General features: G+C 61.3%; 49 protein-coding genes, 4 tRNA genes, 1 pseudogene and 1 riboswitch (1 of these 55 cut by a window edge). Of the genes and pseudogenes, 25 read left to right on the top strand and 29 right to left on the bottom strand.

The window, feature by feature from the left end; all coding sequences use genetic code 11:
- Both OKC29_RS15945 and OKC29_RS15940 read right to left on the bottom strand, forming a co-directional pair.
- A protein-coding gene (locus tag OKC29_RS15945; RefSeq protein ID WP_011704066.1) for an efflux RND transporter periplasmic adaptor subunit crosses the window boundary here: on the bottom strand, positions 1-63 show its start. Its footprint begins 1044 nt before the window's first position; 63 of the gene's 1107 nt are visible here — the first part of the coding sequence; the start codon lies at positions 61-63; the stop codon falls past the left edge of the window.
- Between the two features lie 32 nt (positions 64-95).
- Entirely contained in the window at positions 96-659 is a 564-nt protein-coding gene (locus OKC29_RS15940; protein WP_016348886.1) for a TetR/AcrR family transcriptional regulator, read from the bottom strand.
- 260 nt (positions 660-919) lie between these two features.
- On the opposite strand from OKC29_RS15940, the gene OKC29_RS15935 reads away from it, so the two are divergent.
- From OKC29_RS15935 to OKC29_RS15915, 5 genes are all read left to right on the top strand, one after another.
- Positions 920-996 (top strand) — tRNA-Arg (locus OKC29_RS15935).
- A 50-nt stretch (positions 997-1046) separates the two neighbouring features.
- Positions 1047-1122 (top strand) — tRNA-His (locus OKC29_RS15930).
- Between the two features lie 20 nt (positions 1123-1142).
- Positions 1143-1228, top strand: a tRNA-Leu gene (locus tag OKC29_RS15925).
- A gap of 72 nt (positions 1229-1300) precedes the next feature.
- Positions 1301-1377, top strand: a tRNA-Pro gene (locus tag OKC29_RS15920).
- Between the two features lie 185 nt (positions 1378-1562).
- Entirely contained in the window at positions 1563-2072 is a 510-nt protein-coding gene (locus tag OKC29_RS15915) for an RICIN domain-containing protein (RefSeq protein WP_123785057.1), read from the top strand.
- Positions 2073-2139: 67 nt separating this feature from the next.
- Here the strand turns inward: OKC29_RS15915 and pyk are convergent.
- Together pyk and OKC29_RS15900 are read right to left on the bottom strand one after the other, a co-directional pair.
- Positions 2140-3146 (bottom strand): annotated as a pseudogene (pyk, locus tag OKC29_RS15910) (pyruvate kinase); the annotation flags it as partial.
- A gap of 67 nt (positions 3147-3213) precedes the next feature.
- A complete protein-coding gene (locus OKC29_RS15900; protein ID WP_011704070.1) occupies positions 3214-4551 on the bottom strand; it encodes an MFS transporter in 1338 nt (445 codons plus the stop codon).
- 313 nt (positions 4552-4864) lie between these two features.
- Here OKC29_RS15900 and OKC29_RS15895 point away from each other — a divergent pair, with 313 nt between their 5' ends.
- Genes OKC29_RS15895 through OKC29_RS15880 form a run of 4 tightly spaced genes read left to right on the top strand, consistent with a single transcriptional unit; the run spans position 4865 to position 10180 of the window.
- Positions 4865-6124 (top strand): ABC transporter substrate-binding protein, encoded by a 1260-nt coding sequence (locus OKC29_RS15895; protein WP_162275806.1) that lies wholly within the window; start codon positions 4865-4867, stop codon positions 6122-6124.
- The gene (locus OKC29_RS15890; RefSeq protein WP_073352250.1) at positions 6121-8553 is read left to right on the top strand and encodes an ATP-binding protein; all 2433 of its coding nucleotides are present in this window, start codon (positions 6121-6123) and stop codon (positions 8551-8553) included. Before OKC29_RS15895 ends, OKC29_RS15890 begins: the two co-directional genes overlap by 4 nt.
- A complete protein-coding gene (locus OKC29_RS15885) occupies positions 8537-9814 on the top strand; it encodes a sigma-54-dependent transcriptional regulator (protein WP_073352248.1) in 1278 nt (425 codons plus the stop codon). Before OKC29_RS15890 ends, OKC29_RS15885 begins: the two co-directional genes overlap by 17 nt.
- Positions 9815-9865: 51 nt before the next feature.
- Positions 9866-10180, top strand: coding sequence for a hypothetical protein (locus tag OKC29_RS15880; RefSeq protein WP_073352246.1), 315 nt, complete (start codon positions 9866-9868; stop codon positions 10178-10180).
- A gap of 47 nt (positions 10181-10227) precedes the next feature.
- Here OKC29_RS15880 and OKC29_RS15875 read toward each other — a convergent pair whose 3' ends face one another.
- The 7 genes from OKC29_RS15875 to OKC29_RS15845 all read right to left on the bottom strand — a co-directional run bounded on the left by OKC29_RS15875 (position 10228) and on the right by OKC29_RS15845 (position 17721).
- A complete protein-coding gene (locus OKC29_RS15875) occupies positions 10228-11040 on the bottom strand; it encodes a Cof-type HAD-IIB family hydrolase (RefSeq protein ID WP_029305093.1) in 813 nt (270 codons plus the stop codon).
- 93 nt (positions 11041-11133) lie between these two features.
- Positions 11134-12174, bottom strand: coding sequence for an alpha/beta fold hydrolase (locus tag OKC29_RS15870; RefSeq protein WP_073352244.1), 1041 nt, complete (start codon positions 12172-12174; stop codon positions 11134-11136).
- Positions 12164-12907, bottom strand: coding sequence for a tRNA (guanosine(18)-2'-O)-methyltransferase TrmH (gene trmH, locus OKC29_RS15865; protein WP_162275805.1), 744 nt, complete (start codon positions 12905-12907; stop codon positions 12164-12166). Before trmH ends, OKC29_RS15870 begins: the two co-directional genes overlap by 11 nt.
- Before the next feature lie 223 nt (positions 12908-13130).
- Positions 13131-15248: a bifunctional GTP diphosphokinase/guanosine-3',5'-bis pyrophosphate 3'-pyrophosphohydrolase gene (gene spoT, locus OKC29_RS15860; protein WP_011704079.1), complete on the bottom strand. Its 2118-nt coding sequence runs from the start codon at positions 15246-15248 to the stop codon at positions 13131-13133.
- 137 nt (positions 15249-15385) lie between these two features.
- Positions 15386-15661, bottom strand: a complete 276-nt coding sequence (gene rpoZ, locus OKC29_RS15855) for a DNA-directed RNA polymerase subunit omega (protein WP_005307060.1) — start codon at positions 15659-15661, stop codon at positions 15386-15388.
- Positions 15662-15740: 79 nt separating this feature from the next.
- Positions 15741-16367 carry a guanylate kinase gene (gmk, locus tag OKC29_RS15850; RefSeq protein ID WP_016348898.1) on the bottom strand — a complete coding sequence of 209 codons (627 nt, stop codon included), beginning with the start codon at positions 16365-16367 and terminating at the stop codon, positions 15741-15743.
- A gap of 271 nt (positions 16368-16638) precedes the next feature.
- Positions 16639-17721 carry a glycosyltransferase family 9 protein gene (locus OKC29_RS15845; protein WP_073352637.1) on the bottom strand — a complete coding sequence of 361 codons (1083 nt, stop codon included), beginning with the start codon at positions 17719-17721 and terminating at the stop codon, positions 16639-16641.
- Positions 17722-17885: 164 nt separating this feature from the next.
- On the opposite strand from OKC29_RS15845, the gene OKC29_RS15840 reads away from it, so the two are divergent.
- Both OKC29_RS15840 and OKC29_RS15835 read left to right on the top strand, forming a co-directional pair.
- Positions 17886-18599, top strand: coding sequence for a 3-deoxy-D-manno-octulosonic acid kinase (locus tag OKC29_RS15840; protein WP_011704082.1), 714 nt, complete (start codon positions 17886-17888; stop codon positions 18597-18599).
- A 70-nt stretch (positions 18600-18669) separates the two neighbouring features.
- Positions 18670-19533 carry a GGDEF domain-containing protein gene (locus OKC29_RS15835; RefSeq protein WP_162275804.1) on the top strand — a complete coding sequence of 288 codons (864 nt, stop codon included), beginning with the start codon at positions 18670-18672 and terminating at the stop codon, positions 19531-19533.
- A gap of 7 nt (positions 19534-19540) precedes the next feature.
- Here the strand turns inward: OKC29_RS15835 and OKC29_RS15830 are convergent, their stop codons facing one another.
- Positions 19541-20395, bottom strand: coding sequence for a carboxylate/amino acid/amine transporter (locus OKC29_RS15830; RefSeq protein WP_073352238.1), 855 nt, complete (start codon positions 20393-20395; stop codon positions 19541-19543).
- Positions 20396-20438: 43 nt separating this feature from the next.
- On the opposite strand from OKC29_RS15830, the gene OKC29_RS15825 reads away from it, so the two are divergent.
- Complete coding sequence (locus OKC29_RS15825; protein WP_073352236.1) at positions 20439-20897, top strand: DUF6314 family protein; 459 nt, start codon at positions 20439-20441, stop codon at positions 20895-20897.
- A 123-nt stretch (positions 20898-21020) separates the two neighbouring features.
- Here the strand turns inward: OKC29_RS15825 and OKC29_RS15820 are convergent, their stop codons facing one another.
- Positions 21021-21182: a hypothetical protein gene (locus OKC29_RS15820; protein WP_016348904.1), complete on the bottom strand. Its 162-nt coding sequence runs from the start codon at positions 21180-21182 to the stop codon at positions 21021-21023.
- A complete protein-coding gene (locus OKC29_RS15815; RefSeq protein WP_073352234.1) occupies positions 21167-22066 on the bottom strand; it encodes a DMT family transporter in 900 nt (299 codons plus the stop codon). Before OKC29_RS15815 ends, OKC29_RS15820 begins: the two co-directional genes overlap by 16 nt.
- Before the next feature lie 91 nt (positions 22067-22157).
- On the opposite strand from OKC29_RS15815, the gene OKC29_RS15810 reads away from it, so the two are divergent.
- Positions 22158-23132 (top strand): LysR family transcriptional regulator, encoded by a 975-nt coding sequence (locus tag OKC29_RS15810; RefSeq protein WP_073352232.1) that lies wholly within the window; start codon positions 22158-22160, stop codon positions 23130-23132.
- On the opposite strand, the gene trpS is transcribed toward OKC29_RS15810, so the two are convergent.
- Both trpS and OKC29_RS15800 read right to left on the bottom strand, forming a co-directional pair.
- The gene (gene trpS / locus OKC29_RS15805; RefSeq protein WP_017410516.1) at positions 23111-24124 is read right to left on the bottom strand and encodes a tryptophan--tRNA ligase; all 1014 of its coding nucleotides are present in this window, start codon (positions 24122-24124) and stop codon (positions 23111-23113) included. The genes OKC29_RS15810 and trpS overlap by 22 nt on opposite strands.
- A 191-nt stretch (positions 24125-24315) precedes the next feature.
- A complete protein-coding gene (locus tag OKC29_RS15800; RefSeq protein WP_010635648.1) occupies positions 24316-24750 on the bottom strand; it encodes a universal stress protein in 435 nt (144 codons plus the stop codon).
- 466 nt (positions 24751-25216) lie between these two features.
- Here OKC29_RS15800 and fabV point away from each other — a divergent pair, with 466 nt between their 5' ends.
- Complete coding sequence (fabV, locus tag OKC29_RS15795; RefSeq protein WP_073352231.1) at positions 25217-26404, top strand: enoyl-ACP reductase FabV; 1188 nt, start codon at positions 25217-25219, stop codon at positions 26402-26404.
- 20 nt (positions 26405-26424) lie between these two features.
- On the opposite strand, the gene OKC29_RS15790 is transcribed toward fabV, so the two are convergent.
- Positions 26425-28215, bottom strand: coding sequence for a GGDEF domain-containing protein (locus tag OKC29_RS15790; protein ID WP_073352229.1), 1791 nt, complete (start codon positions 28213-28215; stop codon positions 26425-26427).
- Positions 28216-28424: 209 nt separating this feature from the next.
- Here OKC29_RS15790 and ftnA point away from each other — a divergent pair, with 209 nt between their 5' ends.
- Together ftnA and OKC29_RS15780 are read left to right on the top strand one after the other, a co-directional pair.
- A complete protein-coding gene (gene ftnA / locus OKC29_RS15785; RefSeq protein ID WP_016348910.1) occupies positions 28425-28949 on the top strand; it encodes a non-heme ferritin in 525 nt (174 codons plus the stop codon).
- 83 nt (positions 28950-29032) lie between these two features.
- Positions 29033-30217: an NAD(P)/FAD-dependent oxidoreductase gene (locus tag OKC29_RS15780; protein WP_162275837.1), complete on the top strand. Its 1185-nt coding sequence runs from the start codon at positions 29033-29035 to the stop codon at positions 30215-30217.
- 186 nt (positions 30218-30403) lie between these two features.
- On the opposite strand, the gene OKC29_RS15775 is transcribed toward OKC29_RS15780, so the two are convergent.
- Positions 30404-31624: an MFS transporter gene (locus OKC29_RS15775; RefSeq protein ID WP_073352227.1), complete on the bottom strand. Its 1221-nt coding sequence runs from the start codon at positions 31622-31624 to the stop codon at positions 30404-30406.
- Positions 31625-31899: 275 nt separating this feature from the next.
- On the opposite strand from OKC29_RS15775, the gene leuE reads away from it, so the two are divergent.
- Positions 31900-32538: a leucine efflux protein LeuE gene (gene leuE / locus OKC29_RS15770; RefSeq protein WP_011704095.1), complete on the top strand. Its 639-nt coding sequence runs from the start codon at positions 31900-31902 to the stop codon at positions 32536-32538.
- Positions 32539-32581: 43 nt separating this feature from the next.
- Here leuE and OKC29_RS15765 read toward each other — a convergent pair whose 3' ends face one another.
- The 5 genes from OKC29_RS15765 to ecpA form a co-directional block, all read right to left on the bottom strand.
- The gene (locus OKC29_RS15765) at positions 32582-33268 is read right to left on the bottom strand and encodes a fimbria/pilus periplasmic chaperone (protein ID WP_162275803.1); all 687 of its coding nucleotides are present in this window, start codon (positions 33266-33268) and stop codon (positions 32582-32584) included.
- 2 nt (positions 33269-33270) lie between these two features.
- Positions 33271-34896: a hypothetical protein gene (locus OKC29_RS15760; RefSeq protein WP_162275802.1), complete on the bottom strand. Its 1626-nt coding sequence runs from the start codon at positions 34894-34896 to the stop codon at positions 33271-33273.
- The gene (locus OKC29_RS15755) at positions 34896-37343 is read right to left on the bottom strand and encodes a fimbrial biogenesis outer membrane usher protein (protein WP_226031273.1); all 2448 of its coding nucleotides are present in this window, start codon (positions 37341-37343) and stop codon (positions 34896-34898) included. The genes OKC29_RS15760 and OKC29_RS15755 overlap by 1 nt, the downstream gene beginning before the upstream one ends.
- A gap of 81 nt (positions 37344-37424) precedes the next feature.
- Entirely contained in the window at positions 37425-38090 is a 666-nt protein-coding gene (locus tag OKC29_RS15750) for a hypothetical protein (protein ID WP_073352221.1), read from the bottom strand.
- Between the two features lie 59 nt (positions 38091-38149).
- Positions 38150-38722, bottom strand: a complete 573-nt coding sequence (gene ecpA / locus OKC29_RS15745; RefSeq protein WP_049046449.1) for a common pilus major fimbrillin subunit EcpA — start codon at positions 38720-38722, stop codon at positions 38150-38152.
- 599 nt (positions 38723-39321) lie between these two features.
- Between ecpA and OKC29_RS15740 the strand changes: the two genes are divergently transcribed.
- Positions 39322-39945, top strand: coding sequence for a response regulator transcription factor (locus OKC29_RS15740; protein WP_073352220.1), 624 nt, complete (start codon positions 39322-39324; stop codon positions 39943-39945).
- 2 nt (positions 39946-39947) lie between these two features.
- Complete coding sequence (locus tag OKC29_RS15735; RefSeq protein ID WP_073352218.1) at positions 39948-43535, top strand: ATP-binding protein; 3588 nt, start codon at positions 39948-39950, stop codon at positions 43533-43535.
- 35 nt (positions 43536-43570) lie between these two features.
- On the opposite strand, the gene OKC29_RS15730 is transcribed toward OKC29_RS15735, so the two are convergent.
- A complete protein-coding gene (locus OKC29_RS15730) occupies positions 43571-44011 on the bottom strand; it encodes a hypothetical protein (RefSeq protein WP_073352217.1) in 441 nt (146 codons plus the stop codon).
- A gap of 172 nt (positions 44012-44183) precedes the next feature.
- Between OKC29_RS15730 and OKC29_RS15725 the strand changes: the two genes are divergently transcribed.
- The 3 genes from OKC29_RS15725 (at position 44184) to OKC29_RS15715 (ending at position 47935) form a co-directional block, all read left to right on the top strand.
- Entirely contained in the window at positions 44184-45857 is a 1674-nt protein-coding gene (locus tag OKC29_RS15725; RefSeq protein WP_162275801.1) for a sensor histidine kinase, read from the top strand.
- Positions 45858-45903: 46 nt separating this feature from the next.
- Positions 45904-46635, top strand: coding sequence for a LytR/AlgR family response regulator transcription factor (locus OKC29_RS15720; RefSeq protein ID WP_029305072.1), 732 nt, complete (start codon positions 45904-45906; stop codon positions 46633-46635).
- Between the two features lie 109 nt (positions 46636-46744).
- Positions 46745-47935, top strand: a complete 1191-nt coding sequence (locus OKC29_RS15715) for an L-lactate MFS transporter (RefSeq protein WP_162275800.1) — start codon at positions 46745-46747, stop codon at positions 47933-47935.
- Between the two features lie 73 nt (positions 47936-48008).
- Here the strand turns inward: OKC29_RS15715 and OKC29_RS15710 are convergent, their stop codons facing one another.
- The 4 genes from OKC29_RS15710 to OKC29_RS15695 all read right to left on the bottom strand — a co-directional run bounded on the left by OKC29_RS15710 (position 48009) and on the right by OKC29_RS15695 (position 50935).
- Positions 48009-49133: a 5-(carboxyamino)imidazole ribonucleotide synthase gene (locus tag OKC29_RS15710; protein WP_073352215.1), complete on the bottom strand. Its 1125-nt coding sequence runs from the start codon at positions 49131-49133 to the stop codon at positions 48009-48011.
- Positions 49130-49639 carry a 5-(carboxyamino)imidazole ribonucleotide mutase gene (gene purE / locus OKC29_RS15705; RefSeq protein WP_011704108.1) on the bottom strand — a complete coding sequence of 170 codons (510 nt, stop codon included), beginning with the start codon at positions 49637-49639 and terminating at the stop codon, positions 49130-49132. Before purE ends, OKC29_RS15710 begins: the two co-directional genes overlap by 4 nt.
- Positions 49640-49701: 62 nt before the next feature.
- Positions 49702-50004, bottom strand: a complete 303-nt coding sequence (locus tag OKC29_RS15700) for a P-II family nitrogen regulator (RefSeq protein ID WP_005306985.1) — start codon at positions 50002-50004, stop codon at positions 49702-49704.
- A 4-nt stretch (positions 50005-50008) separates the two neighbouring features.
- Positions 50009-50935 (bottom strand): sodium-dependent bicarbonate transport family permease, encoded by a 927-nt coding sequence (locus tag OKC29_RS15695; protein ID WP_162275799.1) that lies wholly within the window; start codon positions 50933-50935, stop codon positions 50009-50011.
- A gap of 111 nt (positions 50936-51046) precedes the next feature.
- On the opposite strand from OKC29_RS15695, the gene OKC29_RS15690 reads away from it, so the two are divergent.
- From OKC29_RS15690 to murI, 3 genes are all read left to right on the top strand, one after another.
- Positions 51047-51949: a LysR family transcriptional regulator gene (locus OKC29_RS15690; RefSeq protein ID WP_017410538.1), complete on the top strand. Its 903-nt coding sequence runs from the start codon at positions 51047-51049 to the stop codon at positions 51947-51949.
- 35 nt (positions 51950-51984) lie between these two features.
- Positions 51985-52161, top strand: a riboswitch (cobalamin riboswitch).
- A 52-nt stretch (positions 52162-52213) separates the two neighbouring features.
- Positions 52214-54049: a TonB-dependent receptor domain-containing protein gene (locus OKC29_RS15685; RefSeq protein WP_073352211.1), complete on the top strand. Its 1836-nt coding sequence runs from the start codon at positions 52214-52216 to the stop codon at positions 54047-54049.
- A gap of 117 nt (positions 54050-54166) precedes the next feature.
- Entirely contained in the window at positions 54167-54961 is a 795-nt protein-coding gene (gene murI / locus OKC29_RS15680; protein WP_073352209.1) for a glutamate racemase, read from the top strand.
- Between the two features lie 18 nt (positions 54962-54979).
- Here murI and OKC29_RS15675 read toward each other — a convergent pair whose 3' ends face one another.
- Entirely contained in the window at positions 54980-55471 is a 492-nt protein-coding gene (locus OKC29_RS15675; RefSeq protein WP_011704113.1) for an RNA recognition motif domain-containing protein, read from the bottom strand.
- Between the last annotated feature and the right edge of the window lie 345 nt (positions 55472-55816).

The following is a 55816-nucleotide window of genomic DNA, read 5'->3' as shown; positions in this document are numbered from 1 at the left end:
GCCAATCACGCTGCCGAACAGGGCCAGCGCGATGAGCAACATGATGCTCATCCACTTTTTCATGAACTCTCGCTCCTGAGATATGAGTGCAATGTTTAAGGGGTCAAAATAGCTCGCCAGCAGGCCCGGATCACGGCTTCCAGCTGGTCTTGCGTCAGTTCGAATTGGTGCACCTGGCTTTGCAGCGCCATATTTGCCACGCAATCCAGGCTCAGCACCTGCAGTACCCGGACGGGCAGGTCGATAAACAGACCCTGTTCCAGGCCCCGTTCGAAGAAGCGATCCAGTGGGGCCCAGGCGGCCTTGATGACCGGGTCCTGCTCCAGCTCTGCTCCCAGCGGGGACGTTTCATACTGCAATTTGCATTTGAGCGCGTTCGGTTCGTCGACAAAGATGGCGTGGATGTTGAGCCACAAACGCCGAAATTGTTCGAACGATACCTCCTCTGTCTGCACGCCTTCCATGACCAGGGGATGACACTGGAGGATGGTGTGCCGATAGAGTTGGCGGATCAGGTCATCCTTGTCGCTGAAATAGCGATAGATGGTGCCTGCCGCCACTCTGGCTTTCTTGGCCACCACGGCAATGGAGAGGCCGTGGAAACCCTGTTCGCCGAGTACTTCATGAGCCGCATCGAAAATGCGTTCTTTCTTGTTCATGACGGGATGATCACAACGGCTGAATGAACGTTCATTCATTCTAGGGGGGCTTTGAGGCAAGTCAAGTTTTGCCCATCATCGGATTGCTATGTGGGGGGAGCCAAAAGTAACGGAGCGGGGCTGGATCCAGCCTGAATGAAACAAAAACGCTTAAAAAAAGCCAGAAACGATGGAAAAACAAGCGGTTGATTCTGTGGGATAAAAAAATAGTAGACAAGGTGGGTCCCCATCATTAATATTGCGCCCCGTTCGACAGCGTAGCGCCCGTAGCTCAGCTGGATAGAGCGCTGCCCTCCGGAGGCAGAGGTCACAGGTTCGAATCCTGTCGGGCGCACCATCAAAAGTGCGCCGGTTAAGCGGGCGAGTTGAAGAACGAAAACAGCTGTGGTGGCTGTAGCTCAGTTGGTAGAGTCCCGGATTGTGATTCCGGTTGTCGTGGGTTCGAGCCCCATCAGCCACCCCATTTTACAGCTTGTCAGGTATGCGAAGGTGGCGGAATTGGTAGACGCGCTAGCTTCAGGTGTTAGTGCCCCCCGGGTGTGAGGGTTCGAGTCCCTCTCTTCGCACCATACTTGCTGTATGACGAGGATGACCATTCATGGTCGTCTTTGTGTTTTGAAAAGAAAGCTTTTTTAAAGCCTCGGTGATTAGCGCAGCCCGGTAGCGCATCTGGTTTGGGACCAGAGGGTCAAAGGTTCGAATCCTTTATCACCGACCACATTCTGAAAAACCCCGCTCAGGCGGGGTTTTTTGCTTTCTGTCGTCTGCCAGCCTGCTGCCGCAGGTTTCTGTCACGTCTGTTTACATTTCTGTTGGCACTTTCTCGCTGTCGCTTCGGGTATGCTGGGACGCAGACCCACGGCAAGTGGGCGTTATTGAACACAATTCAGGCCAACATGTCATATGCACCCAAATTCTTTGCGCGTCAGTACACTGGCGCTGGTTGTCGTGGCCCTCAGCGGCTGCTCATACAAACCCAAACCCGACGAGATCCTGATGGGGGCTGCCCCCATGCAGAGTATTGCCACCTCTGCGCTGGTAACCGATGCCGGATTCTGCGTGGCCCTCAATGACCACAATCAGCTGATCACCCAGCCTTGCGACCAGACTGTTCGCCAGCAGTTCAGCTGGGATGCCGGTGCCTTGCAGCTTGACCAGCGTTGCCTGGTGGCCAAAGGGGTGAGCGAGCTGACCATGGCCGAGTGCCAGGATGAGAGCCGGCAATGGCAGTGGCAGGAAGATCGGCTGTTCAACAGCAAGGCTGACCGCTGTCTGGATGTGGCCGGCCGTCGTCACAAGCCGGGCACCCCGCTGCGGCTGGCCGACTGTTTCGGCGGGGCCAACCAGAGCTTCGCATGGCAGAACAAGGGCAGCATGTTCGACAAGCTGAACCTGAAAAGCCTCATCTGGTAGGGCGTCAGGCCAACCTGGCCAGCTCCCCGTGGCTGGCCGCGAGGCCATGCCCTGCCGGTTCCATTTCCTGTTCGGCGGCCAGCGCGATGCGGGCCATGGCGGCGACCGCTTCCACCGGATAACGGCCGGTTGCCGACTCGGCCGACAGCATCACCGCATCGCTGCCATCCATGACTGCGTTGGCTACATCCATGACCTCGGCCCGGGTGGGCATGGGGCTGGCAATCATGGATTCCATCATCTGGGTAGCAGTGATGACCGGGCGGCCGAGCGCCCGGCAGCGCCGGATCAACCTCTTCTGCACGCCGGGCAGTCTGGCATCGCCAATCTCGACCCCCAGATCCCCACGCGCCACCATGATGAGGTCGGCGGCGTGAATCAGCTCATCCATGGCGGCCACTGACGCCACCACCTCCGCCCGTTCCACCTTGGCCACGATGGCCGCCCGGCTACCGCTGGCACGAATGAGGGTTCTGGCCTCTTCGAGATCGGCGGCGCTGCGCGGAAACGAGACGGCGATATAGTCGGCCTCGAGCAGGCGGGCCGTCAGGATGTCGGCCTTGTCCTTGTCGGTCAGGGCCGGAGCGCTCAGACCGCCGCCCAGCACGTTGATGCCCTTGCGGCTGGACAGGGTACCACCGACCAGTACCCGGGTCTCGATGCGCTCGCCGATCACCTGTTCCACACAGAGCTGGATGCGGCCGTCATCCAGCAGCACGATGTTGCCCGTCTGCAGTTCGCCGGCCAGCGCCGGATAGTCGGTACCGACCCGGGATTGATCGCCCTGGTGGCTGCCCAGGCCGGCATCGATGGTGAAGGGGTCGCCCGGATGCTGCCGTCGGCAAAGCTGGCGATGCGGATCTTGGGGCCCTGCAGGTCGGCGAGGATGCCTATCTCGCGGTCGAGGCGGGCGGCGCAGGCCCGGATCTTGGCCGCCAGGGCCAGGTGTTGCTCCGGACTGCCGTGGGAGAAGTTCAGCCTGAATACATTGGCTCCCGCTTGGATCAATTGCTCCACCATGGTGGCGGATGAGCTGGCCGGGCCCAGGGTGGCGATGATTTTGGTCTTGCGCATGGGATGCTCCTGTTGCGAGGAAAATGCACAAGGGTGGCCGACGGGCCACCCTTGTGCTGAACGGGGATCAGTGGTTGACGACTTTCTTGGCGTTCCACACCGTCATGGCGAGCAGCATGGAGACCACGGAGGCTCCGAGCCAGAAGTACTGGGCGCTGCTGAAGTCGTAGTGGGTGACGCCGTCGATCTCGCTGGTCTTGATCAGGGCGGCGGAGACCAGCTCCTGGATGGAGGCGGCGATGTAGGAGCAGAGGCCGATGAAGCCCTTCACGGCGCCCACTGCAGTCTTGGGCATCAGGTCGCAGGCGGTCAGACCGGCCAGGAAGACCACCAGCCCGCCGATGGCATAACCGATCAGGGCGAGGGCGACGGCATCCATCATGCGGCTCTGCGGGCCCCAGAACATCAGGCACATGCCGGCCACGTTGGCCAAGCCGTAGAGCAGGGTCGGGATGTGGCGGTTGGCGTTGAACAGCTTGTCGGAGATGATCCCGGCCAGAATGGCGCCGAGGAAACCGGCGATGGGATAGGCCGACATGGCGAAGCCGGCGTCGATCAGGCTGTAGCCCTTCTGCTCCTGCAGGTAGAGCACGGCCCAGGAGCTCATGGCGTAGCGGGACATGTACATGCAGGCGCAGGCGGCGGCGATGAGCCAGACGGCGGGCTGCTTGAGCACGAACAGCTGGGCGCGGCGGATTTCGGCCGGGTCCACCTTCTTGGCAATCTCGGGTGTTTCACCAAAGGCGACGGCCGGCTCCGGCAGGGCGTAGGTCTGCGGGCGATCTTTCAGCACCAGATACATGCACAGGGCGGCGATCAGGGAGGCGATGCCGGCGCCGATGAAACCGGCCTTCCAGCCGAAGTAGCTGACGATGGTGGCGGTCAGGATCCAGGAGATGCCTTCCCCTATGTTGCGTGAGCCGCCCCAGATGGAGTAGACCGAGCCCCGCTGCTTGGGGGAGAACCACTGGAAGATGGAGACGCAGGAGGGGGCGGACCCGACGGACTGGAACCAGCCGTTCAGGCCCCACATCAGCACCAGAAAGAAGGTGGCGGTGTTCATGCCCATCAGGATGGTGCAGATGGACGAGAGCCCCAGCGAGACCGACATGAAGCGGCCTATGTTGGCGTAGTCGGAGAGGAAACCGTTGGAGAACTTGCCGACGGCGTAGGTGAACAGGAAGGCGGAACCGATGACCCCCAGCTCTTCCAGGGTCACCACGCCGGAGTCCAGCATGGGCTTCTTGACCACGTTGAGGCTCATGCGCACGACATAGAACATGGCGTAACCGAGTACCAGACCCAGGAAGACCTGCCACTGGTACTTGCGGTAAATGGAGCGGATTTTATCGGGCGAGGCTTCCATGACCGGCAGGTCGGCTCGCGTCTTGAAAAAGTTGAACATGGGGTTCTCCGTTTATATTTGGCAGCTTGGTTTCAGAGGGAGCTCTGATAGCGGCTGCCATCATATGAAGGGAGAAATTCAGCCGGCAAAAAGCCGGATATGGGTCAACTCTGACTCAATCATGGGAAAACCATGAGTCAAAAATGACATATTTGAACTGTCCTATTGATATTCGATGAATAACAATAGCGGCATGCCGAGGCATAATGAGTCAGAACTGGCTCATCCTCGTGGAAATAAAAATAATGGCATGTGCCAAATATTAGATGTACTGCACATAATCCTGAATTAAAGCGCGAGTCGACCGATAGTCATGCACCTCTTTTTCCGCCGGCTGGCCCTGTTCATGGGCTGTGTTTTGTTGCCATTCAGCACCCTTCAGGCCGCCTCGCTGACGGTGCTTACTTCCTTTTCTGAGGCGCCGGTCAAGGCGGTGATCGAGGGCTTTGCCGAACAATATCCCGGGATCCGGATCGAGGTTATTTATCGGCGCACTATTCCCTCCCTGCGTTTATTAACGGAAGCCGGTGCACCGAAAGTCGATATTATCATGTCGTCATCGCCGACTTTTTTTAACACGCTGGACAAAGCCGGTTTGCTGGCTGCTTTGCCAAATGAAACTATGCCGCCCAAATGGCTCGCTCCTCATACTCTCGGGCTGGGCAATAAAGTGGCCGTGGTCGGTTATTCCAGCAGCGGCATCATGTATAACCGCCATTATCTGGCCAAATATCAGCTGCCGCTGCCCACCACCTGGCAGCAACTGGCGTCCCCGCTCTTCATGGGGCACGTGATGATGAGCTCGCCCTCCCAGTCCGGCACCACCCACATGATGGTAGAGAGCGTGCTGCAGCAATATGGCTGGCAGCAGGGTTGGGCCCTGCTGATGCGGCTGGGCGGCAACCTGTCGGCCATCACGGCGCGCAGCTTCGGGGTGAGCGACGGCATCAACCGGGGTCTGGCGGGGGCCGGCCTGGTGATCGACAGCTACGCCCTCAACAGTCAGGCCCGCTTCGATCACGTCGGCTTCAATATCATGCCCGACTCGGTGATCCTGCCGACCTACCTGGGGGTAGCGCGCCACAGCACCCAGCCGGCCAGCGCGGCTCTGTTCATCCAGTACCTGCTCTCCGAGCGCGGCCAAGCGATCATCGCGACCCCCGGCATGGCCAAGGCCACCTTGAGCCAACCCCGGCTGGCCCGGCAGACCCGCTATGTCACCGACAAGGCGCTGCTCTATCGGCGGGCCGGTCTGCTCAAGGCCCTGTTCGAGCAGACCATCACCCAGCAGTTGCCCAGACTGAAGATGACCTGGCAGGGAATCAACGGTCTGAATACCCATGGCGAGCCCTGGCGGGTCGCGCTGCTGGAGCAGGCCATCGCCAAGGCGAGCACGCCGCCGCTGAGCGAGCAGGAGGCGCAGGATCCGGCGTTGCTGGCGCTGTTTGACGGCCTCTATGACCGGGAGCAGGGCAATCCGCAGGCGGAGCGGGTGATGCATCAGTGGCGTCAGGCAACTGAGGTGAGCCTGCACGAGGCGCAGCGCCTGGTCGAAGAGGCAGCCAGACCATGAGTCGGCTGGGGCGCATGCTGGCCATGCCGCGCAGCCTGGGACGGCGGCTCATCCTCGCCTTCGTGACCATCACGGCCCTGACCGGTGCCATGGGCATGGCCGCCTATGTGATGTGGGATCGGTTGGGCCGGCAGATCCACCTCATCGTGGAAGAGAGCCTGCCCGCCATCGACGGCGCCTACCAGTTGGAGCGGGCCAGCTCCCGCCTGTTGTTGTTGTTGGCCCAGCTGCGCGATACCCGGGACCCGGTGCAGTACCAGCGCCTCTCCAACGCGGTGTCGACCACCCTGCGGGACATCCAGCGCGCCTACCTGCTGGGCACCCCAGGGGATCAGACACCTTCGCAGCGCCAGGCGTTCGAGGAGTTGAGCGCGCTGGTGGCGGATCACGGGCGCTATCTCAAGCAGCAGATCGATCACGCCGAAACCCTGCAGCAGTTGCAGAAGCGCAGCAACTGGCTGCACCAGGATCTGGTGGATGATGCCGCCCCTCTGCTGCAGGAGGTGGAGTGGCATCTGACCAGCATGGTGGCCAGCCCGGACGACATGAGCGAATTTGGCAACGTCATCAAGGAGTTCTCCGCCCTGCAGGATCTCACCTTCAAGGAGAATGAGCTGCAGTCGCTGGTGGGCGAGGTGATCGCCCAGCGCTATCAGCAGGATCTGGAGAGTGCCTTCCTGTTCATCGGCTACAAGATTGACGAGATAGACGCGCTGACCTCGCGGCTGGCGGAGTACCCCTCGACCGTGAGCTATCGTCAGATCCTGCAGGATATCATCACCCTGGTGAAGCCGGACGGCCCGCTGCACCGGCTGCTGCTGGCGGATGTGCTGACCCACCAGCAGCTGACGGCCCTGCGGCCCCGTCTGGACGACGCCGTATCGCGTTATCACCAGCGGGTCAGCCTGATGGTGAGTGACGCCAACCGCTCCCTCAGTGCGCTGGGGGAGGACAGCAGCCAGCTGGTGGCGACCGGCAAGCTGGTGATCCTGGTGGTGCTGGCACTCACCCTGTTGCTCAGCATCTTCGTGCTGGTGGTGTTGATCGGCCGTCGGCTGATCAAGCGGCTCGACCTGTTGGGACAGGAGCTGGACAGGGTGGCGGCAGGCCGGCTGGACGTGCCAGTCAGCACCTGCGGCCGGGACGAGATCGGCCGGCTGGGCGACAGCCTGCGCCACTTCAGCCTGCAGTTGCAGCAGATGGAGCGGGCCAATGCCCTCAACCTCATCAGCAACACCCAGGCCTGCCTCATCACCTGCCATCCAGATGGCACCATAGAGTCGGTCAACCCGAGTGCGCTCACCCTGTTCCGGCAGACCGGCGTCGAACCGGGCCAGCCGTTGTGGCAGGCCTTCCCGGCAGAGGCGAGGGCGGTGCTGGCCGATCAGTTCAGGGCGGGCCAGCCGCTGCACCGGTTCGGCCACAGTGAGTGTACCCTGGCCTGTGGGCTGGGTGAGACGCCCCGCTTTTTGCACCTCAACTTGCGTCGCTTCGAGCAGGGGCGCGGGTACAGGTTCATCATCACCATCACGGATGTCACCCGCCAGGAGCTGACGGCCAGGGAGCTCAGCCTGCGGGTGGCGGAGCGGACCCGCGAGCTGACCGAGAACAACCGGCTGCTGGCGGAGGAGGTGGTGCAGCGCCAGCAGGCGGAGCGCACCCTGCTGCAGACCCAGGATGAGCTGATCCAGGCGGCCAAGATGGCGGTGGTGGGGCAGGCGATGACCAGCCTGGCCCACGAGCTGAACCAGCCGCTGTCGGCGATGATGACCTACCTCTACACCAGCCGGACGGCGCTCGCCGCCGGTCAGCTGCAGGCGCTGGACCAGGATCTGGGCAAGCTCGACAAGCTGGGGCGGCGCATGAGTCGGATCATCAACGCCCTGCGCCACTTTGCCCGCAAGTCGCCGGCCGAGGAGGTGCGGGTCCGGCTCGCGCTGGGGTCGCTGGCTGAGCAGGCCATGCTGCTGCTGGAGACGCGGGCAAAGCGCGATGGTTGCATCCTCTGCAACGAATTGCCGGACGGACTCTGGCTCGAGACCGACCCCGTGCTGCTGGAGCAGGTGCTAGTGAACTTGCTGGTGAACGGTCTGGATGCGGTGGCCGGGCTGGCGCGGCGCGAGATCCGGCTGCAGTTGCTGGAACGAAGCGAGGCCCGGCTGCGGCTGGCGGTGGTCGACAGCGGCGCCGGCTTCAGCGAGGCCATTCTGCCGAGGTTGTTCACCCCCTTCACCACCTCCAAGGAGGTTGGACTGGGGTTGGGGCTGACCATCTGTCGCTCCCTGCTGGCCCGTTGTGGCGGCGAAATCATGTTGGGATCGGCGCTGACCGGCGGCGCCATGGTGATCATGGAATTTGCGTTGGCCGACCCTGCCGGGTCGGTCGCCCATCAGAACGAGGAGAACGCCATCGATGTTGTTGCCCGCTAACCGTCCTGCCAACGTGCTGCTGGTGGACGATGACGAGGACGTGCTGGAATCCTATTGCCACCTGCTGCGGCTCTCCGGCTACCACCCCAGGGCGACGACTTCGCCCCACGAGGCGCTGGCGCTGCTGGCGGATCAGTGGCCAGGGGTGCTGGTCTCTGACATCTACATGCCGGCCATGAACGGCATGGACCTGCTGGCCAGCGTGCAGGCGCTGGACGCCGAGATCCCGGTCATCATGATCACCGGTCACGGGGACATTCCGCTGGCGGTGCGGGCGGTCAAGCAGGGGGCGTTCGACTTTCTGGAGAAACCGCTCAATCCGCAAGATCTGTTGGGCCTGCTGGAGCGGGCCTGCCGACAGCGCAGCGCCGTGCTGGCGCGCCGCAGCGAGATCCAGGCGACGGTGGATGACGAGCTGATCGGCACCAGTCCACAGATAGTGACGCTTCGCAGCCAGCTCAACCAGCTGGCACAGACCGACAAGGACCTGCTGCTGGAAGGGCCTGCCGGCTCGGGGCGTCACACCCTGGCCCGGCTGCTGCACCGGATCAGCGCCCGTCGGGAGCAAGTCTTCCAGCTGCACGACTGCGTCTCGGCCCCCAGCCTGGCCGAGGTGCAAGCCAGCCTGGCACAGGCGGGGCAGGGGACCCTGGTGCTGCAATCCCCGGCCCGCCTGAGTGCCGACTGCCAGCGCTGGCTCGGCAACCACCTGCTGGATCAGGAGCGCAAGGGGAGCAAGTCGCTGCGTACCATAGGGTTGTTTGACGAGTCGCCGGAGGCGCTGGTGGAGCGCCAGCAACTGATGCCGGAGCTCTACTATTTCCTCTCCCAGGTGCGGCTCAAGCTGCCCCGGCTGGTGGAGCGCAGCTGTGACATCATCCCCCTGTTCCGGGCTTTTCTGCGGCAGGGTTGCAAGCGCATCGGCCGGTCGGTGCCGGCGGTGGACCGCGCCTATCTGGAGACGCTCAAGCGGCATCAGTGGCCCGGCAACCTGCGCGAGCTGCGCAACGTGGCCGAGCTCTATGCGGTGGGCATCGTCAAGCTGGCCGGCGCGGAGCAGGTCATCCCCCTGGCCAGCGGCAAGGAGCCGCTGGACGACCTGGTGGAGGAGTTCGAGCGGCGGGTGATCGAGGATACCCTGTTCCTCTTTTCCGGCCGGGTGACCGATGCCGCCCAGTACCTCGGCATTCCGCGCAAGAAGCTCTATCTGCGCATGAAGAAGCACCAGCTCGACAAGGATCGGTTCAAGCCGGCCACCTGAGCCCGGCCGCCGGTCGAGTCGTTCAGACGGTTATCAGCACAGGAGCACACCATGAGATGCCCGCACTGCATGAGTGAAGGGGTAGCACGGATCGAGGATGAACGGGTGAAGCGAGCCTGCGCCCTGGGCTTGGGGGCTGCGGGCGGCTATGCCTGTGCCGCTACGCTTGCCAGGGTGGGGGCCGCAACGGGCTCGGTGCTGGGCGGTGTCGGCACTGTTGTCGGTGCCCTGGCGGGAGCGTTGGGTGGTGCCGTGCTGGGTGGATTGATAGGGGGAGGGCTGGGCTGGTGGCTGGGGCGTACCCTGGATCGACGCCTGTCCCGCCAGTATTGCTGCGGGGTCTGCGGCCATCGCTTCAGCCGCTGAATGGGGTTGTGCGCCATGAGCCGCAGAGCTTCTCATGGCGCCTTGTCTCAGGCGACGTTGACGCCCTGCAGGGCGAACAACTGCTCCAGATAGACGGCGACGCCATCCTCGTCAGAGCTCAGGGTCTGTTCGTGGTTGGCCAGCGCCAGCTTGAGCCGGTCGTGGGCATTGCCCATCACCACGCCGCGGCCGACCATGCTCAGCATTTCGAAGTCATTCATGCCGTCGCCGAAGGCCACCGCCTGGGACATCTCCAGCCCGTGCTGCTCCAGCACGGCGCGCACGGCATTGCCCTTGTGGACCCCGGCGTGCATCACCTCGAGGCAGTCCGGCAGGGAGAAGGTGACGTTGAGCCGATCACCATAACGCTGGTTCAGCTCTGCCTCGATCTGCAGCAGCTTCTCGTGCTCGCCGATGTAAAACACCTTGTTGACCTTGTCCAGCGGGTGGCTGGCGAGATCGGTCAGGCGATAGCTGAAGCCGGACTCATGATGGAACTGCAGCAGCCAGGGCATCTCCTCTTCCACCAGCCACTCGTCGCCGTAGTAGAGGTTGATGTGGATAGAGGGGTCGCGCTCCAGCGCGATCAGCTCGGCCGCCACGCTGTCCGGCAGGGCCTGGTTGAAGATCAGCTGATCCTGCTTGTCGTGCACCACGGCGCCATTGGAGGTGATGAGATAGATGTCGAGCCCGAGCGTGTCGCGGATGCTGCGCACATCCACATGGTGACGGCCGGTGGCCACCACGAACTTGATCCCCTGATCCACCAGACGGTGCAGGGTATCGCGGGTGCGGGGGGAGATCTGGTGCTGCCCGTTGAGCAGGGTGCCATCGAGATCGGATACAACGACCTTATACATCATCACCTCGGGGTTACGAATGAAAGCGGGAGCAGTGTACAGCAACCGCTCCCGCGACCCCATTTATTTAGGGATACAAAAAATAACCAGCCGCTAGTAGCGTGCGAAGAAGGCCAGAGTCGCGTTGAGCGCGGCCTGGCGCTGGGGATCGGCCTCCATGAACAGCTCGTGCCAGGCCCCTTCTATGCGCAGCGGCTTGCCTCCCTCGCAGCGAGCGAGCGCACAGAAGGTATCCTGCGCGGCGTTGTCCACCACGCCGTCGTCGCCAGCCTGCAGCAGCAGCAGAGGCGTCTTGATGGCGCCAGCCTCGGCCACGGCGGCGTCCGCCCCTGTCAGCCCCTGATAGATCCAGTGGGCGGTGGCACCCCCCAACTTGATCTGCGGGCGCTGCTCATAGAGCTCGCGGAAGGCCTGATAGCGGGCTTCGCTGTGGCTCAGACCATTGTCGGCAAAGTCGTGGCTCTCGTACGGGCCCTGACCCGGGCCGTAGGGAGGCTCGCCCAGCCAGCCGCCGACCGTGCCGATGGTGGCTGCCAGCCCCTTGGCCAGCCACTTGGGCAGGCCGCCGAGATTGATGCCCATCATGGGGGAGGAGAGCACGGCCGCCTCGATATCATCGGGCCAGCGCTCCAGATAGCGGGCCGAGATGGCGCCGCCCATGGAGTGGGCCAGCAGGAACAGCTTGGCGGGTTGGTCCTGGGCGATGACCTCGTCATGAAACTGCTTGAGATCGAGTACATAATCGTCGAACTGGTCGACATATCCCTTCTCCTGGTCGGCCAGCAGCCGATCGGACAAGCCCTGGCCGCGGTGGTCGATGAGGTAGAGGGTGTAACCCTGACGCCACAGATCCCAGGCCAGCTCCTGATACTTGAGGTAGCTTTCGACCCGGCCGTTGACGATGAGGATGGCGCGATCGACCTTGGCCTGGCGCAGGGCGGCATAGCGGATGGTGACCCCGTCCTTGCCCTTGAAGGCGCTCTCGACGGCGTGCTGGCGCCAGAAGTCGGGCAGGGTCTGCTGATGAAGGGTGGCGACGTCGGCTTCCGGCGTCAGCTGATAGGGATTGTTCACGGCGAGGGCTCCGGCAGAAAACAGGGTCAGGGCCAGCAAGGGCAGGTGGTTAAGCTTCATCAGCGTACTCTTCCGAGGGGTCACCCGATTGCTGGGCGGCCCATCCTTTGCGCGTCAGCTGCATCTGCTGCCACCACTGCTCGTCTGCCAGGATTTCGCCGGCCGGGCCGAGCTGGGGGTAGGGCATCTCTTTCTCTTTGCAGAGCTGGGCATAGATGGGGTAGCCCCCCTCGAACAGTATGCTGTTCTGCTCCTCCTGGTCGAGCGGGCAGCCGCGCTGGTAGCAGCCGGCCAGTTCGCGCTGGCGTTGGGCCTCATAGAGGATGGCGGCGGCAGCCACCGAGACGTTGAGAGACTGCACCATGCCCACCATGGGGATGACGATATGGTGATCGGCCAGCGCCAGCGCCTCTTCGCCGATGCCGTGCTTCTCCTGGCCCACCAGGATGGCGGTGGGTTTGGTGTAGTCGATGGCGCGAAAGTCCACCGAGCTGTCGGAGAGGTGGGTCGCCAGGATCTGCATGCCGGAGGCTTTCAGCTCGGCCACCGCGCTGCCGATGTCCGGGTGCAGCTTCACGTCCACCCAGTTCTGGCTGCCGCGAGCGGTACCCTTGCGCTTGTGGATCCAGGTTTTGGGCCAGACCGCGTGCACCCGATGGATGCCGATGGCATCGGCGGTGCGTACGATGGCTGCCAGGTTGTGCGGCTTGTGGACCTCTTCCATGCAGACGGTCAGATCGAGCTGGCGCTGGGCCAGCATGTCGGTGATGCGCTTGAAGCGTTCAGGAGTCATATCGGTTTCTATGTCGTGAGGTGTGTGCACGCATCGCTTGCATGCACAGGATCAAATCGGGCTGGCGCCGGGCCAGCCTGTCGTAAATTCGTTTGATGCGTTCCGCTGTCATGCCGGCTCTGCCGAAGCGGGCTTGTCCACTCGCCAAGTTGAACGGGTGTGCCTGCGGCGGTGGGCCAAGCTTGTCTCTTGAAAAGCAGCAGGCGGCTTGCGCCGCCTGTGGTCAGTTTTTCTGTCGGCTCACCTTGAGCACGTTCGGCATCACCCGGATCTTGCGCATGATGTTGGCAAGGTGGATCCGGCTCTTGGTGGTGATGAGCAGGGTGACCAGATAGACCCGGCCATCCTTCTCCTCGGTGCTGATGGCGTGAATGTTGGCGCCGGTGGCGGCAATCACGTTGGCCAGCTCCGCCAGGGCGCCCTGGTGGTTGACGATCTCGATGCTGATGCCGGTGCGGAACTCCTGTTCCTGCTCCTTGTCCACTTCCCACTGTACCGGCAGGTACTTGTCCGGCTCCTTGCTGTAGCCCTTGATGTTGCGGCAGGCTTCCTGGTGGATCACCAGGCCCTTGCCCGGGCTGATGTGGGCAATGATGGCGTCCCCCGGGATCGGGCGGCAGCAGTTGGCGAAGGTGACCAGCATGCCGTCGGCACCCTTGATCGGCATCTTCTTGCTGCTGGACTTGGGCTGCTCTTCCGGTGGCAGCTCATCCCCCAGCATGCGGCGCGCCACCATCACGCTCATGGCGTTGCCAAGGCCCACGTCGGCCAGCAGGCCCTGCAGGTTCTCGTGCTTGGTGTCGGCCAGCACCTGCTTGATGCGCGGCTCCGGGATGTCTTCGATGTTCTTGGCGCCGAGCGCATGGTTGAGCAGGCGGCGACCCAGCACCACCGACTCTTCGGTGCGAAGGTTCTTGAGGAACTGGCGGATCTTGGAGCGGGCCTTGGTGGTCACCACAAAGTTGAGCCAGGCCGCGTTGGGGCGAGCCCCTGGCGCCGTGATGATCTCCACCGTCTGGCCCGAGTGCAGCGGGCTGCTCAGCGGATAGGGGTGGCGATCGACCCGCGAACCGACGCAGGCGTGGCCGATGTCGGTGTGCACCGTGTAGGCGAAGTCCACCGGGGTGGCCCCGGCGGGCAGCTCCATGATGCGCCCTTCCGGCGTGAACACGTAGATCTCGTCGGGGAAGAGGTCGGTCTTGACCCCCTCGATGAATTCAAAGGAGCTGCCGGCACTCTGCTGCAGCTCGAGCAGGCTCTGCATCCAGCGCTGGGCGCGGATCTGGGCGGTAGTACCCGAGCTGTCGCCATCCTGCTTGTAGGCCCAGTGGGCGGCGACGCCCTTGTCGGCCATCTGATCCATGAATTCGGTGCGGATCTGCACCTCCACCGGTACCCCGTGCGGCCCCACCAGGGAGGTGTGCAGCGACTGGTAGCCGTTGGTCTTGGGGATGGCGATGTAATCCTTGAAGCGGCCGGGGCGGGGCTTGTAGAGACTGTGCATCTGGCCCAGCACCCGGTAACAGGTATCTATGTCCTTCACCCTCACACGAAAGGCGTAGATATCCATTACCTCATGAAATTGCAGCTCTTTTTTCTCCATCTTGTTGTAGATGGAGAACAGGTTCTTCTCGCGGCCGCTGACCTGGGATTCGATGCCTGCCTCGCGCAGCCGGCCTTCAATCTCGCTCTGGATGGAGTCGATGATTTCACGGCGATTGCCGCGGGCGCGGCGCACCGATTCGCGCAACACGCGCGAGCGCATGGGGTAGAGCGCCTCGAAGCCCAGCTCTTCCAGCTCGTTCTTCATGGTGTGAATACCGAGGCGGTTGGCGATGGGGGCGAAGATCTCGAGGGTTTCCCGGGCGATGCGGCGGCGTTTGTCCGGTCGCAGGGAGCCCAGGGTGCGCATGTTGTGGGTTCGGTCGGCCAGCTTGATCAGGATGACCCGGATATCCTGGGTCATGGCCATCACCATCTTGCGGAAGTTCTCGGCCTGGGCCTCCTTGCGATCGCGAAACTTCAGCTTGTCGAGCTTGGAGACGCCCGCTACCAGTTCGGCGACGGCATCGCCAAACAGTTCGGCCAGATCGGCCTTGGTGACAGGGGTATCTTCGATGACGTCGTGCAGCACGGCGGCCATCAGGGTTTCATGATCGAGGCGCATGTCGCCAAGAATGCGGGCAACGGCAACCGGGTGGGTGATATAGGGCTCGCCGCTGGAACGCATCTGTCCCTGGTGAGCATCACGGGCCACCACATAGGCTTGCCTGAGCTTCTCCACCTGCTCGGGTGGCAGGTAGGAACTGGCTATTTCTTTAAGATTTTCAAATAAATACAAGACAGTCCCCGCAGCGGTGAAACGGCAATCCGTGGATATAGAGGGTATAGTCCTGAGTTTGCGAGGTTTTCGAGCGGTTGTAAATGGGGGAGAACAGTCGGCACCCGGGCGGGCGCCGACTATAAGAAATAACTGACTTAACCGCGGCCTTCGGCGATGGCAGCAACGGCAGCCAGCTCGGCGGCTTCCTGCTCTTGCTGCTCGTAACGGTCCTGGGTGTCCATCACCTGGTTGTTCACCAGACCCAGTTCGATCTCGCGCAGGGCGATCACGGTCGGCTTGTCGTTCTCTTCGTCAACCAGGGGATCTTTGCCTTGAACCGCGATTTGGCGGGCGCGGCGGGCGGCGACCAGCACCAGGTCAAAACGGTTACCTACCTGTTTTACAGCATCTTCTACAGTAACGCGTGCCATGCAGGACTCCAGTGTTTGGGCTTTCTCGGTTTAAAAAAGCGGTGTTTAAAAATGACGCAAAAGTTTACTTGTTTTTGGCCTATTCTGCCAGTAGCTGTTGCAGCAAGTTTTGTTGGGCCTGCTGCTGCTGGCGCAATTCCAGCCGTTGGCACTCGATGACGGCCCTCAGCTGGAACAGTGCCTGCTCAAAGTCTTCGTTGATGATGACATAGTCATACTCGTCATAGTGCACCATTTCGGCAATGGCTTTCTCCATCCGGCCCTTGATCACCTCGGCACTGTCCTGGCCGCGGCCGATCAGGCGGCGCTCCAGCTCTTCGCGGCTGGGCGGCAGGATGAAGATGGACTTGGTCGGCATCTGTTCACGGATCTGGCGGGCGCCCTGCCAGTCGATATCGAGGAACACATCGATCCCCTGCGCCAGGCAGGCTTCGATGGCCGCGCGGGAGGTACCGTAGTAGTTGCCGAACACCTCGGCCCACTCCAGAAAGTCGCCGCGCTCGATCAGCGCCTTGAACTCTTCCACCTTGACGAAGTGGTAGTGCACCCCGTGCTCTTCACCGGGACGGGTGGCGCGGGTGGTGTGGGAAACCGACAGCTGCATCTTGCCTGCGCTGTTGTGCTGGGTCAGCAAGGCGTTGAGCAGGCTGGATTTACCCGCTCCGCTCGGGGAGGAGATGATATAGAGAGTGCCTTGTTGCGCCATGTCTGTACCTTTAAGCGAGACCGTGTTTTGGTTGTAGCAGAGGCCGCCGTCTTGTGCCCGAAAGGGAGACAGCCAAATCCGAAACGCGGAAAATTCTTGAATTAAGAGGGATGTAAAGGCGGCGAATTTTAACAGAAGGTGGCGGATAAAAAAACGGCCGGAATCATATTCCAGCCGATCAAAGTATTCGTAGCTTGCTGCGGGAGCGTCACCCACATCAGCCGCCATTCTGCCTGCCACCGTGCGGGTGGGCCAGCAGATTATCCCTGCTTCACTGCTCGGAAATTCCGAGTTGCTGTCCGGCGGTCAGCTGGCGATCGGCGCAGAGGCGGTCGAAGGCGGTGATGACCCGCTCGCGGGTGATCTTGCTCATGGCGTCCGGATCCTTGAGGCGGGTGCGCCAGCCGAGCTCGGCCAGCGGTTTGCCGGTCTCCTGCTCGACCAGCTCCTGATAGACGCTGACCGCGTAGTCACGGCACAGATAGGGGCCGGTCCGGTCCGGGTTGTGGTGGGCATAGAGGCCGAGCACCGGTGTGCCGACAATGGTGGCCATGTGGGTGGGGCCGGTATCGGGGGCTAGCACCAGACTGGCCTCCTTGATCAGCGCCAGCAACTGCTTGAGGTTGGTCTGCCCCACCAGATCCACCGGCTTGCTGTGGCTCAGCCGTTGAATGTCGGCGGCCAGATCCCGCTCCAGTTTGGCCGGCCCGCCGCACAGATAGACCTGAAAGCCCCTGCCAGCGGCGTGATCCGCCAGCGCGGCATAGCCGGCGGCTGTCCAGTTCTTGAATGCCTTGCTGGCAGCGGCGCAGATGAGCAGGGTCGGCTTGCCGTCGATCTTCTCTTTCGCCCAGGCCTGGTGCTCGGCGCTGATGGGCAGTTGCCAGTCCGGGGTCAGATCCTGGATGCCGAGCTCTTTGGCAAAGGCGAGAAAGCCGTCCAGCACGTGGGGCGAGGTGGGGGATGGCACCTTGTGGTTGGTGAACAGCCATTGGCCGTCGCTGGCCCGCTCCCGATCAAACCCGAGCTTGACCTTGGCCTTGATGCCGAGGGTGGCGATGCTGGCCCGCATGGCCGCCTGCAGGTGCAGCAGGGCATCGAATTGGCGCCCCTTGAGGGTCTGCCAGAGCTCGCGATAGCCGCGCCAGCCCTTGCTCTTGTCGAAGGCGATGACTTCGACCCCGGGCAGATCGGCAAAAAGCGTCGCTTCAATTTTGCCGGTGATCCAGGTGATGCGGGTCGTCGGCCAGGCCCGCTGGATGACGCGCACCAGCGCCAGCGCGTGGCAGCAGTCGCCGATGGCGGAGAGCCGCAGGATGCAGATGGAGGAGGGCGGCGTTTGGAACAGCGGCATGATGTGGCGCAATGGTGGCAAAATGGATGGATGGCATTATGCAAACTCCCCCGTGGATTGTAAAATTGCGCACGACCGGCAGCCGGTGCCCCTGACAAAGCCCGTGTTGCTGTTGCCTGCCCTTGCCTTGTGTAGCCATGACTGACCGACCGGAAGCGCCAAAAATGCAAATTCAGACCGAACACAACCAGATCTGCTGGTACGCCGAAGGGGCGTTTCGCGACCCTTCTCCCGAGCTGTTTGATCCGGCCTGGTGGCAGACACATCGCCAGGTGGTAGGGTCTTCCATCGGTCGCGGAGTGACCTGGTTCGTTAAGGATGAATCCCGCCATCTGGTGCTGCGTCACTACTATCGCGGTGGCATGGTGGGCAAGGTGGTGCGGGATCGCTTCTGGTTCGAAGGGGTTGAATCGAGCCGTGCCATGGCCGAATACACGCTGCTGGCCAAGTTGAGCGCCCAGGGATTGCCGGTGCCGCGCCCGTTTGCCGCCCGGATGGCCAAGCAGGGCCCCTTCTATCGGGCCGACATCCTGATCGAGCGTATCCGTGGCGCCAAGGATCTGGTGGCCCTGCTCAAGCAGGGGCCGATCGCCGGCGAGGTGTGGCACAAGGTGGGCCAGACGGTGCGCCGGTTGCACGACGCCGGGGTCTATCACGCCGATCTCAACAGCCACAACCTGCTGCTCGACAAGGAGGGCAAGGTGTGGGTGATCGACTTCGACAAGGGCGCCATCCGCTCCCCCGGCAACTGGCAGCAGGCCAACCTGGAACGGTTGCTGCGCTCCTTCAACAAGGAGTCCCAGTTGCATACCAGTTTTCACTTCGTACCGGAGAACTGGCAGGCCCTGATGAACGGCTATCAAGGAAAAGCGAGCTGACCCTGTTGCTCGGCGCGAGAGCCAATGTTACTTATTGAGAAGGTCTTCAGATTCGGTGTCGAGGCGCTCGATGGACATGCTCAAGGCTCCCCTCAGGGAGGCAATTACCCGGTTTGATCTGGCGCTGATGGCGGATGCCATCGCCTTGCTGGAGGCAGGGCTCTGGAGCTGGAGCCCGCAGCAGGGTGTGCAGCGGGATCTCTCCTGTCTGCGGCTGCTGGGATTGAACGAAACCGGTCTGGACGATCTCGGCTGGCTGGAGCGGGTGCACCCCGACGACGTGGGGAGCCTGCAGGAGGCGTTGACAGCCTGCCAGAGCGGGCGGGTGGCCCAGATCCGGCTCGAATACCGCATCCTGCATCACGACGGTCACTATGTCCGGCTGGAAGAGCGGGCCCGGCGCGATGTTCACGGCCAGGTGCTGGGGGTGGTGCGCCTGCTCGACTCACAGGCACTGCTGGTGGAGGAGCGACACGGCACCGATCCCCTCACCGGGCTGGAGAGCCGCAGCCATTTCGAGCTGTTGCTCGATGAGCGACTGGCCAGCGAGAGCGGCAGCTTCAGCCTGCTGCAATTCAGCGTCGACCACAGGGCCAAGATCCAGCAGCTGTTCGGCGAGGTGGCCTGCGACGCCATGCTGGCCAAGCTGGCCCGCATCGTGCGTCACGAGCTGCGGCGGGAAGACCCCTTCGCCCGCTGGGACGAAGACGGTTTCATCCTGATGCTCTCCCAGACCGATCGGCTGAGCGGCCTCGAGATTGCCGAGCGGTTGCGGCTCGAGATCGCCGATGCCAGCCTGCTGCCGCAGCGACCGGTGACCGTCAGCATCGGCCTGGTGCAGAGCCAGGCCGGCGAGCAGATCGATCACCTGCTGGCCCGGCTGGCTACCTGCCACGGTCAGGCCAGACGGGAGCACAACACCGTCGTTGGCTGATTTTTAGTCAGCGCTCACTTACCCCATGACGCTGGCATACCCAGAGGGAGGCCAGCATCAGCAGGCCGCCCAGGGTGAGCCTGAGCAGGTCGGTATCCTTGCCCCACAGCAGCAGATTGACCAGCAGACCCGCCGGGATCAGGGCGTTGTTCATGATGGCAAGCACACCGCTGCTGACCTGGGTCGCCCCTTTGTTCCACAGGAAGTAACCAAGCCCGGAAGCGCCGATCCCCAGCCACAACAGAATGCCCCACTGCAGGGTACTGGTGGGGTATTGCGGCGTGCCCAGCAGCCACCAGGCGGGCAGGGCAACGACCAGGGCGCCCAGATAGAAGCAACCGAATACGGCGAGCTGGGGGGGCTGTTCCTTCTCCCGTGCCAGCAGCACCTTGTAGCCGACCTGGCCGATGGCGAAGCAAATGTTGGCACCTTGCACCACCAGGAAGCCCAGTACGTAGCTTTCGGTCAGCCCGTCGAAGCGGATGACGGCCGCCCCCAGCACCGCCAGCAAGGCTCCCCACAGATAGGTGGGCTTGAAGCGCCGCTCCAGCAGGTCATGGATCAGGGTGACGTAGATAGGGGTGAAGATGGTGAACACCAGCACTTCCGGCACCGTCAGCAGCAGGAAGGAGTGGTAATAGAACAGATACATGATGCCGAGCTGGGTAGCGCCGAGGGCCATCAGCTTGGCCACCAGGTCGGGTCGCAACCAGCGCCGTCTGAGAAAGGGCAGAAACACCAGGCTGGCGAGCACGATGCGGGTCAGTACCGAGAAGTAGGCATCCACCTGACCGGCGAGGTAGACCCCGATCAGGCTGAAGGAGAATGACCAGAGCAGGGTAACCCCTATCAAGTAGTTCATGTGGTTGATTTGTCGTCAGTTGTCAATTTTGAAGGGGGCTATGATGGCCGAGATGGAAGCCTTGATCCAGCGTTTATGGCGCCAGTTGCCACAGATCGGAGCATTTGCCTTTACCGCGAGCAACGGGGAAGGCTCCGCCACCGATTGGTGTGGCAGTGGTGAGGGGGAAGTGACGGTGACCGATCATCAGGGTGGCTGGCTGTTTGCCGAGCACGGCCGCTACACCACGCCCCATGGCCGGGTGCTGACCATGCACAACCGCTTCTGGTGGCAGCGTGGCGAGCGGGGGATCCGGCTCTCACATCTGCGCTACGAGCAGCCGGTGGTGCTGTTCGAGCTGCTGCCTCAGGCGGATGGTCGCTGGCTCACCGCCGAGCCCCACCTGTGCGGCCAGGATCACTACAGCGCCGAGCTGACGCCGACCGGGGACGGCTTTCTGCTCGGCTGGCAGATCACTGGCCCGCGCAAGAACGAGCGGCTGAGTTATCGCTATCGGGTGTGACGGGCGGCAGGCATAAAAAAACCGGCGCAGAGCGCCGGTAGAAGGGACAAATCGGAGGTTTTTTTGAAAAACGGTCCCAAAAACAGGAGAGATACACTCTCGTCACACATTCAGAGACGGATGTCAGGCACTCAGCGCATAGCTCAGCATGGCTTGCAGCTTGCTGTCGAAGAACCAGGGCAGCAGCACCATCAACAGTCCGAGCAGACCCATCAGCCGCTGGCGATACTGCCAACCGGCGATCACTACCAGGCCGCCGCAGAGCGTGGTCAGGATGCCTGACATAGGGCAGCCTCCCGCTGAACGCGGCGCTGCTGGGCCCACTGGTTGAGGGCGACCGAGCCCAGGATCAGGGCCAGTGCCACGCCGGTGGTGGACTGGATCTGCTCGCCGAGGAACAGGGCACCCAGCATGACGCCGAACAGCGGCACCAGGTAGTTGCTGAAGGAGGCGAAGGTCGGGCCCGCCTTCTGGATCAGCGCCATGTAGAGGAAGTAGACCAGACCGGTACAGAACACCCCGAGCACCGCGACGGCGCCGATGGCATGCTGGCTCGGCATGGTGAGTGCGCTCAGATCGGTGACGAACGGTGCGGCTAGCATCAGCTGGATGGCCGAAGAGATCAGGATGTTGCGTGCCACGACCACCGGGTGGTCCTTGGCGAAGCGCTTGATCATCAGCAGGCCGATGGCGAAGCAGCTGGCCCCGAATAGGATTGCCATGGCGCCGAGCAGGCCGGCATTCATTCCGCTGGCCAGTTTCGGCCAGAACAGCACCAGCACGCCGACGAAGCCGATGACCACGGAGACGAGACCGCCCTTGGTGATTTTTTCACCGGAAACCAACAAGGGTGCCATCAGGATGGTGACAAACGGGATACAACCCATTACCACGGCGGCGATGGCGCTATCCACATACTGTTGACCCCAGGCCACCATGATGAAGGGCAGGGTGGCATCGAGCAGGGCGATCAGCATATAGGTACGCCACGGGGTGTGTTCGCTCTTGAGCCGCATGAACAGGCAGAGCAGACCCAGGGTCAGGCTGCCACACAAGGCGCGACCCGCTGCCACCATGATGGGGGGCAATTCGGTCACGGCCTGATGCATGAAAATGAACTGGGAGCCCCACAACAGGCCAATCGCCAGCAACAACAGATAGCTACGCATTTTAATCTCCGATGTAATTCACCTGCGCATTCTATGCAATCTGCTACTATGCCAAAAATGAATTGTCGTCATTCAACCATGGCCAATATCGATGGAACTGCCTCTTTCCCGCCTCGACCTCAACCTGCTCACCGTGTTCGACATGTTGATGCAGGAGCGCAACGTCACCCGTGCCGCCGAGCGGCTGCACTTCTCCCAGTCCACCGTCAGTCATGCGCTGGGGCGGCTGCGAACGGCGCTGGATGACCCCCTGTTCGTGATGAGCCGGCGCGAGATGATGCCGACCGAGCGCGCCAAGGCGCTGGCCGGCCCGGTGCGCCAGGCGCTGGCCATGCTGGAGCAGGGGTTGCGGCAGGCCAAGGGGTTCGACCCCGCCAGTGCGCGGCGGATCTTTCGCATCGCCACTCCGGGTTCGGTGGAACATGGCCTGGTGCCAGCGCTGGTGGAGCGGCTGCACCGGCATGCCCCGCACTGCCGGCTGGAGGTGTGCGAGCTGGCGGACAGCGATTACGAGCGGGAGCTGGAGAAGGGGGAGCTGGATCTGGTGATCGGCTTCGCCGATGCCAACCACCTCTCGCCCCGGCTGTGGCGCGAACCCTGGTTCAACAACCCGCTGGTCTGTCTGTCGCCCGTTGGCAGCGAACTGCCTGACGTGCTGGGGCCGGACGAGCTGGTCAGCCGGCCCCACATCCACACCTCCAGCTGGGGCCACAGTCAGGCCATGGTGGATCTCTGGCTGGCCCGCTTCGGGGTGGAGCGTGAACTGGGTGTCCGATTACCGAGCTTTATGGCGGTGCCGCCGCTGATGGCGACCGGCCGCTATCTGGTGGTGGTGCCCGAGATGATCGGGCGCCACTTCTGCCGCTACTACCCGTTGCGGCTGCACCAGCTGGACCCTGACATCCCCATCGTCTATCTGATGGCGGGCCACCCGCTTACCGCCCATGATGAGGCGATCGGCTGGTTCAAGGGGCTGCTGCACCGGCTGGCGTTCGAGCGCTACGGCGCGGATGCGCTCGGCAGCCCGGCGCAGCGCGGGGCGGATCAGTTCAATCCGGCGAAGTAGTCGAGCCCCATCGCCCCCTTCACCTCGGCCAGTACCTCGTCGGTCAGGGCGCGCGCCTGCTCGGTGCCCTGCTGCAACAGGCGCAGCAGCTGGCGCTTGTCGGCGATGGCCGCTTCGCGCCGTTCCCGCATCGGGGCGAGCAGGGTCTGCAGGCAGTCGTTCAGCACCTGCTTGCAACGCATGTCCCCCAGTCCGCCGCGCTGGTAGTGGGCCTTCATCTCGGCCACCAGTGCCTTGTCGGGGTGGAAGGCATCCAGATAGGCGAACACCGTATTGCCCTCCACCTGACCCGGATCGCTTACCTTGAGGTGGTTGGGGTCGGTATACATGGCGAACACCGCCTGCTTGATCTCTTCGCTCGACATGCCGAGCTCTATGGTGTTGCCGAGGGACTTGGACATCTTGGCCTTGCCGTCGATGCCGGGCAGGCGGCCGGTGTCGCTCAGAATGGGCTGGCACTCGGTCAGCACCTCTTTGCCAACCAGGGTGTTGAAGCGGCGCACTATCTCGTTGGTCTGCTCCAGCATCGGCAGCTGATCCTCGCCCACCGGCACATGGGTGGCGCGAAAGGCGGTGATGTCGGCGGCCTGGCTGACCGGATAGATCAGGAAGCCGGCAGGCAGGCTGCGCTCGAACCCTTTCTGCTGGATCTCCGCCTTGACGGTTGGGTTGCGCTCCAGCCGGGCGACGCTGACCAGGTTGAGGTAATAGGTCGTCAGCTCGGCGAGGGCGGGCAGGGCGCTCTGCAGACAGAAGGTGGTCTTGGCCGGGTCGAGGCCGGCGGCCAGGTAGTCGGCCATCACCTCCAGCACGTGGTCGGTCACCTTGGCCGGGTTGTGGCCGTTGTCGGTCAGCGCCTGCAGGTCGGCGATCATCACGAACTGGCGGTAATGGTGCTGGGCGGCCACGCGCTGGCGCAGCGAGCCGACGTAGTGGCCGATGTGCAGTTTGCCGGTGGGACGGTCGCCGGTCAGGATAACGGGGTTGTGCATGTCACTCTCTCCAGTTGGGTGGGCCGGGAGGCGACAAAGGGATGAAAACAATGACCGCCTCTCGGCGGTCACGGTGTTTTCTTTGGAAAATTTTACATAGAAAAGCAGTGCCGCCTGTTCAAGAGCAGCACCACCAGTAGTTGTGATTGAATGAGGTCATATTCATGGCAAATGAAACTACGCCTGTTTGATCACTTCTGCAAGGGGACGACCAGCAGATCGCAGGGCACGGTATTCATCAGCTGGCGCGCGCTCGACGTGAGCAGGCTCCAGAAGCTCTGGCGATGGCCGCACACCAGCAGATCGATCTGATAATCCCTGACCGCCTGGTTGACCCGCTCGCTCAAATCACCGCAGATCACCAGCTTCTTCTCGATGGGGTAGTCCACCGAGGCCAGGAAGGCTTCCAGCTTCTCTTTCGCTTCGGCGATCACCTGATCCTGCACGTTGTCGATGTCGATATCGATCATCTCGGTGTAGAGATCCTTGAGGTCCACATCGACATGGATCACCGACAGCTTGGCGCCGTTGGAGCGGGCCCGGTCGACCGCCTTCTCGATCACCTTGCGGTTGTCTTCCGACAGGTCGATCGCGGCCAGTATGTGTTTGTAATAGGTTCCATTCATGGGAGTTCTCCTCACTGATCCTGAGTCCACTATACCAATGTCTGCTGAAACTAAAATGGTGTCCCCGGCACAGTTTTGGGATTTAAACGAGTTTCCTATGGAGCTTTTCGTCGACGATAGCCAATAAACTGGCTATAAATCGAACAGGAGTTTGAAGCAGGTCACATCCGCCGGCTTGCCCGCAGCCGATGACAGGCATAGCATGTGCCCGTGCTTCGCAATGAACACAAAACAACAAAAAGCATCTGAATACCGCTTTGGGGAGCCTCGCGCTCCCTTTTGTTTTTCTGCCGCCTTCTCGCCGATATTCCGCCCGACATCAAGGTAATCCCGTCTCGCTTGGTTATGCTGTAGCCAGTTCCATTGGCAGACCGTCGCTGGCCATTGAACACCGGCTCCCGCTTGGATACGGGCCGGTCTGCGACTGTCATTTCGCGTATCGTATTGATTCCTTGGAGACTCCTTGATGATCATTCACCCACAGATCCAGGGCTGCGTCGCCCGCAACTGTCACCCCATCGGCTGCCGTGCCGCCGTGTTGCAGCAGATCGAGCGGATCCGGGCGGCGGGCCCGTTCAACGGGCCGAAACGGGTGTTGGTGCTGGGCGCCTCGTCCGGCTTCGGGCTGGCATCGCGCATCGCCCTGACCTTCGGAGCCGGGGCCGACACCGTCGGCGTGTCGTTCGAGCGGGGCCCCTCCGACAAGGGGCCGGGCAGCGCCGGCTGGTACAACAACATCTGGTTTCGCAAGGAGGCGGAGCAGGCCGGCCGCATCGCCATCAATCTGATCGGGGATGCCTTCTCCACCGGAATGCGCCAGCAGGCCATCAACACCATCCGCCAGCAGCTGGGGCAGGTGGATCTGGTGATCTACTCGCTGGCGAGCGGCATCCGGGTGTTGCCTGACGGCACGCAGGTGCGCTCCGTGCTCAAGACCACCGGTCAGCCATTCAGCGGCTGGGGGCTGGATCTGGAACAGGACACCCTGGTGCAGCAGTCGCTGGATCCGGCCACCCCGGAGGAGATCCGCGACACCGTCAGCGTGATGGGCGGCGAGGATTGGCAGCTCTGGTTGCAGGCGCTGCAGCAGGCGGATTGCCTCGCACCCGGCGCCCAGACCGTGGCCTACTCCTATATCGGCCCCGAATCCACCTACCCCCTCTATCGGGACGGCACCATCGGTTATGCCAAGGAGCATCTGCACGCCACCGCCGAGACCATCAACCTGCAGCTGGCGGAGCTTGGCGGCCATGCCTGGGTGTCGGTCTGCAAGGCGCTGGTGACCAAGGCGAGCGCCTATATTCCGGTGCTGCCGGTCTATCTGGGCCTGCTGATGGGGGTGATGAAGGAGCGCGGCGTGCACGAAGGCTGCATCGAGCAGATGCAGCGGCTGTTTGCCACCAAGATGTACGGCCCGCAAGGGGTGGTGGCCGACGGCAACCGGCTGATCCGGATGGATGACCACGAACTGGACCCGGCCATTCAGGCCGCCGTCTCGGCGCTCTGGTCCAAGGTAACGCCGGACAACTTCCACGCACTGGGGGATTTTGCCGGGCTGCGCCAGGACTTCATGCAGCTCAACGGCTTCGAGCTGCCGGGCGTCGACTACGGCGCGCCGGTGGATCTGGCCTCGCTGAGCGAATTGCTGCCCTGAGCCAGGAGGGGGGCTGAGGGTCAGGCCACGCTGCTGGCCAGGGCCTCCGGCTGCTCCGGGTTGCTCGGCTCTGCGGCCAGGATGGTCTGGTTGCGGCCCTGGCGCTTGGCCTGATACATGGCCATGTCGGCCCGGTGGATGAGCTGGCCCAGCCCGTCGTCGGCAGCCGAGCGGCCGGCTACCCCGATGCTGATGGTCATGCGGGGTTTGTCGATCTGGCCGATGCGCTGGCGCAGCTGCTCTGCCAGATACCAGCAATCCGCCGCCGGTAGCGGCACCGCCACCAGAAACTCCTCGCCGCCCCAGCGCCCGACCAGTTGCAGGTCGGGTGCCCAGGATCTCAGCTCCCGCGCCAGCCGCTGAATGGCCCTGTCTCCCGCCTGATGGCCGTGGCGGTCGTTGATCTGCTTGAAGTGATCGATGTCGATGATCAGCAGGGTGAGCGGGCCCTCTTGCTGCCACTGGGTGGCCAGCCGTTCCAGCAGCGCGCGGCGATTGGGCAGCTCGGTCAGTTGATCGAAGGTGGCCAGCTTGTAGAGGTGGCGCGAGCTGCGGTGCAGCCGGTGGGTGGTGACGCCCAGCAGCAGCAGGGCACTGGCCAGCAGGCCGACCAGCGCCAGCTGGTAGTGGCGGGCACTCTGCTGATGCAGCAGCTGCTGGCGTTTGTTCTCGTTCTCCTGCTGCAGCACCCGGTTGCTGGCCTCGCTGCGGGCCAGATCCATCTCGGCCTGGAAGGCGGCGGCATGCTGGCTCAGGGTCTGGTTGAAGTGCTGCTTGTAGTCGTTCACGTATTCATTGAGCGCCTGGTAGGCCTCGGGATAGCGCCCCTGATCTGCCAGCAGACTGGCCTGTAAGGCCTTGCTGCCAGCACCGGCAGGCCCCTGGCTGGTCAGCAGTTGCAGCGCCAGCTGCTTCTCGCCGCTGCCCTGCAGTGCCCTGGCCCGGGTCTCCAGCAGGCGCACCCCGGCTTCCGGGTAGCCCAGTTGCTGATAGATCGCCTGCGCCTCGTCCAGGGCGCGCAGGGCGCCGGTCCAGTCGCGCTCGGCATTGAGCGCCATGGCCTGATAGCCGAGGATGATGGCGCGGTAATCCGGCGCCAGCGCCGGGTTGGCCAGCAGATTGTCCAGCAGCCGTCTGGCCTGGGCGGGGCGATCGGTATCGATATAGAGCCGCGCCATGTTGGCCCGGATGATGGTCTGGCTGTTGGGTTCGTCCAGCTGCACCATGCGCTGTAGCGCCTCCAGGTAATAGCTTTCGGCCTCCCGCGCCAGATTGAGGTCGGCATAGAGGTTGCCGAGGGTCATCAGCAGGCGGGCGCACTGCAGGCTGGCGAGGGTGGAGTCAGGTATCGTCTGCTTGAGGCGAAAGGCGGTCTTGAGCTCGGCGATCGCCGCACTGAGCTGCTGGGTGCGATAGAGCGCGAGCCCGTTCAGGGCGTGCCACTCCGAGGTCTGCTGCGGATGACCGGCGACGGCGGGTTTGAGCTGCTCCAGCAGGGTGAGCGCCTGATCCGGCGCTTCGGTATCCAGGGTGAGGGCGATCTGCTGCAAGCGGAAGTCGAGCAGACGCAGGGTCTCCTGCTGGGCACTGGCCAGCCCGCGGGCACGGGCGTTGTCGAGCAGGGCTTGCGGATAGCGCCCCAGCGCGGCCTGGGCCAGGGCTCTGGCGTAAAACTGCTCCATGTCCTGCTGCGGGTTGGCGTCGAGGCGTTGCAGATAGCCGACGGGATCGCGCGCCGCCTGCAGTTCAGCCTCTTTCAGCAAGGAGGGAGTGGCCTGCAGCTGGGTCATCCAGAGCAGCGCCAGTGCCATTATGAATCTCATTGAATCCTTTCCCCGACCACTGGCGCCATCATAATGGCTGAATCCACCTACACCATGTTTCTTTGCTTCTCTATAACCGTATGGGGGATAGGATGAGGCGAAAAGCTGTCACAACTGAGAGCTCGGGCAGTGGTATCTGGTTGCTTCATAACGAAACTGTGGCGACAATCGTGACCAAATCACAGTGGAGAATCATCATGTTGGCCAAAGCCATGATCGAGAAGTTGAACGAGCAGATTAATCTTGAATTCTATTCCTCCAACCTCTACCTGCAGATGAGCGCCTGGTGCGAGGACAAGGGCTTCGAGGGGGCGGCCAACTTCCTGCGCCAGCACGCCGTCGAGGAGCGTCAGCACATGGAGCGTCTGTTCACCTACGTGAGCGAGACCGGTGCCATGCCGCTGCTGGGTGCCATCGATGCCCCTCCCCACGAGTTCAAGTCGCTGGGCGACATCTTCCGCACCACCCTCGAGCACGAATATCACATCACCAAGTGCATCAACGGCCTGGCCCACGTGGCGTTCACTACCCAGGACTACTCCACCTTCAACTTCCTGCAGTGGTACGTGGCCGAGCAGCATGAAGAGGAGAAGCTGTTCAAGAGCATCGTCGACCGTCTGTCGCTGGTGGGTGAAGACGGCAAGGGCCTCTACTTCATCGACAAGGAGCTGGCCGAGCTGGCCAAGGGCGCTCCTGCCAGCATCATGGATGGCAACGCCTGATAGTCGTGGACACTTAGTGTTCAGCCAGTACAATGACGGCCCCTCTCAACAGGGGCCGTTTTTCTTTGGATGAGTGAGTGATGATGAAGCAGTTTGATGTGGTGGTGATCGGCGCCGGGGCGGCCGGATTGATGTGTGCGGCCCAGGCCGGTTATCGGGGCCGCTCCGTGCTGGTGCTCGACAACGCCAAAAAACCGGGCCGCAAGATCCTCATCAGCGGCGGCGGCCGCTGCAACTTCACCAACCATCAGGCCGGTCCCCACGCCTTCCTCTCGGCCAACCCCCACTTCTGCAAGTCGGCGCTGGCGCGCTACACCCAGCAGGATTTCATCGATCTGGTGGACCGGCACGGCCTGAGCTATCACGAGAAGACCCTGGGCCAGCTGTTCTGTGACGAGAGCGCCAAGGAGATCGTCGACATCCTGCTGACCGAGTGCGACTGGGCCGGCGTGGCCCTGCAGTTCCAGACCGAGATCCTCACCGTCAGCAAGTGCGAAGAGGGGTTCGTGCTGACCACCAGTCAGGGTGAGATCAGCTGCCACTCGCTGGTGGTGGCCACCGGCGGCCTCTCCATGCCGAAACTCGGCGCCACCCCCTACGGCTTCAAGCTGGCGGAGCAGTTCGGCCTCAAGGTGCTGCCGACCCGCGCCGGGCTGGTGCCCTTCACCCTGCATCAGGCCGAGAAAGAGGCCTTCGCCGATCTGGCCGGGGTCAGCCTGCCGGTGGCGGTGACCGCCGAGGATGGTACCTGTTTCAAGGAAGCCATGCTGTTCACCCATCGCGGCCTCTCCGGCCCCGCCATCCTGCAGATCTCCTCCTTCTGGCTGGCGGGGGAGAAGATCCACATCAACCTGCTGCCGGAGCTCGACATCGCCGCCACCCTCAGGGAGTGGGCCCAGGCCCATCCGGCGCAGGAGCTGAAAACCGTGCTGGGGCGCGAGCTGCCCAAGCGCTTCGTCGACAAGTTGGTAGAGCTGGGCCAGCTGGTCAGCAAGCCGATGCGCCAGTACAACGAGCGGGAGCTGGAGGCGGTAGCCACCCTGCTGGGGGATTGGCAGATCCTGCCCAACGGCACCGAGGGTTATCGCACCGCCGAAGTGACCTTAGGGGGGGTGGATACCAACGAGCTCTCCTCCAAGACCATGGAGGCGCGCAAGGTGGCCGGTCTCTACTTCATCGGCGAGGTGGTGGACGTGACCGGCTGGCTCGGTGGCTACAACTTCCAGTGGGCCTGGTCTTCCGGTTGGGTAGCCGGCCAGTACTGCTGATGAAGGCTGCATCTATATCGTCGATGAGCGCGATAGCGGCCTTTGGGGGGCAACTTCCAGTGGGGCTGTAGCCCCGGCGGCTGGGTCGCTGGCCAGTACTGCTGACCAACCATCGCTCTCATCCACTTCAGACGCGGCCGCTCAGGCCGCGTTTTTTATGGGGGGTATCCCTCGCGGGGTGGCCCGTTATCCCTTTCTAAGAGTCGGCAAGAACGCAGTCAGCAAGCCGATGAGCGGCAGGTAGGCGCAGACCTGGTACACGGTTTCGATGCTGGTGGCATCGGCCAGCTGGCCCAGCAGAGCCGCCCCTATGCCCCCCATGCCGAAGGCGAAGCCGAAGAAGAGGCCGGAGATGGTGCCGACCTTGCCGGGGACCAGCTCCTGGGCGTAGACCAGGATGGCAGAGAAGGCCGAGGCCAGGATCAGGCCGATGATGACCGAGAGCACCGAGGTCCAGAACAGGTCGACATGGGGTAGCAGCAGGGTGAAGGGGGCGACGCCGAGGATGGAGATCCAGATCACCCGCTTGCGGCCGATGCGATCGCCAATTGGCCCGCCGAGCACGGTACCCGCCGCGACGGCAAACAGGAAGGCGAACAGATAGAGCTGGGCGTTGTCCAGCGACAGGCTGAACTTGTCCATCAGGTAGAAGGTGTAATAGCTGCTCAGGCTGGCCATGTAGAAGAATTTGGAGAACATCAGCAGGCCGAGGATGGCCAGCGACCAGCCGATCTGGCGGCGGCTCAGACCATGGCCGAGGTGCGCCTTCATCCGTTTATGGAAGTTGGCGGCGTGGTGGCTGGACCAGCGCCCGACCAGGCTGAGCACGATGACGCCGACCAGGGCGAACAGCGAGAACCAGGCCGCACTGCCCTGGCCCTGCGGCACTATGATCAGCGCGGCGAGCAGCGGGCCTATGGCCGACCCCAGGTTGCCGCCGATCTGGAACAGCGATTGGGCCAGCCCTGGCTGACTGCCGGCCGCCATGCGGGCGACCCGGGAAGATTCCGGGTGGAACACCGACGAGCCGATGCCGATCAGCATGGCCGACAGCAGCACGGCGCCGAAGCTGGCCGCCTGCGACAACGACAGCAAGCCGATCATCGTAAAGCCCATGCCGCACGGCAATGAATAGGGCATGGGCCGGCGGTCGGTGTAGAGGCCGATCAGCGGCTGCAACAGCGAGCCGGTGAACTGGTAGGTGAGGGTTATGAGGCCGATCTGGGCGAACGACAGGTTGAGGCCGAGCTTGAGCAGCGGATAGATGGCCAGCAGCACCGACTGCATCATGTCGTTCAACAGGTGCGAGAAGCTGATGGCGGCGATCACCGGATAGGTGGTGCGATTCAAGGCGTCGTGCGCGGTAGCGGCGGCGAGTGGCTGATCGGTACTGAGGCTCTTTTCCATGAGGACGGGTTCTGTGAGTCTGGGTATGGCTTAACATGCCTGATCCCGACGCGTCTGGACACCACAAAGTGGGGCGGGAAGCGAGCCGTGAGAGAATGGGGCGAACGATCACGGATCGGCACTTGTGCTCGGCGGGTGGCGGATTAGTATAGAAAGCCGTCGCTGTGTTATCCGGGTCACCACCCGTCATGGAGGGAACATGTTCGAAAGCCTGGGAGTCATCAATGTCTGGACCTGCCTGAGCGGGCTGTTTTCCAGGTCCAGAGGGGCGCGCCATGTTTGAGAGCCTGGGGGTCATCAATGTCTGGACTTATCTGGTCGGGCTCTTCTTCATCATCATAGCGCCGGGGCCCAACTCGATTTATGTGCTGCGCACCGGGGCGAGCCGCGGCGTCGGCCCGGGCTACCAGGCGGCCCTCGGGGTCTTTGTCGGCGACGCCATTCTGATTTTCTGCGCCTATCTGGGCATCGCCTCCCTCATTCGTACCACCCCCTTGCTGTTTACCCTGGTGCGCTACCTGGGCGCCCTCTATCTGCTCTATCTCGGGGTGAAGATCCTGCACGCCAACTTCATCGCTAGGCGGGAAGGGCAGGCGTCCGTGGTCGAGCACGGCGAGCGCTACTTTTCCAAGGCGCTTACCTTAAGCCTCACCAACCCCAAGGCGATCCTGTTCTACGTCTCCTTCTTCGTGCAGTTTGTCGACTTCAACTATGCCCACACCTGGGTCTCCTACCTGGTGCTGGCGAGCATGCTGGAGGCCATGAGCTTCGTCTATCTGACCCTGCTGATCTTCGGTGGCACCCTGATGGCGCGCTTCTTTGCGCGCAAGGTACGCCTGGCCCGGCTCGGCAACGGCCTCATCGGCCTGTTTTTCATGGGCTTCGCCGCCCGACTGGCCACGTTGTCATCCTGATGACCAGGGCTCTGCCCAATCCCGGTCGCCCGTTTGCGAGCGGCTAGTCAGGCCAGCAATCCTTGCCGACCCGGATGAACCGGGATTGGTAGACGATCAGCTTCTGGTTGCCTGCCTGGCCGAGCCTTGGGTTCTGGTAGGTTTCGCCGGGCAGCAGGTATTTGCTGTCGGCCTCGCTGTCCGCCTGCAGACATCCCCGTTTCACCATGAATTCGAAGTAGGTGTTGCCGGTATTGGTGATGCTGCTCCTTGCCGGGTCCAGCTGGTATTGAAAACGCACCTGGCGCGGGCGCACCACCAGGGTCGATTGCAGCGCGAGTTTCATCTCCAACGCACCACGGCGCCTGGCCTGGCCACTTTCATCAAGCTGGGCTGCCGGTGATTCGGTGAAGGTGATGCGATAGTAACGCTCCTGACCATCCGCCGGCCCCTTGTAGTAGAGCTTGACGTTCTGCATGCGCTTGGCGTGCAGGGTGAAGCGCTTGGGGGCGAACAGCAGCTCGCCAGGCACCGTCGGAACGCTTGTCCCCGTGGCCGTGGGATTGCTGATTTTTTCCATCTGCACTTCGTAGACCTTGGGCGAGCCACTGTTGTTGGTGATGGTCCGGGCGATGAACTCTTCGTTCGGTGCCATGGCAATCGTCATGGCGCCGATGTCGATGGCCATGGCCTGTGAGCTCAGCGTGCCGGCCAGCAAGAGCCAGAAAATGCGATGCGTGTCGTTCTTCATGATCAGCGCCAGGTCCCTTTGATGGTAATGGTACCGCTTTGCTGTACTTCCCCTTCCCACAGGTCGTTGCCAATGGTTCGTTGCACCATGGGATCGGTCAGATCGAATTCCAGCGCCAGCTTGTAGAATCGGGTAATGCCTTTGCCGTTGACGGGATCGTTCCACTCTTGTGGTGGTTGGTTGTCTTTTATGCCCAAGGCACGGATATCTACCGAGTGTCCGCCACATTCAATGGCATGCTGGGAAGCGGCACCATGAGTCCCTGAATCAAACACCAGCCTGGTCGGAATTGGCACGGCCTGCTCGGATGATACCTTCCCGGCCGGGTAAAAAGTGCAATGCCCTTGATAAGGAACGCCTTGGTTTTGCGAAATAGATATTTCGAGCAGATCGGCACTAATAGGGCCACTGTCAGAAATATTGTAGGGAAAATTCAGAATATCTTTTCCAACGCTGCCTTCCCTGTAAGGTGTGGTTATACCATCGGATGACAGAATCGATACGCTGAAGTCCCGTGGCTTGATATGTATCTCGGTTGTGCCACTGAACTCATAGTATCCACTCTCAGGTGCATACCCATTTTTCATATTGAAGTTGATCAGGCTACGAGTAAGTTGTTCTTGCAGACCCAACCTCACCACTTGTTTGAAGAAATTGCTTGATAGGAACAGATATACAGAGGATTGCCCCCTGAGGTAGCTGATATTATGGCGATAACCCTTGTATGCCCAATTCTTGAGATCCGCACTCATTTGCAAATCAGTGACGCCAATGGCGCTATTCAATGAGCTATTTCTGACATTGGTATACATATACGGTTCGATATAATTTTGGCTGCCATCGTCATTGAAGTTGTAATCAAGGAACCGACATAAAATGCCGTCTTGATTGCCTAGACGATAGTTTTCACAGCCTTGAGAACCAGGCAAGACATAAGGTACGCCATTGCTGTCAACAATGACTTCGCTAATCGCGTTAGTTTGTACGAAGCGCAGATGACCAGCCTTCTTGTGCTGCATGTTTCTCACGTACCAGTAGCCACTGTTCTGATTGATACAGCGCTCTCCAGTCGCCGCATCGTATTTGAGCGTGGTCATGCACAAGTTCATTTCTCTGTTCAAAATGGCTCCAACTGGCATGGTGCGCAGATAGTCAAAAAAACTCGCGCTGAGCTTGCCGTGCCCCCATCCCGCGGATGCGCCAATGAGACCGAAAAAGCCAAGGTCATCTACCACGGCGGGTTTGTTGACCGCTTCTGCCGTGTCGGGATCACAGCGGGTATATGTCATGATGCAGCGCTGGTTGACATAAGGACGACGGATCGGGCCGTTTTCCCACATGTCGACGTTCCAATTGTTAATATCGGTGTTGTATCCATTATCAACATACGCCAGGCTCACTTGCCCATTCCCTTTAAGGGAGGTCCAGGCATTTGCACCGGTCAAACGTGGATCTAATCCGTCGGTAGGTGCCACAAACAGGTTGTTGTCTTCCTGGTTTTCAATAAACAGAAAGTTTCGTAGCGGAGCATTTGGCCAGACAGTTTTGGATACTGCGGCACTGGCCTGCGAGGCCCAGCTGGTGGCAATTACCATCGCCAACAGCCATTTATATGCGGGATTCATCATCAGTACTCTCTCACCATGGCATAGGTGGGCAGCCCCTGGCAGGTAATAATGCCTACCCAGGCGGCGCCGCTGTGTTTTTCAAGATCGAGCTCGGCTTCACAGAAGTCATTCCCCTGGCGGAAAGTCAGCATGGGATTGGCTTTATCCACATCCAGCGAGAATTCACCCTCCTCGTTGGTCACCGTGGTGCCGATATGGTTGTCGATGCGGGCATTGGCCAGCAAGGAGCCGTCTTCCGCCCTGAGTATGCCGAAGACAGTCACCATCTCCTTGATGGTGTTGCTCGCATCCAGGGTGGCCACGTTGCCGGGAAACAGGGTGTAGCGCTGCTTGCCGGTATTGATGTCGTAGCTGTCCTTGCCCCGCTTGCTGTTGAGCAGCTCTATCTCGTATTCCCCGTAAGGGGGGAGGGCGAGGAAGGTCTGCTCGCCATGCAGGGGGTAATCCTGTCCGTTGACCTTGGCGAGCATCTGTCCTTGGCGATCGATCCCGGTATTGATGATCAAGCCGGACCCCGAGGAGTTGCGGCTAGAGGCGACCAGTGCGTCCTCCGTCGTGACCAGGGCACCGCGTGCAATCAGGTTGCCATTCATGTCGCCACCATGGCCGCGGCCCAATGTCATGGTGCCGCCGATGACCCTGTTCTCGAACCCGAGAGTGCCGGAGAGCGCCATATTGTGTTCATCACTGCCGTGCATCATGCGCGAGGCATTGAACGAGGCCAGATTGATGACGCCGTCCATGCGTTTCTGGTAGTTGACGTTGGCAGTGGTCTGGCCCTGCTCGTTGCTGCTCATGCCAAAGCTGAACAGGTTGTCGAACGGGATCGAGTAATCCAGCGTGATGCTCTTGTTGTTGAATCCGTTGAGCGTGCCGCTGTCGCTCTGCAGGCTGGCGCGCAGTGACAGGTTGCCGTATTTGCCGGCATAAAGGTGCTGGTAGTAATCGGCATAGCTGCGATCGCTGTTCATCTGGCGGTCGTGCAGGGTGTTGAAAGTGAGCTGGCCGAGACCGCTGACCCAGCCACCCAGATTGAGCGTGATGCCGGCAGAGTAGAGTTCGGCGTTGCTTACCGTCAGGGCGCTACCGGTCTCGAGTTTCTCCTGGCTGAGCCAAAGAGAGGCATTGTCATGGGCCTGCAGGGCAAGGCTGGATGCGAATCGCCACGATTGGTCGGAGGCCAGCATGGTTTGCAACTGGGCACTGACACGATCGGTTGCCTGCCAGTTTGCACGGGCTTCGCCTACCGCAGCATCCTTGAAGGCATAGGTTGTGGTGGCCAGTTCCAGGGTATCTAGCGAACGTGCCAGCGATACTCCCAGCAGCGGTGAATCACCGTTGTTCTGGGCGCCTTCCATCAGGCCTCCCCACCATTGCCATCCCCACTCCTGAGTAAAGCCCAGACTACCGCCCAGCTTGGTGACGCGCTGGGTCGTGGTGCTGGTCAGCCGCCCATCGACATAGACTTCGACCGTGACGTTGTAGACGCCACTGGGGAACGCCGAGGTGTCGATATTCTGGTTGCCGATGGTCAGGTTCTGCAGACTGATCAGGCGATCCTCACGGTACACCCTGACCTCGCCATTGGCAGGCATGAAGACTTGTACCGGGGTGGTGGATGTGTCGGCTTTCTGTTTACGTGACTGGGCCTGGTTGCCATACGATGCCCCATAAATGCGGCCAGTACTCAGGCCGGTCACCACCCCCAGCGTCTGCAGATCCCAGGTCGAGACCATGCCGGCCGCGATGCGGCGATCGTCAAGATCCCGCTCGTACATGGCACGATAGATGTCACCGCTCTGTTCTGGCTCCCCAAGGTTGTAGAGGGAAGCGTCCAGTGCCATGTGATGGGCGCCTATCCCGACGGTACTGTCCAGTTGCAGGAAGTTGGAGTCGCTGTGACCGTTTTGCGGATTGCTGTTGAAGGAGTAGCCCAGATTGTAGCGATGCACCCCGGTCAGAGTGTCAACGGTCGGGGTCAAGGTCACCCGGTTGTCCGGCTGCCTGACCTGGCCGAATGCATCGCGTGAAACCTGGATCGTCAGCAGCATGGCCACCAGGTCAAGCTGCATGCTGGCGTTGGCATCTATCTGCAAGCTGCCCTCGGCAGAAAACGTGCGCTTCTCTTCGCTGGCGAGCATGGCGGTCAGCTGGTCGTTGAGCAGACCTTGCTGCTGGCCAGCACCAAAATCGATGTGCAGCAGATACAGCTTGCCGTCCTGCAGCAGCAGGGTGGCATTGCCGATCGGGTTATCGGTCAGGGTGTCGAGCCGGTTTTTTTCATCCGTGTACTGCAGACGAACGGGAACAGCCAGCCCTTCTGCCAGAGCCTGGGCAAAACTGGCCGGAATGATGACGTTGGCGATCTTGAGTGGCGCCGCGCTGTTGGCCGAGGCGGAGACCACCATCAGCAATGAGAGCGGCAACAAGCAGGTTTTCTTCAACATATCACGCACCATGGTTTCAGATTTCGGCAAAACAACACCGCCACTCGACCGGGTGGTGAAGGCAGTACCAGCACAAACGGGTTATTTGACGACGACGAATTCCTGACCCAGCCAGAGGCCAAGATGACTTTGCGGATCCTGCATATCGACTTTCTTGAAGCGGCGCTGCTTGCCGGGCAGGTCGTAGTAGGTCTCTTTGCACTGTGCCTGTGCCTTGCGGTCCAGACAGGGGCCGTAGGCCACGGTGCGGTAAGAGGCATTCCCTTGATTGCTCAACATTCCGTTTTGCAGGTTGTAGGCGAAGTGCTGCTGGCGTGGCGCGACCACCAGAATGGTGCCTATCTGGGCAGAGGTGGTGGCAACCGCCTGGCGGCGATTGTTGCTCTGGTCGTCCATCGACAGGGCGGTGTCCAGCCAGCGGATGCGGTAGTAGCGCTCCTTGCCATCCTGCGGTCCCTTGTAAAAGAAACGCACGTTGTTCTTGGCATGGGCGGGCAGCATCAGTCGGCTGGGCGAGAGCATCAGCTCGCCGGCCACTTCCATCGGGATCTCCTGGCCACCCTCTTCGGGTGAAGAGATGCGGCTGATGGAGATGGTGACCAGCCTGGCTTGAGCACTGCCATTCTCGATCTCCTTGGCTACATCCTGACTGCCCGCATCGATGAAGGTGGTGACGGAACCAACGTTGATGGCCTGGCTGACCCCGGGAATAAACAGCATCCATGCCATCAGCATTTTCAGGTTCATGGGAACTCCTGTGATTGCAAAGGGCCCCGCAGGGCCCCGAATACTATGCGTCGAGGTAATTAGGACCAGTTGGCAACGAACTCGACGTTGACTTCCCCACTCCACAGGCCATCCGGCAGGGTCTCGAAAGCCGCGTCTGTGCCGTTGACGGTCGCGCTCTCGATGTTGAAGGTGAACGAGCCCTGGGCGGTGCTGCGCTGGGTGTCATCCTTGAAGGCGCTGGCCAGCGGAGAGAGGTTGCCGCCCGTGATGCCGGCTGCGGTATCGATCAGCGTGGTATAGGCGGTGGTGCTGACGGGAGCTCCTTGCCACAGCACGCCGACGTCGACGGTGGAGCCGCCACTCAGGTGGTTCAGGGTGCCGCTCAGCTTCTTGGCCTTCAGCGTGAAGTCGGTGGCGCTGGCATCACCCTTGATGGCAACGTCGAACAGGCCGTTCACGGTGTTGAAACCCTTGATCCCTTCCGCGTATTGGAAAGAGAGGCTGTCGAGCGGCGTGACAACCAGCGCCGACTCGGTGTCCTTTTTGGCGGTTGCCTTCCAGGTGGCAACGGATTTTGCTTCTACAGCGGCTTGAGCGGCGGCAGCGAAGCCCAGTCCTGCAACAGTCAGCGCAATCAGAGTCTTTTTCATCTTGATATTTCCTACACATTTCCTGATGGGGGCAATTGCCACCCGTTTGATTTCACGCACCCAGGGTGCATTCCCTTTCCACCTTGCCGGACGGGTTTGTCCAGGCAACCTTGCCGATCGCCGAAGGATAATCTTTCGTCAATCAGCTCATCTTTTCGCCGGCAAAGATACTGGACGGACCTGCCCGGATCGATTGAATGCTGTGTAGGAAAAGTCCTAAAAGATGGTTGTTGTCTGCAACTTAAAATAAGCCTTGTCCATTCTCTTATCAGGGTTTTTTGTTTTTCTTATGATTTTGATTTTTAAGAGTTTTGGTGCTTTTCTTATCTAGATGGCGTGTCCCTCTGACGGGGGAGGATGGGAGGGGTTGCCGTGCGGGAATGAGCACAAGAAAAAATAGAGATTCAAAAGAATATATAGTTCTGTAAGTATTTGATGAGCATAAATAAAAATATCAGATAAAAATGAATGAGGTACCAAGAGAGGAGTCGTTACTTGAATTACGTAACATATCATTAATATTCAAGCGCCATATGGTACACGTGCTGACTTTGTAGTTAATATACGTTGAATCAAATGGAGTAATGACAGGAAAGTATATGGCAAAAATATTGGTAGTAGATGATCATCCCGCCATCAGAATGGCTGTAAATATCCTGCTGCAGCAGGATGATCATCATATTGTTGCCGAAGTTGATAATGGTGTTGATGCAGTTTCGATGGCGCGAAAACATCAGCCTGATATAGTCGTTCTGGATATCGGGATTCCCAGGCTGGACGGCATTGAGGTGATCAAAAGACTGAAAGAGATGGATGCTGATATCAAGGTGGTAATATTGTCGGCACAAGCCACCCATCATATTATGGTGCGTTGCCTGCAAGCCGGTGCCAACGGTTTCATATCCAAGCTGGATGATCTTTCCTTGCTGAAAACTGTGCTGGTAAAGATAGGGAAAGGTCAGCTTTATTTCCCTCGCGATGTGATTGCCGGCGCCAAGAATGCCCATGAAGTCGATCGGAAAGATCTCTTGTCGGCACTCTCGGATAGAGAGATGAGCGTCTTGTTGCAGATATGCCAGGGGCACACCAATAAGCAGATTGCAGAGAGCATGCTGCTCAGCGAGAAGACGGTCAGCACCTACAAGAGTCGGCTGATGCAAAAGCTCAATGTCACCACCATGGTTGATCTGATCAGCTTGGCCAAGCGTCAAGAGCTGCTGTGACCATGAGGCATTGGTTTGCGGCTCTGCTGGTCTGTTGCTGCGCTTCATGGGTTTCGGCTCATGAGCTGGCGGCGCCCTTTCTGCATGTCTATGCGCGCAATGACAGCGAGTACCTTGAGAAGCAGACCCTGCCGCTGCATGCGGAAGATTGGCTGTGGTTGAGAAATCGTGGCCGGCTGGTGCTCGGGGTACCCATGCCCGACAATCCGCCGATGGACATCACCCTGCGTGCCAATGCTTACGAAGGCGTCACCGCCGACATTGTCGGCATGCTGAGTCATCTGTTGCGTGTCGAGATCGTCGTAAAGAATCTGCCGTCTCGCGCCGCGGCCATTGCTGCGCTCAAGCGGGGAGAGGTCGATCTGCTGAGTACCTCCAATGCCTATGAAGAAGAGCAGCAATTATTGTTGACCGATAAATATATGCCGGATGACCCGGCCATATATAAAAATATACACGTAAAGGAGCGTGATATAAGAACGGTGGCCGTCCCGGAGTATTATCTGCCGGCGCTCGATGTGATGCGCTATCTGCCCAAGGTTCAGATAAAAATGTATTCCTCCCGTTATAGCGCACTTTCTGCGGTTGCATATGGCCAGGTAGATGCCGTCATGCTGGACATGATTTCCGGGAACTTCATCGTCAATAAATTTTATCAAGACAGCATTCAATTACTGAAGCCTCTTTATATAGACACCCATGGTTTTTCTTTTTCGCTGGAAAGGAAAAATCAGCGGCTTAAAAAAATCATCAATATTGCGCTGGATGAAATTCTGGAAGGCAAGCGGGAGGAAATTGCCAAACGCTGGAATGGCGGCGGCCTCTCTATCGGGGCCAGCAAGGTCGAGCTGACCAGCGAGCAGTGGGCCTGGCTGGGTCAGCAGAAAAAAATCCGGATGGCCGTCAACAGCGGGGTTCCGCCGCTGAGTTTTCTCGACATCAATGACACCTTGCACGGGGTGGTGGCCGATTTGCTGCAGGTGTTGCGAGCGAAGCTGGGGGTGGAAATAGAGGTGGTGCCAGTCAAGACGCCAGGGCAAATGTTGCAGTTGCTGGAGGGTGGGCAGGTGGACATCGCGGTGTTGAGCCCATCGGAAGAGCGTCGCAGTCGTTACCTGTTCAGCCGTGCCTTTGTGCTCGACCCGCTGGCCTATGTGGTGGGGGTCCGCCATGAGGCGACGGCACCGGAGACGCTGCTCAAGACCGGTACGGTCGCCATTATCAAGGACTTCATCTCCGAGCAGGCGATAGAGGACGAGTATGGCAAGCTGACCACCAGAAAGTTCGAACGGATCGAAGATGCGCTGCGCTGCGTGGCGAGCGAGACCTGCGACGTGACCGTGTTGCCGTTGCGGGTCGCCAAGTACTACATCAACAGCAAGTTTCCGGACAGTCTGCTCATCACGGGCGAGTTGTTCGACTCCATCCCGATCGGGGCGGCGTTTGCTGTTTCGCCCAAGCAGCATATGTTGCGCGACATTCTGGATCGGGTGATTGCCATCATTCCGCCGGATGAGCTGGAGGGACTCTCCAATCGCTGGCGCGTCAGTACCCAGCAGGAGGCCATCACCTGGCAGGAGCTGGTGCGGGAATTTGGCGGCATCATTGCCTTGATCATGCTGCTGACCATCTGGATTGGTTTGTGGGGGCTGTCCCTGCACAAACAGGTGCGTCAGCGTCGTGTCGCTGAGATCGCGTTGAGCACCCAGCTCAAGTTCATCGAAGATCTGGTAGACGGCACACCCCATCCCATCTACGCCAGAGATCAGGAGGGTCGGCTGGTGCTCTGCAACAGTACTTATGCCATTTTTTTTGGTGAGGAGAAAAACCGCCTGCTGGGCGCCACCATGGCGGAGGATGTGCAGCGCTGGCCTTTTCTGGCTCCCTTGTTCGAGGATTTGAGCACCGCGCGTACGGTACGCTGTGCCAGACAGGGAGATCATCGGCTGTCCATGGCGACGGGGTCCGTGGCCGTTTATCACTGGGTTCAGCCCTACTATGACCTGGAGGGAAATGTTCAGGGCGGAATCGGTGGCTGGATCGACGTGAGCGAGCGGCTGCGTCTGCTCGAAGAGCTGGCTCTGGCCAGCCAGGATGCCCAGGAAGCCAATCGTGCCAAGTCGACCTTTCTGGCCACCATGAGCCACGAGATCCGCACGCCCATGAATGCCATCATTGGTTTGCTGGAACTGACCCTGCGCCGCGATCGACTACATGAAGAGGACAAGACCTCACTCTCCATCGCCCATGGTTCGGCCAGGGATCTGCTGAGCCTGATTGGCGATATTTTGGATATATCCAAGATCGAGTCCGGCCGGCTTGAACTGAGGCCGGAGCCCCATGAAATCACGGCGCTGACGGCCTCGGTGGTCACCGTATTCACTGCGCTGGCTAGACAAAAGAACCTGCAACTGGAACTTGCCGCCGGCGAGCCCCGCTGGGTACAGATTGATGGCATCTGCTACAAGCAGATCCTCTCCAATCTCATCAGCAATGCCATCAAGTACACCGAGCAGGGATCGGTGCGGGTCGAGTTGCAATCAAAAACCAGCGACGGCTGGTGCACCTTGCAACTGGTGATCCGGGATACGGGCATAGGGATTGCGCCTGCGGAGCAAGCCAGGCTGTTTCAGCCTTTTGGTCAGGCCAGGCAGCCCGAGCACATCCAGCGCTCCGGGACCGGTCTCGGACTGATGATCTCCCGCTCGCTGTGCGAGTCGATGGGAGGCTCGCTGCTGCTGGAGAGCGAGCCTGGCCACGGTACGTGCATCAGCATCGAGATGAAAGTGCCGCTGGCGAGCGCGGTCGAATCAGTCACGCCCGTGGCATTGGGCACGATGACAGGGCATCACCGGCGACTGCGGGTCATGATAGTGGACGATCACCCCACCAACCGGCTGCTGGTCAGCCAGCAACTGGCATACCTCGGGCATGATGCCACGGCGGCCGAGTCGGGGCGCGAGGCGCTGGCACTGTTTGCCAACACACCCTTTGACGTGATGATCACCGACTTCAACATGCCTGGCATGAGCGGCTTTGAACTGACCCGCCAGTATCGGGCTCTGGAGCTGAGCCGGGGTACGCATCGTTGCCTCATCCTGGGGTTGACGGCGGATGCCCGCCAGGAGCAGGTGAGCGAGGGGCTGACCGCCGGCATGGACGACTGCCTGTTCAAGCCGGTAGGGCTGGAAGAGCTGGAGCGCTGCCTGTGTCGCCACATGCAGCATGAGGAGCAGCGGGAAATCGAGCGCTGTGTGCAGGAGATCAAGCAGTGTCTCGGACCATTGACCGGCAATCAGCCTGCGCTGATGCTGCCCTTGTTGCATGAGTTTGTACGGGCCAGCGACGATGATCTGCGGGGCCTGCAGCAAGCCGCAGAAGGTGGTGAACTGGCCCGTTTTCTCGACTATGTGCACCGTCTGAAGGGTGGGGCCAGGATCATGGGAGCGATGAAACTGGTTGCCGTGTGCAGCGAGACAGAATCTGCCGGGATTGGGCCGCAGGGATTACCGAGGGCATTGCAGCCGTTGCAGCATGCCTACGGGATCGTCAGACAGGCCATCATGCAAATGCAGGCCGAACCGGAATGAAAATGAAGGCATGACGGGCATGCCTTCCTGGATGGTCAACCGTGCCAGTAGACCAGCAGTTCATAGGCCGCTTCACCGGTCTGGTCCGGTTTGGCGGCCGGAGCCAGATAGCTGAGAAAGTAGCGGGTGGCCTGGGTCAGAGGCAGGCCATGGTGTTGTGGTAGTGGCTGGCCGTTGAGCGCCAGCTTGAAGTCGGTGCCGGCCTGTTCGGGCAAACTGGCATACAGGGTGCGAGCCTGCAATTGATAGGTGGTGTTGAAGTCCGGATTGCTGACGTTGATGGCCTCGGTCTGGACCGGGCTGGATGTGGAAACGGAATTGACCGGTTGCTGACCCGGGTGGGTGAGCGAAATTTCCATCCCGGTACTCTTGCTGGCGGTGGCAGGCCAGGTGAGCTGATTGGTTTGTGTGTCGGCCTGAGCCGCCATCGCGCAGCAACCAGCCAGTAGTGCCACCAGAACTCCTTTCTGAGACATATGATTATCTCCTGGATATCGAGGTTACCCCGCTGACGGGGGTCACTCATCTATCGACCCGCCTGCGGCGAAGCTTAATCTGTACCCCACTATTCGGAATGAGCTGACACGGGATACGGGGTATGATCCCGCGCCTTGTCCTCCCTTTAGTCATAGATATGGAATCCCTGCTTTGCTCGAAAATCAGATGATGTTGTTGGCGGTGTTCGAACGGGCGGCGTTGATGTTGATGACCCTGTTCTTTCTGACCCGTACCCGGCCGTTCCAGCGGCTGTTCCAGAAGCGGGATCATACCCCGGCCGAGCTGGTGCTGGTGGCGGCCATCTTCTGCCTGTTTGCGGTGTTCAGCACCTATACCGGCATTCCGGTGGAAGGGGCCCTCATCAACGTGCGGATCATCGCCATCATCTCCGGCGGCATCCTGTTCGGCCCCTGGGTCGGCATTCCGGCCGGGGTCATCTCCGGTCTGCACCGCTATCTCATCGACATGGATGGGCACACCTCGATCCCGTGCCTCATCGCCAGCATCATCGCCGGCCTGCTCGCCACCTGGCTGCATCTGCGCTGTCGCAAGTCGCGGCTCTGGTTGTACGGCATACTGGCGGGGATGTTGTGTGAAGGGCTGACCATGCTGCTCATCTGGCTGCTGACCGAGCCCCATGCGGTAGGCGTCGAGATCGTCAGCCACATCGCCTATCCGATGATCGCCGGGGCGCTCTGCATCGGCCTCATCATCAAGCTAGTGCAGGATCTGGATGACGAGAAGGAGCTGATTGCCGCCAAGCAGGCCAAGCTGGCGCTGGATATCGCCAACAAGACACTGCCCTTCTTCCAGAACATCGATCGCCACTCTCTGAGCCAGGTCTGCGCCATCATTCGCAGTGAAATCAGCGCCGATGCGGTGGCCATCACCGACACCCGCGACGTGCTGGCCTATGTGGGGGTGGGCAAGGATTACTACGAGCTGGACGAGCACCATGCCATCAGCGACATGACCCAGCGGGCGGTGCTGCTGGACCAGATCATCATCAACAACGATCTGCGCCAGTATCACCTCTCCGATTTCCACTCGGTCATCATTATTCCGCTGCGGGAAAACGGCTCGGTGAGTGGCACCCTCAAGATCTACTACCGCCGCACCCACAGTATCACCAGCTCCCTCAAGGAGATGGCGGTGGGCCTCTCCCAGCTCATCTCAACCCAGATGGAGGTGTCGCGCATCGAGCAGCTCAAGGAGATGACCCGCAAGGCGGAGTTCACCGCGCTGCAGAGCAAGATCAACCCGCACTTCCTGTTCAACGCCCTCAATGCCATCTCGTCGCTGATCCGCATCCGGCCCCAGCAGGCGCGCCAGCTGATCGCCAATCTGGCGGACTACCTGCGCTACAACCTCAACAAGGGGGACACCCTCATCGACATCCAGGAGGAGCTGCAGCAGGTGCGCGACTACGTGGCCATCGAACAGGCCCGCTTCGGTGACAAGCTGGAGGTGGTATTCGAGGTGGACGACGTGCACATCCAGGTACCGAGCCTGCTGTTGCAGCCGCTGGTGGAAAACGCCATCCTGCACGGCATCCAGCCCCGCAGCGCGCCGGGTCGGGTCACCATCGAGGTGAAGCAGCTGGCGGGCGGCATTCGAGTAGCGGTGCGCGATACCGGTTATGGCATCAGCCAGGAGGTGATCGACGGGGTCGCCGCCGGTCGGGTGGAGAGCCGCAGCATCGGTCTGATGAACGTGCATCAGCGGGTCAAGCTGCTCTATGGCGACGGCCTGCACCTCAAACGGCTGGAGCCGGGTACCGAAGTGAGTTTCTATCTGCCGGATCAGGAGTCGATGCCATGCTGAGTGCCATCATGATTGAAGATAAGTGTGTGCTGCGAGAGGCGTTGTCATGCTGAAAGCCATCATAGTGGAAGACGAATATCTGGCTCGCGAGGAGCTGGCCTACCTGGTGGGGCAGCACAGCACCATCGAGATAGTGGCGAGCTTCGAGGATGGGCTGGCCGCGTTCAAATACCTGCAGGATCACGAGGTGGACGTGGTGTTTCTGGATATCCAGATCCCCTCCATCGACGGCCTGCTGCTGGCCAAGAACCTGCACAAGTCGAGCCATCCGCCCCACATCGTGTTCGTCACCGCCTACAAGGAGTTTGCGGTGGAGGCGTTCGAGCTGGAGGCGTTCGACTACATCCTCAAACCCTACAACGAACCGCGCCTCATCAGCCTGCTGCAAAAGCTGGAGCTGGCGGGCAAGTCGCAGGCGGGGCAGGGGAGCGAGCCGGGCACGCCGCACAATCGCACCGTCAATCTGGTGAAGGGGGAGCGCATCATCGTCACCCCCTGCGAGCAGATCTACTACGCGGAAGCCGACGAGAAGCTCACCTATGTCTACACCCGCGATGATCGCTACGTGATGACCATGACCCTCAGCGAGTTCGTCAGCCGGCTGCCTGCCGAGGGGTTCTTCCGCTGCCACCGCTCCTATTGCGTCAATATCAACAAGATCCGCGAGATAGTGCCCTGGTTCAACAGTACCTATCTCATCCGGCTCCATGACCTGCCGTTCGAGGTGCCGGTCAGCCGCAGCAACATCAAGGCGTTCCGTCAGCTGATGCGGCTCTGATTGTCATTCATTCCCGCCGATCTGCATTTCATGCCTTAATCGGTCGGCGGGAGTGGCGTCTTGCCTATAGTGGCCCCAGTTTCCTTAAGGCCATTGACCGAGACGCATCATGACCAAAGAGATGAATCGCACCCGCTACCTCACCCTGTTGGGGACCATCATCACCCAGTTCGCGCTGGGATCCGTTTACACCTGGAGCCTGTTCAACGCCCAGCTCTCCGACAAGCTGGACGAGCCGGTCAGCCAGGTCGCCTTCGCCTTCGGCCTGCTCAGCCTCTCCCTGGCGGTGGCCTCCTCCCTGGCGGGCAAGCTGCAGGAGCGGTTCGGGGTGCGCAACGTCACCCTGGGTGCCGGCGTGCTGCTCGGCATCGGCTTCTTCCTCACCGCCCACGCCAGCAACCTGGCGATGCTCTACCTCTGCGCCGGCATCCTGGTCGGCTTTGCCGACGGTACCGGCTACCTGATGACCCTCTCCAACTGCGTGAAGTGGTTCCCGGAGCGCAAGGGACTGATCTCCGCCTGCTCCATCGGCGCCTATGGCCTTGGCAGCCTGGGCTTCAAGTACATCAACCTGCTGCTGCTCTCCAGCTCCGGCCTTGAGACCACCTTCCAGCTGTGGGGCTTGATTGCGATGTCCATGGTGCTGGTGGGCGGTATGCTGATGAAGGATGCGCCCAAGCAGGCCGCTTCCGTGCAGCAGAGCGAGAGCCGTGACTTCACCCTGGCCGAGGCGATGTGCAAGCCGCAGTACTGGATGCTGGCGCTGATGTTCCTCACCGCCTGCATGAGCGGCCTCTACGTCATCGGCGTGGCCAAGGATATCGGCGAGAACATGGTGGGTCTGCCTGCTGTAGTCGCCGCCAATGCCGTCGCCATCATCGCCATGGCCAACTTGGGTGGCCGTCTGGTGCTGGGTATCCTCTCCGACAAGATGTCCCGCATCCGGGTCATCACCATCGCCCAGCTGATTACCTTGGCAGGCATGGCGCTGCTGCTCTTCGTGCCGCTCAATGCCAACCTGTTCTTCGTGGCGGTGGCCTGTGTGGCGTTCAGCTTCGGCGGCACCATCACCGTCTACCCCTCGCTGGTGAGCGACTTCTTCGGTCTCAACAACCTGACCAAGAACTACGGCGTCATCTATCTGGGCTTTGGTCTGGGCAGCATCATCGGCTCCATCGTGGCCTCCCTGTTTGGCGGCTTCATGGCGACCTTCCACCTGATCCTGGTGTTGCTGGTGGTGGCGCTGGTGCTCTCCCTCACCATCCGCCTGCCGGCGCCGGTATCGGTCGAGCGGGCCTGATCACCCGCCTGTCGCAGCAAGCAATGACAAGACCCGGGCCAGGCCCGGGTCTTTTTTGTGCGCAGCTCATTACTCAGCGTGGCGGTAGCCCCAACAGCTGGCGCACCCGGTGGCAGGTCTCTTCCACCGTCGACCAGTCAGCGGCGGTGATGGTGACATGGCCCATCTTGCGGCCGGGGCGGGGCTCCCCCTTGCCGTACAGGTGCAGATGCACGCCGGGCAGTGCCAGCAAGGCGGCCCAGTCTGGCGTGCCGGCCTGCCAGAGATCCCCCAGCAGGTTGAGCAGCATGGCGGGGCGCACGGCGATCCGGGCTGGCAGCGGCAGATCGCACAGGGCGCGCACCTGCAGCTCGAACTGGCTGCACTCGGCGTTGTCGAGGCTGGGGTGGCCCGAGTTGTGGGGACGGGGCGCCAGCTCGTTGACCAGCAATCGACCTTCCACCAGAAAGAACTCCACCGTCAGCACCCCGACGTAATCGAGGGCGGCGATCAGCCGCTCGGCGATTGCTTTGGCTTCGCTCTCCAGCGCCGGCACCTTGGCCGGGGAGCGGGTCTGGTCGAGAATGCCGCCGCTGTGCCAGTTCTGCACCAGTGGCAGGGCGCTGATGGCGCCGCTCGGGCTACGGGCCAGAGTCAGGGCAAACTCACCCTCCAGCGCCAGCCGCTGTTCCAGCACGCAGGGTACGCCGCTGGCGGCCAGCGCTGCCAGCAGCTGGTCGGCGGCCTGAATGGTCCACTGGCCTTTGCCATCGTACCCCTCGCGGGCGGTCTTGAGGATGGCGGGGAAGAGGGCGGCGGGCAGCGTCGGCAGCGGCTCGCCCGGCTGCAGGGTCTGGTTGGGGGCGACCGGGATGCCCGCTCTGCTCAAGAAGGCCTTTTCTTCGCGGCGATCCTGACAGATGCGCACGGCGCCGGCGGCCGGGCGTACCGGCTGGTACTGCTCCAGCAGGGCCAGGGCGGTGGCCGGCACGTTCTCGAACTCGCAAGTGACGGCGGCGCAGCGGCTGGCCAGGTCATGCAGGGCAGTCGGGTCGTCATAGGCGGCAACAATATGGTGATCGGCAGCGGCGCCGGCGATGCTGGCGGGGTCGGGATCCAGCACCACCACCTTGTAGCCGAGGCGGTGGGCGGCCATCACGAAGTAGCGGCCGAGCTGGCCGCCCCCCAGCATGCCGAGGGTGGCGGGTGGCAGTATCATGCCGGGTCCTCCAGGGTGAGGGCCAGCACCCGGTCGCGTTCGTTGGCGCGAAAACCGTCGAGCTGCTGCTGATAGCGGGGGGCATCGCCGTCTTGCGCGACCGAGAGCAGGGAGACCGCGAACAGGCCGGCGTTGGCGGCGCCCGCCTCGCCGATGGCGAAGGTGGCGACCGGCACCCCCTTGGGCATCTGCACGATGGAGAGCAGGGAGTCCATCCCCTTGAGCTGGCGGGTCGGAATGGGCACACCCAGCACCGGAATGGTGGTCTTGGCGGCCACCATGCCCGGCAGATGGGCGGCGCCGCCAGCCCCGGCGATGATGGCGCGCAGGCCACGCTCACGAGCGCTGGCGGCATATTCGAACAGCAGATCCGGGGTGCGGTGGGCCGAGACCACGCGCGCCTCGTAGGGGACGCCATGCTCCTTGAGGATGCGGGCGGCGGCCTGCATCACGGGCCAGTCGGAGTCGGATCCCATTACCAGGCCGATCAGGGGAGGGGTGTTCATGGTTGTGACTCCTTGCAGTAAAACGTTTGTCTATGGTTGGCAAAAAGAGCCGGCAAGCCGGCTCAGAATTTTTCGGGTCGCACGATTTCGACCGGTTGCAGAAAGGCGACCATGGCATAGTCGGGGTAGTAGCGACTCTGCAGGTGGGCGAGCAGGCGTTCCGCCTGTTCGCGGCTGCAGATCGCCTCCAGCCGGATGTTGCCGCTCTCGCTCCAGCTGGCGTTGCGCTCACCGTGGTCACCGCGGCCTCTGGCATCGGTGATGGTGTAGCCGCGCAGCCCCTCGCGGGTGAGGGTGCGCAGCAGGGTGGGTTCCAGGTTTGCTTCCGTGATGACGGTGAGCAGGGTGCGGATCTCGGTCTGCATGTTGCTACTCCGTGAAGTGGCGGGCCCAGCTGTGGTAGAGCGGGATCCCCAGCATGATGTTGAACGGGAAGGTGACCCCCAGTACGGCGCTGAGCGACAGGCCCGGATTGGCCTGAGGGACGGCGATGCGCATGGTGGCCGGCACGGCGATATAGGAGGCGCTGGCTGCCAGGGTGGCCAGCAGGGTCAGGCCACCGAGGGAGAGCCCCATCAGCTGGCCGATCACCAGGCCGAGGCCGGCCGAGGCGAGCGGCATCAGCAGGGCGAAGCCGAGCAGGAACAGGCCGTGGCGGCGCAGGTCCTGGCACTGGCGGGCGACGATGAGGCCCATCTCCAGCAGGAACAGCGCCAGTGCCCCCTTGAACAGGTCGACAAACAGGGGTTTGAGCGGAGCGATCCCATCGGGACCGGCCAGGTAGCCGATGGCCATGCCGCCCAACAGCAGGGTGACCCCCTTGCCGAGGAAGGTTTCATGGGCCAGCCGGCGCCAGCGGGTCTGCCGGCTCACTCCCTGGGCCAGCACGATGCCGACCAGGATGGCGGGGATCTCCATCACCGCCAGGAAGATGGAGAGCTGGGATTCGAAGCTGATGCCGCGCTCGGTGAGCCAGTTCACGCCAACCGCAAAGGTCGCCACGCTGACCGAGCCATAGTGGGCGGCGGTGGCCGCGGCATCGGCCCGGTTCATCTTGAGGCGCAGCACGGCAAACCCGGCCAGGGTCTGCAGCATGCCGAGCAGGATCACCAGTGCCAGTTGGGGTAATAACGGTTGCAGTGATTGCTGCGCCAGGCCGACGCCGCCCTTGAGGCCGATGGCCAGCAACAGGAAGAGGGAGAGAGTATCGTAGAGCGCGGGCGGCAGCTTGAGCTCGGAGCGCACCAGACCGGCCAGCAGGCCAAACAGGAAAAAGAGTACAACAACATCCAGCATGGGAGTTCGCAGGAGGCAATTCACAGGGTGGTTGCATGCTAGAGTGCAAGATGTTTCGATAAAATCAGATTTTGATTGATGATTGTTCGGTAGAAACTGATAAGGGGCCCGATGCTCAACTACAAACAGCTCTATTACTTCTGGCACGTGGCGCGCAGCGGGAGCGTGACGCGGGCCGCCGAGCAGTTGCACCTCACGCCGCAGACCGTCAGCGGTCAGGTGGCCGAGCTGGAGCTCTCCCTCGGGGTAGCGTTGTTCAACCGGGTAGGCAGGCGGCTTGCCCTGACCGCCGCCGGTCGTCAGGCCCTTGAACAGGCTGGCGCCATCTTCTCGCTCGGCGCCGATCTCGAGCATACCCTGCGCCATGCCAGCCAGGAGCTGACCATGCAGGTGGGGATCGCCGACTCCGTCCCCCGCACCCTGGCGTTTGAGCTGCTGGCGCCCGCCATGGCGCTGGCCACCCCGCTGCGGTTGGTGTGCCATGAAGAGCGGGCGGAACAGCTGTTCAGCGAGCTGGCCAGCCACAAGCTGGACATGGTGCTGATCGATCGCCCGCTCCCCCCCGACAGCGGGGTGCGCGGCTACAACCACGAGCTGGGACGTAGCCCGCTGGCGTTGTTTGCCAGCCCCGAGCTGGCTGCCAGGGCGCGGCAGGGTTTTCCTGCCTCCCTCGAAGGGCTGCCGCTGCTGATCCCGGGGGAGAAGTCGGCGACCCATGACAGCCTGCTGGCCTGGTATCGGCAGCAGGGCATTCATCCCCATCTGGTCGGCCAGTTCGACGATTCGACCCTGATGAAGTCGTTCGGCAAGGCGGGGATGGGGATCTTTCCGGCACCGCTGGCCATGGCCGACGAGATCGCGCGACTCTACGGTGTCGAACGGATTGCAACCCTGACCGAGGTGACGCTCTCCTACTATCTGGTGTCGGCCGGTCGTCACCTCTCCCATCCCGGGGTACAGGCGGTGATGGAGGGGGCGAAGCAGCGATTGGCCGCGCTGGGTGGTAAGAAATAGAAATCTAGATGGCTATACATCCACCTCTGCTCTGCCTATAATCCCTGCGCTTTGGCGCATTATGCTTAATAGGGAATCCGGTGAAAATCCGGAGCTGGCGCGCAGCGGTAAGGGGGAACGAAGCGACATCAGGGCACTGCCACAGGTGGGAAGCCGTCGCCGTAGGCCATCAGCCCCCCAGCCCGAAGACCTGCCAAAGTTCGTATTTCGGGCCGAGAGAAACCGGCCACGAAGTAGATGCTTACGCGAACTTAAGGATCTCTCATGTCCAAGAAATTATTGGCGGCTGCCCTGTTGCCAACGGCGGCCTTTGCCCAGACCACCATCCCCGTCAATCCTACCCTGGTGATCACCGCCAATCGGGTGGAGCAACCCATCAGCTCGGTACTGGCTCCCGTCGTGGTGATCGATCGCGCCGAGATCGAGTCCCGCCAGGTGCAGAGCCTGTCAGCGTTGCTGAAGACGCTGCCCGGCGTGCAGATCACCACTCTGGGTGGTCGAGGCCACATGAGCAGCCTGTTCATCCGTGGTACCAACTCCAACCATTCACTGGTGCTGATGAATGGGCGCCCCATCGCGGCCATGGTGGCCGGCACGCCGGATCTCAGCCAGATCCCGCTCGGCAATATCGAGCGCATCGAGTACATCCGTGGCCCACGGGCGGCCGTGTATGGCTCGGACGCCATCGGCGGCGTCATCAACCTCATCACCAAGACGTCCGCCAAGAGTGGCAGCGAGACCCACCTGAAGGGCGGTGTGGGCAGCAATGGCTACGGCCAGGGCCAGCTGCGTACCGTGCAGGCTCTGGGCCAGCAGACCGACATGAATATGATGATCGGTTACGAGCGCACCGATGGGTTCGACGTGGTGGCCAATGCCCAGCAGCCGGATCGGGATGGCTTTGACAGCTTGAACGGCCAGTTCGGACTGAATCATGCTTTCAACGACGCATGGAGTGCCGACTTCAACGCCCAGGGCTATGACAACCAGACCGAGATGGATGATGCGTATCAGTCGGCCGATCAGAGCCGGGTGCAGGCGTTCCAGTACGATGGCGGTCTCAAGTATCAGAGTGGCGCGCTGAGCAGCCGGCTGGAGGCCAGCTACGGCGAGAACAAGCTGAAGAGCTGGCTGGAGAGCAAAGGGGAGTCCAGTGCGGAGCCCATCCACACCGGGTTGACCCGCTTCTCCTGGATCAACAGCTGGAGTGGTGTCGAGGGGCTCAACCTGACCGGTGGTGCCGACTGGCAGCAGGAGCAGCTGAAATCCGATACACGCAGCTATGGTCAGGCATTCAATGCCCCGGATCGCGACAACACGGGTCTGTTCGTGGTGGGCAGCTACCGCTGGCAGGCCCTGCTGTGGGAGCTCTCTGGTCGTACCGATGACAACAAGCAATATGGCCGCCACAACACCTGGTCCGCTGCCAGCGGGCTGGATCTCGATGACAGCCATAATGTGCGTCTGAGTTATGGCACTGCCTTCAAGGCACCGACCTTCCTCGATCTCTACTATCCGGGTTATGAGAACCCCGCTTTGAAACCGGAAGAGAGCAAGAACCTGGAGCTGGGCTTCAGCGGTCGCTACACCGGTTGGGATTGGTCGCTGAACCTCTACCGCAACCAGATCCAGAATCTGATTGCCTGCCAAAGCGCGTCCTCAACCTGCCGACCGGACAACACCGACGCCGAGATCCGCGGTGTGGAAGTGGCGCTCGGTCTGGAAACCGGACCACTGCGGCACGACCTGAGCTTTGACTACACCCGGGCCGAAGACAAGAACGACGGAGATCAGCAACTGCTGCGTCGTGCCAAGCAGAAGGCCAGCTGGCTGACTCAGGTACAACTGGGCCCGGTCGATCTCTCCACCGAACTGCTCTATGTCGGCAAACGGGATGACAAGAACTTCAGCAGCTTCCCGGCGGAGCGGGTTGAGCTGGGTTCCTACACCCTGATCAACCTGGGGGCGAGCTATGGGGTGACGCCTCAGTTCACGCTGGGTGGTCGCATCGACAACCTGTTTGATCGTGATTACGCCCCGGCCTATGGCTATGCGTCGGCAGGTACCGAGTTCAAGCTGACAGCGGACTACCGTCTCTGAGCGGCAGCGCTGCTTATATAAGAGAAGATAAAAAGCGAGGCCCCGCCATTGGTGGGGCCTTTTCTATTGGCGGTCGGCGGGAGTATGATCGCCGACTTGCACCAAAGGGGAGCTCCAGTGGCCAATATTCTCGTGTTCGATTCCGGTATGGGTGGGTTGACCATCTACCGCGAGATCCGCCGCGCATTGCCGGCACACAACTATATCTATTGCTTCGACAACGCCAACTTCCCCTATGGTGAGCTGAGCGAGGCCGCCCTCACCGAAGTCTGCACCAGGCTGGTCAGCCACATGGTGGTCGAGCATGCCATCGATCTGGTGGTGATTGCCTGCAACACGGCCAGCACCATAGCGCTGCCGTCCCTGCGTGCGGCCATTACAGTACCGGTCGTTGGCGTGGTACCCGCCATCAAGCCCGCAGCCGCGCTTACCCGTAATGGTTGCATCGGCTTGCTGGCAACCCCGGGGACAGTCAGCCGTGAATATACCCACGAGCTCATCGCCCAGTTTGCGCCGGGCAAGCGGGTGCTGCTCAAGGGGGCGACCGAGCTGGTTGTCGAGGCCGAGCACAAGCTGGCTGGTTTGCCGGTCAATATGGCGCTGTTGCGGGAAGTACTGGCGGACTGGCTGGAAGGGGAAGAGCATCCGGATACCCTGGTGCTGGGCTGTACCCATTTCCCGTTGCTGGATGAAGAGATACGGCAGCTGATGCCTGCGTGCCAGCTGGTGGATTCCGGCAATGCGGTCGCCAAGCGGGTGGCTCACCTGCTGGCCGGTTTGGTCACGATACCTACACGGCTGGAAGATGTCGGGGGTAAGGCCTATTGCACCCGGCTGGATACCCAGACCCAGAAACTGACAGCCCCCTTGCAAGCTTGGGGGCTGTCATCACTCGAAGAGGTCAGGTTCTAACGGATTGCCTGCCAATGGTCAGGCATCCACTTCACTGCCTTCTCGCTCATCTTTGTCCCGCTTGTCATTGGCTTCACGTACTTTAAGGGTACGCTGTTGATACTCCTTGTCGTTGAGTGCGGCGATCGCCTTGGCGGCATCGGCAGCGGGCATCTCCACGAAACCGAATCCTCTGCGCTTGCCGGTGGCCTTGTCCTTCATCAGGCGGACCGAGATCACCTGACCCTGCTCGGCAAACAATTCGCGCACGGCTATCTCATTGGCACGGTATGGTAGATTGCCTACATATAAGGTGCAGGTCTCCTGACTGGAGGCCAGTTCAGCCACACCCGCCGGTGCACGGTTCAGGAACAGCGGTACCACGAAACCGCCGATGGCCAAGCCCACAGCAAAAATCACTTCGGCTTTCAAAGAAAATTGCAGGGCCTGGGCAACCAGATAACCAACCAGCGCCAACACCAGAGCAAGGATGGCCGCCTGCACATAAACGGGAAACTTGGATAAATTCATCTTTAAAGACCTTTTGTAAATGAAAGCAAAAAAGGTGCAACACTCTATTCACCTCCATGGTAACCAGCTTTCCAGCCGGGCGCTACCACGGACCACTTGGGACATATTATCCGTTCCAGTATGGCATCCCTTGAGAGGGGAAGATCCACCTAAATGATGATAAAACCGGTCTGAAATCATCGGTTTGTGGATAACATTGTATATATACACTGAGTAAGCTGTTTCTAATTGGATAATTTGAAGTTTCCGTGACTTTCTTCAAAAAAAGCCTTGTCATCGCGGCGCGGCTCCCTATAATGCGCCCCTACCAGCACGGCGGAACACGCCAACCTGATGAGCCAGCTT

Source organism: Aeromonas sp. QDB34 (genome assembly GCF_027705405.1).
Lineage (GTDB): Bacteria > Pseudomonadota > Gammaproteobacteria > Enterobacterales > Aeromonadaceae > Aeromonas > Aeromonas hydrophila.
The sequence above is the reverse complement of the archived record's forward strand: the minus strand, read 5'-3'. Positions and strand labels throughout refer to the sequence as shown.

What these genes read in the sequence shown, in the direction of transcription:
- OKC29_RS15780 (WP_162275837.1), top strand. Translation starts at nt 29,033, where the DNA reads ATGAAGCAGTTTGATGTGGTGGTGATCGGCGCCGGGGCGGCCGGATTG.
- OKC29_RS15825 (WP_073352236.1), top strand. Translation starts at nt 20,439, where the DNA reads ATGGCCGAGATGGAAGCCTTGATCCAGCGTTTATGGCGCCAGTTGCCA.
- OKC29_RS15900 (WP_011704070.1), bottom strand. Translation starts at nt 4,551, where the DNA reads ATGTTCAACTTTTTCAAGACGCGAGCCGACCTGCCGGTCATGGAAGCC.
- purE (WP_011704108.1), bottom strand. Translation starts at nt 49,639, where the DNA reads ATGAACACCCCTCCCCTGATCGGCCTGGTAATGGGATCCGACTCCGAC.
- OKC29_RS15885 (WP_073352248.1), top strand. Translation starts at nt 8,537, where the DNA reads ATGTTGTTGCCCGCTAACCGTCCTGCCAACGTGCTGCTGGTGGACGAT.
- OKC29_RS15820 (WP_016348904.1), bottom strand. Translation starts at nt 21,182, where the DNA reads ATGTCAGGCATCCTGACCACGCTCTGCGGCGGCCTGGTAGTGATCGCC.
- OKC29_RS15755 (WP_226031273.1), bottom strand. Translation starts at nt 37,343, where the DNA reads ATGTTGAAGAAAACCTGCTTGTTGCCGCTCTCATTGCTGATGGTGGTC.
- OKC29_RS15690 (WP_017410538.1), top strand. Translation starts at nt 51,047, where the DNA reads ATGCTCAACTACAAACAGCTCTATTACTTCTGGCACGTGGCGCGCAGC.
- OKC29_RS15870 (WP_073352244.1), bottom strand. Translation starts at nt 12,174, where the DNA reads ATGAAGCTTAACCACCTGCCCTTGCTGGCCCTGACCCTGTTTTCTGCC.
- OKC29_RS15730 (WP_073352217.1), bottom strand. Translation starts at nt 44,011, where the DNA reads ATGTCTCAGAAAGGAGTTCTGGTGGCACTACTGGCTGGTTGCTGCGCG.
- OKC29_RS15740 (WP_073352220.1), top strand. Translation starts at nt 39,322, where the DNA reads ATGGCAAAAATATTGGTAGTAGATGATCATCCCGCCATCAGAATGGCT.
- OKC29_RS15765 (WP_162275803.1), bottom strand. Translation starts at nt 33,268, where the DNA reads ATGAAGAACGACACGCATCGCATTTTCTGGCTCTTGCTGGCCGGCACG.
- OKC29_RS15800 (WP_010635648.1), bottom strand. Translation starts at nt 24,750, where the DNA reads ATGAATGGAACCTATTACAAACACATACTGGCCGCGATCGACCTGTCG.
- OKC29_RS15830 (WP_073352238.1), bottom strand. Translation starts at nt 20,395, where the DNA reads ATGAACTACTTGATAGGGGTTACCCTGCTCTGGTCATTCTCCTTCAGC.
- OKC29_RS15835 (WP_162275804.1), top strand. Translation starts at nt 18,670, where the DNA reads ATGGACATGCTCAAGGCTCCCCTCAGGGAGGCAATTACCCGGTTTGAT.
- OKC29_RS15710 (WP_073352215.1), bottom strand. Translation starts at nt 49,133, where the DNA reads ATGATACTGCCACCCGCCACCCTCGGCATGCTGGGGGGCGGCCAGCTC.
- OKC29_RS15695 (WP_162275799.1), bottom strand. Translation starts at nt 50,935, where the DNA reads ATGCTGGATGTTGTTGTACTCTTTTTCCTGTTTGGCCTGCTGGCCGGT.
- OKC29_RS15715 (WP_162275800.1), top strand. Translation starts at nt 46,745, where the DNA reads ATGACCAAAGAGATGAATCGCACCCGCTACCTCACCCTGTTGGGGACC.
- OKC29_RS15940 (WP_016348886.1), bottom strand. Translation starts at nt 659, where the DNA reads ATGAACAAGAAAGAACGCATTTTCGATGCGGCTCATGAAGTACTCGGC.
- OKC29_RS15880 (WP_073352246.1), top strand. Translation starts at nt 9,866, where the DNA reads ATGAGATGCCCGCACTGCATGAGTGAAGGGGTAGCACGGATCGAGGAT.
- OKC29_RS15750 (WP_073352221.1), bottom strand. Translation starts at nt 38,090, where the DNA reads ATGAACCTGAAAATGCTGATGGCATGGATGCTGTTTATTCCCGGGGTC.
- OKC29_RS15810 (WP_073352232.1), top strand. Translation starts at nt 22,158, where the DNA reads ATGGAACTGCCTCTTTCCCGCCTCGACCTCAACCTGCTCACCGTGTTC.
- OKC29_RS15775 (WP_073352227.1), bottom strand. Translation starts at nt 31,624, where the DNA reads ATGGAAAAGAGCCTCAGTACCGATCAGCCACTCGCCGCCGCTACCGCG.
- leuE (WP_011704095.1), top strand. Translation starts at nt 31,900, where the DNA reads ATGTTTGAGAGCCTGGGGGTCATCAATGTCTGGACTTATCTGGTCGGG.
- OKC29_RS15815 (WP_073352234.1), bottom strand. Translation starts at nt 22,066, where the DNA reads ATGCGTAGCTATCTGTTGTTGCTGGCGATTGGCCTGTTGTGGGGCTCC.
- ftnA (WP_016348910.1), top strand. Translation starts at nt 28,425, where the DNA reads ATGTTGGCCAAAGCCATGATCGAGAAGTTGAACGAGCAGATTAATCTT.
- OKC29_RS15840 (WP_011704082.1), top strand. Translation starts at nt 17,886, where the DNA reads ATGCAAATTCAGACCGAACACAACCAGATCTGCTGGTACGCCGAAGGG.
- trpS (WP_017410516.1), bottom strand. Translation starts at nt 24,124, where the DNA reads ATGCACAACCCCGTTATCCTGACCGGCGACCGTCCCACCGGCAAACTG.
- ecpA (WP_049046449.1), bottom strand. Translation starts at nt 38,722, where the DNA reads ATGAAAAAGACTCTGATTGCGCTGACTGTTGCAGGACTGGGCTTCGCT.
- OKC29_RS15895 (WP_162275806.1), top strand. Translation starts at nt 4,865, where the DNA reads ATGCACCTCTTTTTCCGCCGGCTGGCCCTGTTCATGGGCTGTGTTTTG.
- gmk (WP_016348898.1), bottom strand. Translation starts at nt 16,367, where the DNA reads ATGGCGCAACAAGGCACTCTCTATATCATCTCCTCCCCGAGCGGAGCG.
- OKC29_RS15890 (WP_073352250.1), top strand. Translation starts at nt 6,121, where the DNA reads ATGAGTCGGCTGGGGCGCATGCTGGCCATGCCGCGCAGCCTGGGACGG.
- trmH (WP_162275805.1), bottom strand. Translation starts at nt 12,907, where the DNA reads ATGACTCCTGAACGCTTCAAGCGCATCACCGACATGCTGGCCCAGCGC.
- OKC29_RS15735 (WP_073352218.1), top strand. Translation starts at nt 39,948, where the DNA reads ATGAGGCATTGGTTTGCGGCTCTGCTGGTCTGTTGCTGCGCTTCATGG.
- OKC29_RS15720 (WP_029305072.1), top strand. Translation starts at nt 45,904, where the DNA reads ATGCTGAAAGCCATCATAGTGGAAGACGAATATCTGGCTCGCGAGGAG.
- OKC29_RS15760 (WP_162275802.1), bottom strand. Translation starts at nt 34,896, where the DNA reads ATGATGAATCCCGCATATAAATGGCTGTTGGCGATGGTAATTGCCACC.
- OKC29_RS15915 (WP_123785057.1), top strand. Translation starts at nt 1,563, where the DNA reads ATGCACCCAAATTCTTTGCGCGTCAGTACACTGGCGCTGGTTGTCGTG.
- rpoZ (WP_005307060.1), bottom strand. Translation starts at nt 15,661, where the DNA reads ATGGCACGCGTTACTGTAGAAGATGCTGTAAAACAGGTAGGTAACCGT.
- OKC29_RS15845 (WP_073352637.1), bottom strand. Translation starts at nt 17,721, where the DNA reads ATGCCGCTGTTCCAAACGCCGCCCTCCTCCATCTGCATCCTGCGGCTC.
- OKC29_RS15700 (WP_005306985.1), bottom strand. Translation starts at nt 50,004, where the DNA reads ATGCAGACCGAGATCCGCACCCTGCTCACCGTCATCACGGAAGCAAAC.
- OKC29_RS15675 (WP_011704113.1), bottom strand. Translation starts at nt 55,471, where the DNA reads ATGAATTTATCCAAGTTTCCCGTTTATGTGCAGGCGGCCATCCTTGCT.
- OKC29_RS15685 (WP_073352211.1), top strand. Translation starts at nt 52,214, where the DNA reads ATGTCCAAGAAATTATTGGCGGCTGCCCTGTTGCCAACGGCGGCCTTT.
- fabV (WP_073352231.1), top strand. Translation starts at nt 25,217, where the DNA reads ATGATCATTCACCCACAGATCCAGGGCTGCGTCGCCCGCAACTGTCAC.
- OKC29_RS15790 (WP_073352229.1), bottom strand. Translation starts at nt 28,215, where the DNA reads ATGGCACTGGCGCTGCTCTGGATGACCCAGCTGCAGGCCACTCCCTCC.
- OKC29_RS15875 (WP_029305093.1), bottom strand. Translation starts at nt 11,040, where the DNA reads ATGTATAAGGTCGTTGTATCCGATCTCGATGGCACCCTGCTCAACGGG.